Source organism: Pseudomonas koreensis, assembly GCF_012986595.1.
Classification (GTDB): domain Bacteria; phylum Pseudomonadota; class Gammaproteobacteria; order Pseudomonadales; family Pseudomonadaceae; genus Aquipseudomonas; species Aquipseudomonas koreensis.
Genome location: NZ_JAAQYM010000001.1, coordinates 615,401 through 673,071, shown reverse-complemented (window position 1 = coordinate 673,071; position 57,671 = coordinate 615,401). Strand labels below are relative to the sequence as shown.

49 protein-coding genes (1 of these 49 cut by a window edge) are annotated in these 57,671 nt (G+C 60.6%); 31 read left to right on the top strand and 18 right to left on the bottom strand.

The annotated features are described in order from the left end of the window. Window positions 1-87: 87 nt before the first annotated feature. The 7 genes from ppc to HBN98_RS03220 all read left to right on the top strand — a co-directional run bounded on the left by ppc (window position 88) and on the right by HBN98_RS03220 (window position 7,413). Entirely contained in the window at window positions 88-2,718 is a 2,631-nt protein-coding gene (gene ppc / locus HBN98_RS03250; RefSeq protein WP_083366896.1) for a phosphoenolpyruvate carboxylase, read from the top strand. 289 nt (window positions 2,719-3,007) lie between these two features. Beyond that, complete coding sequence (gene adk, locus HBN98_RS03245) at window positions 3,008-3,655, top strand: adenylate kinase (RefSeq protein ID WP_003222067.1); 648 nt, start codon at window positions 3,008-3,010, stop codon at window positions 3,653-3,655. Window positions 3,656-3,748: 93 nt separating this feature from the next. Then, on the top strand, window positions 3,749-4,423 hold the full coding sequence (tsaB, locus tag HBN98_RS03240; RefSeq protein WP_083366895.1) for a tRNA (adenosine(37)-N6)-threonylcarbamoyltransferase complex dimerization subunit type 1 TsaB: 675 nt from the start codon (window positions 3,749-3,751) through the stop codon (window positions 4,421-4,423). Between the two features lie 275 nt (window positions 4,424-4,698). Continuing rightward, on the top strand, window positions 4,699-5,007 hold the full coding sequence (locus HBN98_RS03235) for a hypothetical protein (protein ID WP_003222071.1): 309 nt from the start codon (window positions 4,699-4,701) through the stop codon (window positions 5,005-5,007). Then, entirely contained in the window at window positions 5,007-5,867 is an 861-nt protein-coding gene (locus HBN98_RS03230) for a DUF72 domain-containing protein (RefSeq protein ID WP_083366894.1), read from the top strand. Before HBN98_RS03235 ends, HBN98_RS03230 begins: the two co-directional genes overlap by 1 nt. A gap of 29 nt (window positions 5,868-5,896) precedes the next feature. After that, window positions 5,897-6,718 (top strand): isocitrate lyase/PEP mutase family protein, encoded by an 822-nt coding sequence (locus HBN98_RS03225; RefSeq protein WP_083366893.1) that lies wholly within the window; start codon window positions 5,897-5,899, stop codon window positions 6,716-6,718. A gap of 2 nt (window positions 6,719-6,720) precedes the next feature. Further along, window positions 6,721-7,413 (top strand): extensin-like domain-containing protein, encoded by a 693-nt coding sequence (locus tag HBN98_RS03220; protein ID WP_083366892.1) that lies wholly within the window; start codon window positions 6,721-6,723, stop codon window positions 7,411-7,413. 4 nt (window positions 7,414-7,417) lie between these two features. Here the strand turns inward: HBN98_RS03220 and HBN98_RS03215 are convergent, their stop codons facing one another. Continuing rightward, the gene (locus HBN98_RS03215; RefSeq protein ID WP_083369369.1) at window positions 7,418-8,038 is read right to left on the bottom strand and encodes an energy transducer TonB; all 621 of its coding nucleotides are present in this window, start codon (window positions 8,036-8,038) and stop codon (window positions 7,418-7,420) included. Window positions 8,039-8,131: 93 nt separating this feature from the next. Here HBN98_RS03215 and HBN98_RS03210 point away from each other — a divergent pair, with 93 nt between their 5' ends. Further along, a complete protein-coding gene (locus tag HBN98_RS03210) occupies window positions 8,132-8,914 on the top strand; it encodes a class I SAM-dependent methyltransferase (RefSeq protein ID WP_064586161.1) in 783 nt (260 codons plus the stop codon). Between the two features lie 104 nt (window positions 8,915-9,018). Here the strand turns inward: HBN98_RS03210 and HBN98_RS03205 are convergent, their stop codons facing one another. Next, window positions 9,019-9,654: a TetR/AcrR family transcriptional regulator gene (locus HBN98_RS03205; RefSeq protein WP_064586162.1), complete on the bottom strand. Its 636-nt coding sequence runs from the start codon at window positions 9,652-9,654 to the stop codon at window positions 9,019-9,021. Window positions 9,655-9,748: 94 nt separating this feature from the next. On the opposite strand from HBN98_RS03205, the gene HBN98_RS03200 reads away from it, so the two are divergent. From HBN98_RS03200 to HBN98_RS03190, 3 genes are all read left to right on the top strand, one after another. Next, window positions 9,749-10,849, top strand: a complete 1,101-nt coding sequence (locus tag HBN98_RS03200; RefSeq protein ID WP_064586163.1) for an efflux RND transporter periplasmic adaptor subunit — start codon at window positions 9,749-9,751, stop codon at window positions 10,847-10,849. Between the two features lie 6 nt (window positions 10,850-10,855). Next, the gene (locus HBN98_RS03195) at window positions 10,856-13,927 is read left to right on the top strand and encodes an efflux RND transporter permease subunit (RefSeq protein ID WP_083366891.1); all 3,072 of its coding nucleotides are present in this window, start codon (window positions 10,856-10,858) and stop codon (window positions 13,925-13,927) included. A 1,046-nt stretch (window positions 13,928-14,973) separates the two neighbouring features. After that, window positions 14,974-15,360 carry a DUF6124 family protein gene (locus tag HBN98_RS03190; RefSeq protein WP_083366890.1) on the top strand — a complete coding sequence of 129 codons (387 nt, stop codon included), beginning with the start codon at window positions 14,974-14,976 and terminating at the stop codon, window positions 15,358-15,360. A 63-nt stretch (window positions 15,361-15,423) separates the two neighbouring features. Here the strand turns inward: HBN98_RS03190 and HBN98_RS03185 are convergent, their stop codons facing one another. From HBN98_RS03185 to plsB, 3 genes are all read right to left on the bottom strand, one after another. After that, window positions 15,424-16,113 carry a DUF4197 domain-containing protein gene (locus tag HBN98_RS03185; protein WP_083366889.1) on the bottom strand — a complete coding sequence of 230 codons (690 nt, stop codon included), beginning with the start codon at window positions 16,111-16,113 and terminating at the stop codon, window positions 15,424-15,426. A gap of 21 nt (window positions 16,114-16,134) precedes the next feature. Then, window positions 16,135-16,533 carry a YbaY family lipoprotein gene (locus HBN98_RS03180; protein WP_003222082.1) on the bottom strand — a complete coding sequence of 133 codons (399 nt, stop codon included), beginning with the start codon at window positions 16,531-16,533 and terminating at the stop codon, window positions 16,135-16,137. Between the two features lie 116 nt (window positions 16,534-16,649). Continuing rightward, complete coding sequence (gene plsB / locus HBN98_RS03175) at window positions 16,650-19,151, bottom strand: glycerol-3-phosphate 1-O-acyltransferase PlsB (protein ID WP_083366888.1); 2,502 nt, start codon at window positions 19,149-19,151, stop codon at window positions 16,650-16,652. Between the two features lie 237 nt (window positions 19,152-19,388). On the opposite strand from plsB, the gene HBN98_RS03170 reads away from it, so the two are divergent. Then, a complete protein-coding gene (locus HBN98_RS03170) occupies window positions 19,389-19,598 on the top strand; it encodes a cold-shock protein (protein ID WP_007908870.1) in 210 nt (69 codons plus the stop codon). Between the two features lie 91 nt (window positions 19,599-19,689). Here HBN98_RS03170 and HBN98_RS03165 read toward each other — a convergent pair whose 3' ends face one another. The 4 genes from HBN98_RS03165 to HBN98_RS03150 form a co-directional block, all read right to left on the bottom strand. Then, complete coding sequence (locus HBN98_RS03165; RefSeq protein WP_083366887.1) at window positions 19,690-20,067, bottom strand: hypothetical protein; 378 nt, start codon at window positions 20,065-20,067, stop codon at window positions 19,690-19,692. A gap of 75 nt (window positions 20,068-20,142) precedes the next feature. Next, entirely contained in the window at window positions 20,143-20,952 is an 810-nt protein-coding gene (locus HBN98_RS03160; protein ID WP_083366886.1) for a putative RNA methyltransferase, read from the bottom strand. Further along, window positions 20,952-22,103, bottom strand: coding sequence for a succinyl-diaminopimelate desuccinylase (dapE, locus tag HBN98_RS03155; RefSeq protein WP_064586170.1), 1,152 nt, complete (start codon window positions 22,101-22,103; stop codon window positions 20,952-20,954). Before dapE ends, HBN98_RS03160 begins: the two co-directional genes overlap by 1 nt. A gap of 205 nt (window positions 22,104-22,308) precedes the next feature. Beyond that, a complete protein-coding gene (locus HBN98_RS03150) occupies window positions 22,309-24,897 on the bottom strand; it encodes a glycosyltransferase (protein ID WP_083366885.1) in 2,589 nt (862 codons plus the stop codon). 387 nt (window positions 24,898-25,284) lie between these two features. Between HBN98_RS03150 and tcdA the strand changes: the two genes are divergently transcribed. Then, window positions 25,285-26,097: a tRNA cyclic N6-threonylcarbamoyladenosine(37) synthase TcdA gene (tcdA, locus tag HBN98_RS03145; protein ID WP_373292934.1), complete on the top strand. Its 813-nt coding sequence runs from the start codon at window positions 25,285-25,287 to the stop codon at window positions 26,095-26,097. Window positions 26,098-26,239: 142 nt separating this feature from the next. Here the strand turns inward: tcdA and HBN98_RS03140 are convergent, their stop codons facing one another. The 4 genes from HBN98_RS03140 to HBN98_RS03125 form a co-directional block, all read right to left on the bottom strand. Further along, complete coding sequence (locus HBN98_RS03140; protein ID WP_083366883.1) at window positions 26,240-26,644, bottom strand: SufE family protein; 405 nt, start codon at window positions 26,642-26,644, stop codon at window positions 26,240-26,242. Next, window positions 26,641-27,846 (bottom strand): aminotransferase class V-fold PLP-dependent enzyme, encoded by a 1,206-nt coding sequence (locus HBN98_RS03135; protein WP_083366882.1) that lies wholly within the window; start codon window positions 27,844-27,846, stop codon window positions 26,641-26,643. Before HBN98_RS03135 ends, HBN98_RS03140 begins: the two co-directional genes overlap by 4 nt. Window positions 27,847-27,979: 133 nt before the next feature. After that, entirely contained in the window at window positions 27,980-29,014 is a 1,035-nt protein-coding gene (gene dapD, locus HBN98_RS03130; protein WP_064586175.1) for a 2,3,4,5-tetrahydropyridine-2,6-dicarboxylate N-succinyltransferase, read from the bottom strand. A 33-nt stretch (window positions 29,015-29,047) separates the two neighbouring features. Further along, a complete protein-coding gene (locus HBN98_RS03125) occupies window positions 29,048-29,410 on the bottom strand; it encodes an ArsC family reductase (RefSeq protein WP_003222107.1) in 363 nt (120 codons plus the stop codon). Between the two features lie 287 nt (window positions 29,411-29,697). Between HBN98_RS03125 and HBN98_RS03120 the strand changes: the two genes are divergently transcribed. Continuing rightward, complete coding sequence (locus HBN98_RS03120) at window positions 29,698-31,329, top strand: Na+/H+ antiporter (protein ID WP_083366881.1); 1,632 nt, start codon at window positions 29,698-29,700, stop codon at window positions 31,327-31,329. A gap of 20 nt (window positions 31,330-31,349) precedes the next feature. Here HBN98_RS03120 and HBN98_RS03115 read toward each other — a convergent pair whose 3' ends face one another. The 5 genes from HBN98_RS03115 to map all read right to left on the bottom strand — a co-directional run bounded on the left by HBN98_RS03115 (window position 31,350) and on the right by map (window position 38,086). After that, window positions 31,350-32,111, bottom strand: a complete 762-nt coding sequence (locus HBN98_RS03115) for a zinc metalloprotease (protein WP_229754985.1) — start codon at window positions 32,109-32,111, stop codon at window positions 31,350-31,352. A 31-nt stretch (window positions 32,112-32,142) separates the two neighbouring features. Next, window positions 32,143-32,871, bottom strand: coding sequence for a M12 family metallopeptidase (locus HBN98_RS03110; protein ID WP_083366880.1), 729 nt, complete (start codon window positions 32,869-32,871; stop codon window positions 32,143-32,145). Window positions 32,872-33,149: 278 nt separating this feature from the next. Then, window positions 33,150-34,349 carry a succinyldiaminopimelate transaminase gene (dapC, locus tag HBN98_RS03105; RefSeq protein ID WP_083366879.1) on the bottom strand — a complete coding sequence of 400 codons (1,200 nt, stop codon included), beginning with the start codon at window positions 34,347-34,349 and terminating at the stop codon, window positions 33,150-33,152. 210 nt (window positions 34,350-34,559) lie between these two features. Continuing rightward, window positions 34,560-37,262 (bottom strand): [protein-PII] uridylyltransferase, encoded by a 2,703-nt coding sequence (locus tag HBN98_RS03100; protein WP_083366878.1) that lies wholly within the window; start codon window positions 37,260-37,262, stop codon window positions 34,560-34,562. Window positions 37,263-37,303: 41 nt separating this feature from the next. Next, window positions 37,304-38,086, bottom strand: coding sequence for a type I methionyl aminopeptidase (gene map, locus HBN98_RS03095; protein WP_083366877.1), 783 nt, complete (start codon window positions 38,084-38,086; stop codon window positions 37,304-37,306). Between the two features lie 373 nt (window positions 38,087-38,459). On the opposite strand from map, the gene rpsB reads away from it, so the two are divergent. The 17 genes from rpsB to HBN98_RS03010 form a co-directional block, all read left to right on the top strand. Then, window positions 38,460-39,197, top strand: a complete 738-nt coding sequence (gene rpsB / locus HBN98_RS03090) for a 30S ribosomal protein S2 (protein WP_003222119.1) — start codon at window positions 38,460-38,462, stop codon at window positions 39,195-39,197. Between the two features lie 203 nt (window positions 39,198-39,400). Continuing rightward, window positions 39,401-40,264, top strand: a complete 864-nt coding sequence (tsf, locus tag HBN98_RS03085) for a translation elongation factor Ts (RefSeq protein ID WP_064586182.1) — start codon at window positions 39,401-39,403, stop codon at window positions 40,262-40,264. 210 nt (window positions 40,265-40,474) lie between these two features. Then, entirely contained in the window at window positions 40,475-41,218 is a 744-nt protein-coding gene (pyrH, locus tag HBN98_RS03080) for a UMP kinase (protein WP_003222124.1), read from the top strand. After that, on the top strand, window positions 41,215-41,772 hold the full coding sequence (gene frr / locus HBN98_RS03075) for a ribosome recycling factor (protein WP_083366876.1): 558 nt from the start codon (window positions 41,215-41,217) through the stop codon (window positions 41,770-41,772). The genes pyrH and frr overlap by 4 nt, the downstream gene beginning before the upstream one ends. 13 nt (window positions 41,773-41,785) lie before the next feature. Then, window positions 41,786-42,541, top strand: a complete 756-nt coding sequence (uppS, locus tag HBN98_RS03070; protein ID WP_064586183.1) for a polyprenyl diphosphate synthase — start codon at window positions 41,786-41,788, stop codon at window positions 42,539-42,541. Then, complete coding sequence (locus tag HBN98_RS03065) at window positions 42,541-43,347, top strand: phosphatidate cytidylyltransferase (protein ID WP_083366875.1); 807 nt, start codon at window positions 42,541-42,543, stop codon at window positions 43,345-43,347. The genes uppS and HBN98_RS03065 overlap by 1 nt, the downstream gene beginning before the upstream one ends. Next, entirely contained in the window at window positions 43,344-44,534 is a 1,191-nt protein-coding gene (gene ispC, locus HBN98_RS03060; protein WP_083366874.1) for a 1-deoxy-D-xylulose-5-phosphate reductoisomerase, read from the top strand. Before HBN98_RS03065 ends, ispC begins: the two co-directional genes overlap by 4 nt. A gap of 54 nt (window positions 44,535-44,588) precedes the next feature. Further along, a complete protein-coding gene (gene rseP / locus HBN98_RS03055; protein WP_083366873.1) occupies window positions 44,589-45,941 on the top strand; it encodes a sigma E protease regulator RseP in 1,353 nt (450 codons plus the stop codon). Window positions 45,942-46,015: 74 nt separating this feature from the next. Further along, the gene (bamA, locus tag HBN98_RS03050) at window positions 46,016-48,403 is read left to right on the top strand and encodes an outer membrane protein assembly factor BamA (RefSeq protein WP_083366872.1); all 2,388 of its coding nucleotides are present in this window, start codon (window positions 46,016-46,018) and stop codon (window positions 48,401-48,403) included. A gap of 45 nt (window positions 48,404-48,448) precedes the next feature. Further along, window positions 48,449-48,952, top strand: a complete 504-nt coding sequence (locus HBN98_RS03045) for an OmpH/Skp family outer membrane protein (RefSeq protein WP_003222140.1) — start codon at window positions 48,449-48,451, stop codon at window positions 48,950-48,952. A gap of 3 nt (window positions 48,953-48,955) precedes the next feature. Beyond that, window positions 48,956-50,011, top strand: a complete 1,056-nt coding sequence (gene lpxD / locus HBN98_RS03040; RefSeq protein WP_083366871.1) for a UDP-3-O-(3-hydroxymyristoyl)glucosamine N-acyltransferase — start codon at window positions 48,956-48,958, stop codon at window positions 50,009-50,011. 106 nt (window positions 50,012-50,117) lie between these two features. Continuing rightward, entirely contained in the window at window positions 50,118-50,558 is a 441-nt protein-coding gene (fabZ, locus tag HBN98_RS03035) for a 3-hydroxyacyl-ACP dehydratase FabZ (RefSeq protein WP_003222142.1), read from the top strand. Then, entirely contained in the window at window positions 50,555-51,331 is a 777-nt protein-coding gene (lpxA, locus tag HBN98_RS03030; RefSeq protein ID WP_064586188.1) for an acyl-ACP--UDP-N-acetylglucosamine O-acyltransferase, read from the top strand. Before fabZ ends, lpxA begins: the two co-directional genes overlap by 4 nt. A gap of 2 nt (window positions 51,332-51,333) precedes the next feature. Continuing rightward, window positions 51,334-52,461: a lipid-A-disaccharide synthase gene (lpxB, locus tag HBN98_RS03025; RefSeq protein WP_083366870.1), complete on the top strand. Its 1,128-nt coding sequence runs from the start codon at window positions 51,334-51,336 to the stop codon at window positions 52,459-52,461. Window positions 52,462-52,472: 11 nt separating this feature from the next. Continuing rightward, complete coding sequence (gene rnhB, locus HBN98_RS03020) at window positions 52,473-53,099, top strand: ribonuclease HII (RefSeq protein WP_064586190.1); 627 nt, start codon at window positions 52,473-52,475, stop codon at window positions 53,097-53,099. A gap of 76 nt (window positions 53,100-53,175) precedes the next feature. Then, window positions 53,176-56,697, top strand: a complete 3,522-nt coding sequence (dnaE, locus tag HBN98_RS03015; protein ID WP_064586191.1) for a DNA polymerase III subunit alpha — start codon at window positions 53,176-53,178, stop codon at window positions 56,695-56,697. 139 nt (window positions 56,698-56,836) lie between these two features. After that, on the top strand, window positions 56,837-57,671 hold the 5' portion of the coding sequence (locus HBN98_RS03010; protein ID WP_064586192.1) for an acetyl-CoA carboxylase carboxyltransferase subunit alpha. It continues 113 nt past the right edge of the window; 835 of the gene's 948 nt are visible here — the first part of the coding sequence; its start codon is at window positions 56,837-56,839; its stop codon lies off the right edge, out of view.

Below are 57,671 nucleotides of genomic sequence, written 5' to 3'. Positions count from 1 at the left end.
TCTGCTTGTAAGAAGCGCCGTAGAGCGGCACTCTCTGGGCAAAGCATTCGTTTCTGAGCCGTCCCGATTACCGCTGGAGAACTGCTGATGACCGATATTGATGCACGCTTGCGCGAGGACGTTCACCTGCTGGGTGAGCTGTTGGGCAATACCATCCGCGACCAGTACGGCGAGGAATTTCTCGACAAGATCGAGCAGATTCGCAAGGGCGCCAAGGCTGACCGGCGCGGTTCGATGGACGCCGAACTGAGCGCCAGCCTCAACCAGTTGAGCGAAGACGAATTGCTCCCGGTGGCGCGGGCGTTCAACCAGTTCCTCAATCTGGCCAACATCGCCGAGCAGTATCAGCTGATTCACCGCCGCGAAGCGTCGCAGCCGGCGCCGTTCGAGTCCCGCGTGCTCCCGGAACTGCTCGCCCGCCTGCGCAACGAAGGCCACAGCGCCGAATCTCTGGCCCGGCAACTGGCGCGTCTGGAAATCGAACTGGTGCTGACCGCGCACCCGACCGAAGTGGCGCGGCGCACGCTGATCCAGAAGTACGACGCGATCGCTGCGCAACTCGCCGCGCAGGATCATCGCGACCTGACCAGCGCCGAGCGCGAACAGATCCACAAGACCCTGCAACGGCTGATCGCCGAAGCCTGGCACACCGAAGAAATCCGCCGCACCCGACCGACCCCGGTCGATGAAGCCAAGTGGGGTTTTGCGGTGATCGAACATTCGCTGTGGCAGGCGATTCCCAACCACATGCGCAAGGCCGATCAGGCGTTGTTCGCCGCCACCGGCCTGCGTTTGCCGCTGGAGGCGGCGCCGATTCGCTTTGCTTCGTGGATGGGCGGCGACCGTGACGGCAATCCCAACGTCACCGCTGCGGTGACCCGCGAAGTGCTGTTGCTGGCGCGCTGGATGGCTGCCGATCTGTACTTGCGCGATGTCGATCATCTTGCTGCCGAACTGTCGATGCAGCAGGCCAGCGACGCGCTCAAGGCCAAGGCCGGTGACAGTGCCGAACCTTATCGTGCGGTGCTCAAGCAATTGCGCGAACGCCTGCGTGCCACGCGCAACTGGGCGCAGGCGTCGCTCAGCGCCAGCACACCGGCACCGGCCGACGTGTTGCACAACAACCGCGACCTGCTCGATCCGCTGGAGCTGTGCTTCAACTCGCTGCACGAGTGCGGCATGGGCGTGATCGCCGACGGGCCGTTGCTCGATTGCCTGCGCCGGGCAGTGACCTTCGGCCTGTTCCTGGTGCGCCTCGATGTGCGCCAGGACTCGACGCGGCACAGTTCGGCGATGACCGAAATCACCGATTACCTCGGCCTCGGTCGCTACGAAGACTGGGACGAAGAACAACGCATCAGTTTCCTGACCCGCGAATTGAGCAATCGCCGGCCACTGCTGCCGGCGCATTTCAAACCGTCCGCCGACACCGCCGAAGTGCTCGCCACTTGCAAGGAAATCGCTGCCGCACCGAGCGCTTCGTTGGGTTCTTACGTGATCTCGATGGCGGGCGCCGCCTCCGACGTGCTGGCCGTGCAACTGCTGCTCAAAGAGTCCGGGGTGTTGCGGCCGATGCGCGTGGTGCCGCTGTTTGAAACCCTCGCCGACCTCGACAACGCCGGGCCGGTGATGGAGCGTCTGTTGCTGCTGCCGGGGTATCGCGCCAGGTTGCAGGGGCCGCAGGAAGTGATGATCGGGTATTCCGACTCGGCCAAGGACGCCGGCACCACGGCGGCGGCATGGGCACAATACCGGGCGCAAGAACGCTTGGTGGACATCTGTCGTGAACAGCAAGTCGAACTGCTGCTGTTCCACGGTCGCGGTGGCACCGTGGGCCGTGGCGGCGGCCCGGCGCACGCGGCGATCCTGTCGCAGCCACCGGGGTCGGTGGCGGGGCGCTTCCGCACCACCGAGCAGGGGGAAATGATTCGATTCAAATTCGGCCTGCCGGACATCGCCGAGCAGAACCTCAACCTGTATCTGGCCGCCGTGCTCGAAGCGACGCTGTTGCCGCCGCCACCACCGACGCCCGAGTGGCGGCACCTGATGGATGAACTGGCCGCCGACGGCGTCGCCGCGTATCGCGCCGTGGTGCGGGAGAATCCACAGTTCGTCGAGTACTTTCGCCAGTCCACGCCGGAGCAGGAATTGGGGCGCTTGCCGTTGGGCAGCCGCCCGGCCAAACGCCGCGCCGGCGGCATCGAAAGCCTGCGGGCGATTCCGTGGATCTTCGGCTGGACCCAGACCCGCCTGATGTTGCCGGCCTGGCTCGGTTGGGAAACTGCATTGAGCAAGGCGCTGGAGCGGGGTGAAGGCGAACTGCTCGGGCAGATGCGCGAACAATGGCCGTTCTTCCGCACGCGCATCGACATGCTGGAAATGGTCCTGGCCAAGGCCGACGCCGACATTGCGCTGTCCTACGATCAGCGTCTGGTCGAGCCGGACCTGCTGCCGTTGGGCGCGCAGTTACGCGACCTATTGTCGCAGGCGTGCGCGGTGGTGCTCGGCTTGACCGGCCAGTCGCAGCTGCTGGCACATAGCCCCGACACCCTGGAATTCATCCGTCTGCGCAACACCTACCTCGACCCGCTTCATCTATTGCAGGCCGAACTGTTGGCTCGTTCACGGCAGCAGGATGTCGAGCAGGGCAGCCCGGTGGAGCAGGCGCTGCTGGTGTCTGTGGCGGGGATTGCCGCCGGTTTGCGCAATACCGGCTAAGGTTCTTGCGGTGGCGTCAGGCACCCGGTGCACAGGCCGGGTGCCGCTTTGTACACAGGCAGAACGTGCGGGCAGGCGACAGTTAATGATGGGGTTGCGACTTGGGTTACCGCGTCGCAAGGTCGCGGCGGGCGCCGGTTTCTCCGACTTTTGGCGTCTTGTGTGGGCGCAGCCTGCTGTGTATCTTGATCAGCCTTTGGCCGTTTGTGCGGCCACGACCCGTTTTTTGAGATTGGCCCAAAGAGGCGAATCCCGTTGTTTTCTATATAAAAAATTGAGGAGCACATCGATGCGCGTCATTCTGCTGGGAGCTCCCGGGGCCGGTAAAGGTACTCAGGCTAAGTTCATCACCGAGAAATTCGGCATTCCGCAAATCTCCACCGGCGACATGCTGCGTGCAGCGGTCAAGGCTGGCACTCCACTGGGCGTTCAAGCCAAGAGCATCATGGATGCCGGCGGCCTGGTGTCGGATGACCTGATCATCGCGCTGGTGCAGGATCGCATCGCTCAACCAGACTGCGCCAACGGCTTTCTGTTCGACGGTTTCCCGCGCACCATTCCACAGGCCGAAGCATTGGTAACTGCCGGTGTCGAGCTGGACGCTGTGGTTGAAATCGCTGTTGAAGACGAAGAAATCGTTCAGCGCATTGCCGGTCGTCGCGTTCACGAGGCCAGCGGCCGCGTTTACCACATCGTCTACAACCCGCCGAAAGTGGCTGGCAAGGACGACGTCACCGGCGACGATCTGGTGCAGCGCAAGGACGACACCGAAGAAACCGTGCGTCATCGCCTGTCGGTTTACCATTCGCAGACCAAGCCACTGGTGGATTTCTACCAGAAGCTTTCCGCTGCCAACGGCAAGCCGAAGTACAGCCACATCCCGGGCGTTGGTTCGGTCGAAGCGATCACCGCCAAGGTGCTCGAAGCGCTGAGCTGAAAAAGCTGATTGGCTGCATCATCCACGGCCCGCTTGCGGGCCGTAGTTGTTTATACTGACGCACTTTTTCTCCCACCTGTTTTGGATACATCGATGAGCACCTTGCTGGCCCTGGACACCGCGACCGAAGCTTGCTCCGTTGCCTTGCTGCATGACGGCAAGGTCACGAGCCATTACGAGGTGATCCCGCGTCTGCACGCGCAGAAGCTGCTGCCGATGATCCAGCAATTGCTGGCCGACGCCGGCACTACGCTGCAAGCGGTGGACGCCATCGCATTTGGGCGTGGTCCGGGCGCGTTCACCGGCGTGCGGATCGCCATCGGTGTGGTGCAGGGCTTGGCGTTTGCCCTGGATCGTCCGGTGTTGCCGGTGTCGAACCTGGCGGTGCTGGCGCAGCGTGCGTATCGCGAACACGGCGTGAGCCAGGTCGCGGCGGCCATCGATGCGCGGATGGATGAAGTGTATTGGGGCTGCTACCGCGCGACGGCCGGCGAGATGCGTCTGGTCGGTGCCGAAGCGGTACTGCCACCGGAAGTGGCGGCGCTGCCGGCCGATGCCAGCGGCGAATGGTTCGGTGCCGGTACCGGTTGGGGTTATGGCGAGCGGATCGCGGTCAGTCTGTCCGGTCAGGACGCCGGCATGCTGCCTCACGCTGAAGACCTGCTGACCCTGGCGCGGTTTGCCTGGGAACGCGGCGAGTCGATCCCGGCCGATGATGCGCAACCGGTTTATCTGCGCGATAAGGTCGCCACGCCCAAGGCTCGCTGAGGCCTTACTTCTAGTGGGGAAGCTTCTGTGGTGAGGGGATTTATCCCCGATAGGCTGCGAAGCAGCCGCTGATTTTGGGGCCGCTTTGCGCCCCATCGGGGATAAATCCCCTCACCACAAAAGCCTTCTGCGAACCCTCACGGGGCCGCCAATCGTCAGTTTCCAACCCCGCGCTTTAAACCTTTTTCGCTTTATGTGTTCTAGTTATCACTCGGCAGTTTGCTAAGTCGGTCAGGTGCCGCTAAATTGCCATCATCGATACCGAGCATGAACTTATGCGTATAGACGGCCTTTCCTCTCAGTCTTACCCCATCAAGCGCAAGCCTCGCAAAGGCAACGTGGCGCTGGATGAGTCCGTCGACGATATCGACGGCGAGCTGGAATTCCCGACCGAAGAGCAACTGGCCGCCCGTGCTGCCAAAGCCTCCGCACAACGCCTCGCTAATCTGCCCGCCCGTCAGCAAGACATGATTTATCACCGCGCCATGAGCAAAAGCGTAGCGATGGCCCTGGCCAGCTACCTGAGCACCGCCGGTTTTGTCGATTGGGATGCGGATGTGCTGGGCCTCGATCTGTACATCTGATGGCGCTGCCTTACTACCTCGGTTGCCCGTCCTGGAGCGAAAACGCCTGGCGCGAGTATCTGTACCCCGAGGACGCCAAGACCTCCGATTTTCTCAGTCTCTATTCGCAAGTGTTCAACGCCGTGGAAGGCAACACGACCTTCTACGCCAGCCCCTCGCCGGCCACCGTGCAGCGTTGGGCCGAGACCATGCCCGAACACTTTCGCTTCACCGCCAAATTCCCCGGCGACATCAGCCACAGCGGTGACCTGCGCGATCAACTGACCGCCGCCGAAACCTTCGTCAACCTGCTCAGCCCGCTCGGCGAACGTGTCTCGCCGCTATGGCTGCAACTGTCGAAAAGCTTTACCCCGCATCGGCTGCCCGAGCTGACTGCGTTCATCGACGCGCTGGACCGGCCACTGGCGGTGGAAGTGCGCCACGAGCAGTTCTTCGCCAAGGGCGAGAGCGAGCGCCTGCTCAATCGCCTGCTGCTGGAGCGCGGAGTGGAGCGCATCTGCCTCGATCCACGGGCGTTGTTCAGTTGCCTGTCGACCGAGTCGTCGGTGATCCACGCGCAATCGAAAAAGCCCCGGGTGCCGACCCGTCCAGCGGCGTTCACCCAATGCCCGCAGGTGCGTTTCATCGGCCATCCCGAGCTTGAGGCCAACGACCCGTTCCTGGTGCCGTGGGTGTCGAAAATCGCCGAGTGGATCGAAGAGGGTCGCACGCCGTACATCTTCCTGCACACCGCCGACAACATCATGGCGGCGAAGCTGGCGCAACGTTTTCACGCACAATTGATGCAACGTTTGCCTGGCCTGCCATCCCTGCCTGAGCTATACAGAGAACCCGCCGCCGAGCAACTTGGCCTGCTCTGAGGCGGATGACTACTGCCAGGAGTTCGCCAATGGATGCGCAAACCCGTAAAGCCCAAGCCTTCAAAGCCCTGCATGAGCAATCGCGGATTTTCGTCATGCCCAATCCATGGGATGCAGGCTCCGCGAAGATGCTCGCCAGCCTGGGCTATCCGGCGTTGGCGACCACCAGCGCCGGTTATGCGTTTTCCCAAGGCAAGGCCGACGGCGCCTTGAGTCTCGATGAGACTCTGGCCAATGTCCGGGCGATTGTTGCGGCGACCGATCTGCCGGTGGCGGTGGATCTGGAAAACGGTTTTGCCGATGACCCGGGCGAGTGCGCGAAAAGCCTGTTGCGCGCCGCCGAAGCGGGCGCGGTAGGCGGTTCGATCGAGGACGCCACGGGCCGTGCCGACGCGCCGATCTATTGCTTCGAGCACGCCGTGGCGCGCATCGAAGCCGCCGTCGCTGCTGTGCGCACGCTGCCATTTCCCTTCACCCTGACCGCCCGCGCCGAAAACTACCTGCACGGCAACCCCGATATCCACGACACCATTCGCCGCCTGCAGGCCTTTGCCGAGGCCGGCGCCGACGTGTTGTACGCGCCGGGTCTGCGCAATGCCGAAGAAGTGCTGGCGGTGGTGCGCGCAGTGGCGCCGAAACCAGTCAACGTGTTGATGTCCGGTGGTTTGCAACTGACGGTGCAGGAGCTGGAAGAAATGGGCGTGCGGCGCATCAGTACCGGTTCGGCCTTGGCGCTGGCGGCGTTCGGCGAGTTTTTCCGTGCGGCTGAAGAGATACAGCACAGCGGCACCTTTGGCTTCACCTCCCAATCGATGCCGTACGCCAAGGCCAACCAGTTTTTCCAAGGCTGAGCGTGGGTCGCTGGATCGCGCTGTCGATACTGCTGATCATCGCCGGGGCCGTGGTCAGTGTCTGGCGCGGTTGGCTCGACGTGCCGACCGAGTGGAATCCGTGGGCGCCGCTGGACGTGAAGGCCGCGCCGAACTGGCTGACCGGTTTCAAACTGATGCGCCTGCGCGGCAATCCCGAGTTATGCGCAGAGGTACTGAGCCACTCGGGGCTGCGTGTCACAGCGCAAGCCGACAGCCCTGACGCCAAGTGCCCGCTGATCGGCGTCGTGCGCGTGCAGGGCGGCGAAGTGGCGCTGAGCAGCAGCTTCCTCGCCAGTTGTCCGCTGGTAGTGGCTTACGCGATGTTTGAACGGCATACCCTGCAACCTGCCGCACAGTCTGTTTACGGTCAGCGAGTGGCGCGGCTCGAGCACCTCGGCAGCTTTGCCTGCCGCAACGTCTATAACCGTGAGAGCGGGGCGCTCAGCCGTCACGCCAGTGCCGATGCGCTGGACATCGCCGGTTTTCGTCTGGCGGACGGACGCAGCATCAGTGTGCTCAAGGATTGGCCGAAACAAAATCAGGACGCACAGTTTCTGCGGCAGGTGCGCGACGGCGCCTGCGAGGCGTTCAGTGTGGTGTTGAGCCCGGATTACAACGCCGCCCATCGCAATCACTTTCATGTCGATGTCGGACGCTGGAGCGTGTGTCGCTGAGGGATCAGGCGGCGAGGCGCAGGTTCTGCAGGACGATCGGGCGTGCCCAGCCGTTATCGAAGTCCAGCGCTTTCTGCTGCTCGACGATTTCTTCCGGCGGGAACGGCGGGTTAGGCTTCTGCAGCAGGTCGAGGTCGAATTCGGCAATCGGCAGGTACAGCGGCTTTTTCTGCGGTGCCGGGCCAGGCTCTGGCGCAGGCTGACCGTTGTTGACCACAATCGGGCGGACCCAGCTGCTGTCGAAATCCTGCTGCAGTTGTTGAGCCTGGATTTCTTCTGGCGGGAATGGTGGGAATGGCTTGTCCAGCAGTTCCATTTCGAACTCGGCGATCGGCAGGAACAGCGGCTCCGGCGGACGCACTTCGGTGTCGACCACATCACACTGACGTTGCTCGACGATGTGTGCGTGCAGCTCGCTGCCCAGGGTCGGTTCTTCCGGGCTGTTCAGGTCAACCGGCGGAAACGTGCCACAGGCCGGCACCACATCACTCGTCTGTTCGGCTAGGGCCTGGGCAAAGAAATCCTGCCACAGGTGACTGACGCCGCTCAGTGCTTGAGTGTTATGACGGCTAAAGTCGCCATGGGGCGAGATGTAGCCAATCGATGTGGGAAGAATGCCTGACATTTTTTTCGGTTGACGCTCAGCTCTGGCAAAATGCGCGTTGATTGGTTTATCGGCCACTTTTTGCCGATCCTTAACTTTTTTGAGCGTGTTTTCATGATTGAGCAACCCGCGGCCTGCCGCATCCATGTCCAGGCCTTGAGCCCGACGTTTGAAGCGCAAGCCGAGCAGTGGGCCGAGCGTCTGGGCCTGCCGATGCAAGTGGCCGACGGCGAGTTCGCCCTGCAACTGGGCGAGCAGGGTTTGCAGCTGCAACAGCTCGGCCCGGATGCACCGGGGCCGGTGCGGGTCGATTTCGTCGAGGGCGGTGCGGCGCACCGGCGTCTGTACGGTGGCGGCAGCGGGCAGATGATCGCCAAGGCGGTCGGCATCGCTCAGGGCGTGCGTCCACGGGTGCTGGACGCTACGGCGGGGTTGGGCAAGGATGCGTTCGTGCTGGCCAGTCTGGGCTGCGAGATGAGCCTGATCGAGCGGCAGCCGCTGATCGGTGCGTTGCTCGAGGACGGTCTGGCGCGGGCGGCGGCAGATTTCGACGTGGCGCCGATTGTCGCGCGGATGACGTTGCTCAAGGGCAACTCGATCGAGGTCATGCGCAACTGGGAGGGCGAGCCGCCACAGGTGATCTACCTCGACCCGATGTTCCCGCATCGCGAGAAGACGGCGCTGGTGAAGAAAGAGATGCGCCTGTTCCGGCCGCTGGTCGGGGATGATCCGGATGCGCCGGCGCTGCTGGAGGCGGCGCTGGCACTGGCGACGCACCGCGTGGTGGTCAAGCGCCCGCGCAAGGCACCGTGTATCGAAGGGCCGAAGCCGAGCCATGCACTGGATGGCAAATCCAGTCGGTATGACATCTACCCGAAGAAAGCGCTCAAGCCCTGAATCCGAGTCGCCCCCTTCGCGAGCAGGCTCGCTCCCACCTTTGAAATGCATTCCAATGTGGGAGCGAGCCTGCTCGCGAAGGGGCCAGACCAAACACCAAATCTCTAGGGTTTGTAAGCCCGCATAAACAACCCCACCACCTCCTGCACATGACTCTCTGCAGCTTCTTCGCTCAGCGGCTCACCGCAGCAATACAGCAAGCGAAAATTCCCCGCGCCCTTGATCAGGCAGAAGAAATGCTCGGCCGCGTTGCGTGGCTGGTCGATGCTCAGCGCGCCGGTCTCGTCGATGCGCTTCAGCAGCCGCTCCATCCCTTGCACCATGCGCTCGGGGCCGGCCTCGAAAAAGATCTGCGACAGCTTCGGGTCCTGCGTCCCCAGTGCCATCATCAAACGGTGCAGATTCACCGACTCATCGCTGTTGATCAGTTGGTGAAAGCCCCGCGCAATGTTCAGCAACACATTTTCCACGGCGATGCCGGCGGGCAATTCGAAGAACAGCGGCGGTAACTGCTCCTCGCATTTGGCCATCACGGCCGAGGAGAACAGGGTTTCCTTGTCGTTGAAATGGCTGTAAACGGTCAACTTCGACACGCCGGCCTCGGCGGCGACCGCGTCCATGCTGGTGTTGGCGTAGCCGTGACTCAGAAACAGGGTTTTCGCCGCATCGAGGATCGCCCGGCGCTTGGCCGGATCCTTCGGACGGCCCGGGCCGTTTGGAGCTGCAAGATTGTTCGACATTCTTCGCTTTTAATACTGGACTGGTGAGTTTGCTATTAATACCATACCGGCCAGTATAAATATTCCAAGCACCATTAGCGAAAGGTCCGTCACCATGTTCCGCCATGCGTTGTCCTTTGCCGTGCCAGTCAGCCTGGCCTTTTTATTGTCCGCATGCGGTCAGGAAGAGGCGGCGCAAGTCAGCATTCGACCGGCCATGGTGGTGCAGCCAGAGCCTTCGGCGCAGGCGATGGAAAGTTATCCGGGGGAGGTTCGTGCCCGCTACGAACCGGATCTGGCGTTCCGCATCGGCGGCAAAGTCAGCCGACGACTGGTCGAAGAAGGTCAGCGGGTGAAGGCCGATCAGCCACTGGCCGAACTCGATCCGCAGGACGTGCGCCTGCAATTGGAAGCCACCCGTGCACAGGTCGCCGCTGCCGAAGCCAATCTGAACCTGGTGCGCGCCGAGCGTGACCGCTACAAAACCTTGATGGAGCGGCAGATGGTCAGCCGTTCCGCCTACGACAACGCGGAAAACCTCTATCGCTCCGGCGAAGCCCGGCTCAAGCAGATCAAAGCCGAATTCAACGTCTCGACCAACCAGGCCAGCTACGCCGTGCTGCGCGCCCCGCAGGATGGCGTGGTGGCCAAGCGTGCGGTGGAAGTCGGGCAAGTGGTCGCTGCCGGGCAAACCGTGTTCACCCTCGCCACTGATGGCGAGCGCGAAGTGTCGATCAGCCTGCCGGAGCAGAGCTTCGGGCGCTTCAAGGTCGGGCAGCCCGTGACTGTTGAATTGTGGACCCAGCAGAACCAGCGCTTCGCCGGGCAGATCCGTGAGCTGTCGCCGGCGGCCGATCCGAAATCCCGCACCTTCGCTGCGCGCATCGCGTTCACCAGCGGCAAGGTCCCGGCCGAACTCGGTCAGAGCGCCCGGGTGTTTGTTCAGTCGGCCGATGCCGTGCCGTTGTCAGTGCCGCTCTCTGCGCTGACCGCGGAAAACGGCGCGACCTACGTCTGGGTCGTCAGCGCCAACAACACCTTGAAAAAGACCCCGGTGCGCGTCGGCCCGTTCGGCGAGAAAAGTGTCCCGGTGCTCGAAGGCCTGAGCGCCAGCGACTGGGTGGTCGCCGCCGGCGTTCACGTGTTGCTCGAAGGTCAGCAGGTGCGTCCGGTGGATCGCTCCAATCGTGCCGTTCATCTGGCGGACAAGGAGTAACCCCCGATGCGCTTCAACCTTTCCGAATGGGCGCTGCGTAATCGCCAGATCGTACTGTTCCTGATGCTTTTGCTGGCCATCGTCGGCGCCTTGTCCTACACCAAACTGGGCCAGAGCGAAGACCCGCCGTTCACCTTCAAGGCCATGGTGATCCAGACCCGCTGGCCGGGCGCGACCGCGCAAGAAGTCTCGCGTCAGGTCACCGAGCGCATCGAAAAGAAACTGATGGAAACCGGCGAGTACGAACGCATCGTGTCGTTCTCCCGCCCGGGTGAATCCCAGGTCACCTTCATTGCCCGCGACTCCATGCATTCGGTGGACATCCCCGACCTCTGGTATCAGGTGCGCAAAAAGGTCAGCGACATTCGCCAGACCTTGCCGCCGGGGATTCAGGGGCCGTTTTTCAACGACGAATTCGGCACCACGTTCGGCAACATCTATGCGCTGAGCGGCGACGGTTTCGACTACGCGGTGCTCAAGGATTACGCCGACCGTATCCAGATCCAGCTGCAACGGGTCAAGGATGTCGGCAAGGTCGATCTGCTCGGTTTGCAGGACGAGAAGATCTGGGTCGAGCTGTCCAACGTTAAACTCGCCACCCTCGGCTTGCCGCTGGCCGCCGTGCAGCAGGCGCTGGAAGAACAGAACGCGGTGTCCACCGCCGGCTTCTTCGAGACTGGCAGCGAGCGCTTGCAACTGCGGGTCTCGGGGAATTTCCGGACCGTGGACGAGATTAAGAATTTCCCGATCCGGGTCGGTGACCGGACGTTCCGCATTTCCGATGTCGCCGATGTGCATCGCGGGTTCAACGACCCGCCAGCGCCGCGCATGCGCTTCATGGGCGAAGACGCCATTGGCCTCGCGGTGGCGATGAAGGATGGCGGCGATATTCTGGTGCTGGGCAAGGCGCTGGAAGGCGAGTTCTCGCGTCTGCAGAAAAACCTGCCGGCCGGCATGCAACTGCGCAAAGTGTCCGACCAACCGGCAGCGGTGAAAACCGGGGTTGGCGAGTTCGTCCAAGTGCTGGTCGAGGCGCTGGCGATCGTGTTGCTGGTGAGCTTCTTCTCCCTTGGTGTGCGCACCGGCATGGTGGTCGCGCTGACCATTCCGCTGGTGCTGGCGATGACGTTCGCCTGCATGTATTACCTCGGCATCGGCCTGCACAAGATTTCCCTCGGCGCGCTGGTGCTGGCGCTGGGCTTGCTGGTGGACGACGCGATCATCGCCGTGGAAATGATGGCGATCAAAATGGAGCAGGGCTTCGACCGGATCAAGGCGGCGAGCTATGCCTGGACCAGCACCGCGTTCCCGATGCTCACCGGTACGCTGATCACCGCCGCAGGCTTTTTGCCGATCGCCACGGCGCAGTCCGGCACCGGCGAATACACTCGCTCGATCTTCCAGGTGGTGACCATCGCGTTGCTCGCCTCGTGGGTGGCCGCGGTGATGTTCGTGCCGTATCTGGGGGAAAAACTTCTGCCGGACCTGGCGAAGATTCACGCCGCCAAACACGGTACGGTTGACGGCCACGCGGACCCGTATGGCACGCCGTTCTATCAGCGGGTTCGGCGCCTGGTGGCGTGGTGTGTGGCGCACCGCAAGACTGTGATTGTGGCGACGGTGGGGCTGTTCATCGCGTCGGTGATGCTGTTTCGTTTCGTGCCGCAGCAGTTCTTCCCGGCCTCCAATCGACTGGAGTTGATGGTCGATCTGAAACTGGCCGAGGGCGCGTCGCTGGCCAACACCACGGCCGAGGTCAAACGCCTGGAAGCGATGCTCAAGGATCACGCCGGCATCGATAACTATGTGGCGTATGTCGGCACCGGTTCGCCGCGTTTCTACCTGCCGCTGGACCAACAACTGCCTGCGGCGAGCTTCGCCCAGTTTGTGGTGCTGGCGAAAAACATCGAGGAGCGCGAGACCCTGCGCACGTGGTTGATCAGCACCTTGAACGAGCAATTCCCGGCCTTGCGCTCGCGGGTGACACGTCTGGAAAACGGCCCGCCGGTCGGCTATCCGGTGCAGTTCCGTGTCACGGGTGAACACATCGACGAAGTCCGCGCGCTGGCGCGCAAAGTGGCGGCCAAGGTTCGCGAGAATCCACACGTGGTCAATGTGCACCTGGACTGGGAAGAACCGAGCAAGGTGGTGTACCTGAACATCGATCAGGACCGTGCCCGGGCGTTGGGCGTGAGCACGGCCAATCTGGCGAAATTCCTTCAGAGTTCGCTCACGGGTTCGAGTGTCAGCCAGTACCGCGAAGACAATGAATTGATCGAGATTCTGCTGCGCGGCACGGTGCATGAACGCACCGAGCTGTCGTTGCTGCCGAGCCTAGCGGTGCCGACCGATAACGGTCGCAGTGTGGCGTTGTCGCAGATTGCCACGCTGGAATACGGCTTTGAGGAAGGCGTCATCTGGCACCGCAATCGTCTGCCGACGGTGACGGTGCGTGCGGATATTTATGGCAAGGAGCAGCCGGCGACGCTGGTCAAGCAGATCGCTCCGACACTTGATCCGGTTCGCGCCGAATTGCCCGATGGTTACTTGCTGGAAGTTGGCGGTACGGTGGAGGACTCGGAGCGGGGTCAGAAGTCGGTGAATGCCGGGGTGCCGATGTTCATTGTGGTGGTGCTGACCTTGCTGATGGTGCAGTTGCGCAGTTTTTCGCGTACGGCGATGGTGTTTCTGACGGCGCCGCTGGGGTTGATCGGGGTGGTGTTGTTTCTGATGGTGTTCCGGCAGCCGTTCGGGTTTGTGGCGATGCTGGGGACGATTGCGCTGTCGGGGATGATCATGCGCAACTCGGTGATTCTGGTTGATCAGATCGAGCAGGATATTGCTTCGGGGCTGACGCCTTGGGAGGCGATTATCGAGGCGACGGTGCGGCGGTTTCGGCCGATCGTGTTGACGGCTTTGGCGGCGGTGCTGGCGATGATTCCTTTGTCGCGCAGTGTGTTTTTTGGGCCGATGGCGGTGGCGATTATGGGCGGGTTGATTGTGGCTACGGCGTTGACGCTGTTGTTTTTGCCTGCTTTGTATGCGGCTTGGTTCCGGGTTCGCAAAGACTCCGTTTGATTTGAGGTTTGCGTGGCGGCCTTCGGGCCGACCATGCTCTGGTTGTTCTTTGTGAATATCCGTTGTTTTGGGTGTTGCCGCTGGCGGTTCCGCTCTTACAGCGGGTCACTTTTGCAGACGCCCAAAAGTAACCAAAACGCTGGGCCCCGGCGTTCGGCCCTCGCCGTGGCTCGGGTTCCTTCGTTACGGGGTTCATCCGGGGGCATCGTCTACGGTTTGCTTCGCTGCACCTCCTCTCGATGTGTTTGGCTTCGCCAAACGGTCGCTGCGCTCCCACCCCCGGATAAACCCCTCCACTCAGCCTGCCGAAGGGGCCTTTCAGATCAAGAGCTGCAGCCGAGCTAACGCTCATCCTGTTGAGTGGTGAGAAGCGGATGCGGTCTGCTGTTGATTTCTGTGGGAGCTGCGGTGCGACGATTCGACTTGCCAGCGATGGCGGCCTGACAGCCGACCAGTCTCCAGCTGAATGCACTCAATCTAACTGTGGGAGCGAGCCTGCTCGCGATGGCGGCCTGTCAGCCGACCAATCTCCGACGGACCACACCCAATCCCATTGTGGGAACTGGACTGCTCGCGATGGCGGCCTGAAAGCCGACCAATCTCCAACGGACCACACCCAATCTCCTGTAGGAGCTGCCGAAGGCTGCGATCTTTTGACCTTGGCTTTTCAAAATCAAAAGCCGGATCAAAAGATCGCAGCCTTCGGCAGCTCCTGCATTGAGTCTGGTTGCGTTTAAGAATGTGTGAAAAAACCAGAACCTTCCCACAAGGTTTTCAGGTTGCCCGTCGGACGCGCGATCTCTAGCCTGAGTCTGTCGCTGCAAAAATCAGCGACCGGGTTTCGCAGCCCGGTTAAACTTCAGACGCACAGCGTCCACCATCCGAAAGCGGGCGCTTTTTTGTGCCTGTGTCATGGCGGTTGTGCGCGGGATACCTTCGGGTATGCCGGGTGCCTGAAGTCCCGGTCTGCGAACCTGCGTACAGCTGCCACCCTACATTCGTTTCGCAGCGAACTGTGGCGGCTCCACTACTTCAGGAGTTCCACCATGTTCAAACACACCCCCAACCCCCCAGAACCCGAAACCACCCCGGAACGGCCCACCGACCCCGTTTCCCCCTACGCCTTCCTCGATTCAAGAAAGCTTCACGATGCGGCCCTGCGTGCCCTTGATCACTATCTGAGGCCTGCGGATAAACCACCAAAACCCGTCGGCCATCCCAGCACAATCTTCACCGTCATCCCTGAAGTCGATTCGGAAACCCTGCTGGCCCATGCCTGTGAAACACTCGCCTCAGCCAATGTCATGGCCGCTGAGTTGGCGTTTACCTTGAGCGGTCCGACGTGCAGTCAGTTGCTTGGCATCCAGCAGATGATTTCGCTCGCTGAGCTGTCGGTAAACCGCGTTCTCGATCAAGTCGATCCGCAAGGCTGACAAGTAATAAAAAGCCCGCTGACCTTCACAGGTTCAGCGGGCTTTTGCGTGCAGCGGCAAAAATTACAATGTGCCGAACACTTTCTTGGCAAGGCCAGTCGCCGCAGCGGCCGGGTTCTTGCGAAGGGTTTCTTCCTGTTTGCCGATCATTTCGAACAGGCCGTTCAGCGCTTGTTCGGTGACGTAGTTTTCGACGTTGGCGCTCTTTGCGTCCACCACGCCAAAGGTCGCGGCCTGGCCGGCGAAGGCGTTGTATTTCTGCGCTACGCCGACCTTGTCGGTGGCTTGTTTGACGATGGGCAGGAACTTGGCGCGGATCTGTTCGCGGCTGGTTTTGTCCAGGTATTGGGTGGCCGAGTCGTTGCCGCCGCTGAGGATGCCTTTGGCGTCGGCCACGCTCATTTTTTTCACGGCGTCGACGAGGATCGGCTGGGCCTGGGTCACGGCGTTTTCCGCAGCCTTGTTCATCGCGGTTTCGAGTTCTTCGACCTGGGCGCCCATGCCGAAGGCTTTCATTTTGCTGGCGGCTTTACCGAGTTTGCCCGGCAGTTCGATTTTCACCTCCGGGTTGTTGCTGAAGCCACCCGGGGTGCCCAGTTGTTTGACGGCCAGTTGCGCGCCTTGGGTCAGGGCGTCCTTGAGACCGCCGGTAGCGTCTTGTTGCGACAGGTCGCTGAGCGACAGCGCGAGCACGTTGGCGGAGATCAGCAAGCCCGCGCACAGGCCGGCGAAGCGAAGGGTAGGGCGGAACATGGCAGCTTCCTTGATAGACAATTAGCGAATCGCGTCGACGCGGATTTTCAGCGGCTGCGGATCGTTGCCGTCCAGTTGCACGGCGTGGTTTTCGGTGGTGATGAACATCAGTTCGCCGTTGACTTCGATGCGCGCGCTGACCGAGTAGCGGTGGCCGGGTTTGACCTGCGCCGGATCGTAGCTCAAATGGAACGGCAGCGGCACCTGGCCTTTGACCGGGCCTTTCTGTTCGTCGAGCACCACGGCCGGGGCGTCGGCCAGCGAGACATCCTGCAGGCTCACGCTGAGGGTTGCGCTCGGTGGCAGGGCGATGCGCTGCAGGTAGAACACTTCGCCGTCGAGGCCGACTTTGCCGGCGGGGGTGGTCGACTGGCAGGCGCTGAGCAGGGTGGCGGCGGCAAGCAGAGTCAGTTTTTTCATAGTGTTCTCCATTCAATTGTAGGCGTGAGCCTGCTCGCGATAGCAGTGTGTCAGACGACAGTGATGCCGACTGACACGACGCCTTCGCGAGCAAGCTCGCTCCCACCAGGTTTACATCAGGCTTGTGGCTGTATGGCCGGTTGATCCGCCGCATCTTCACTGCGATGCAACGCCACCTGTCGAATCGACAAGCGAATATCCGCCGGCAACACGCGTTTGGCCGCGCCCTCGGCCAATTCGCCGAGCAGTTCGTGGTAGCTCAGCTTGCCGGCTTCGTCGCGACGCAGCACGTCGAGGTCGAGCAGGGTCTGGATGAAGTGGCGGAACAGGCTCTTGTCGAAGAACTCCGGGGCATTCAGGCCGTGCAGGATCGACAGGCGCTGGGCCATGACCGTGCACAGGTCTTCCAGTTCTTCGGCGCTGATGCTGTTCTGCCCGGCGTTGAGCAGCAGCGAGACGGTCATGTAGAAGCGCTGCAGGGTCTGCGCGATGCTTTTCGACAGCAGGGTCAGCAGCACAAAGTGTCGCGAACTCGGCGCGGGGCGCAGGTACACCTCCTTCTCGAACCGCAGCAGTCCTTGCTCGACGAAGGCTTCCAGCCATTGATCGACCACAGCGTCGAGTTCGTCCAGGCTCCAGCGAATGAACAGTTCCGCCTGCAGGTACGGGTACAGCGCGCGGGTGTAGCGCAGGATCTGTTCGCGGCTCATGCGCGAGGTGCTCTGGAAGAAGCTCGCCAGCAGCGCCGGCAACGCGAAGATGTGCAGCACGTTGTTGCGGTAGTAGGTCATCAGGACGGCGTTTTGCTCGTCCAGATAGAGAATCTTGCCCAGTGCATCGTTCTGCTCGGCGAGCAGGTCCATGTCTTTCACATGCTCGATCAGCGCGCGGCCATCGCCTTCCGGCAATGTCGTGTGCGGCGAATACGGGACTTTGCGCAGCAGCGCCAGGTAAAGGTCCAGCACCCGCGCCATGGCGCGGTCGTCCAGCGCCAGGCGGGTGGTCGAGAGCAGCGCCAGCGCCACCAGGTTGACCGGGTTGATCGCCGCCGCTTCGTTCAGGTGCTGCGCGACTTTCTCGCCGAGGCGGTTAGTGGTCTCGTTGAGCCATGCCGGTTTGTACTGCGGGCCGAGTTCCTGCTGGCGCCAGCCCGGCTGTTCGCTGTCGAGGAATTCTGCGAGTTTGATTGGCTCGCCGAAGTTCACCGCGACCTGGCCGAAGCGCTGCTTGAGCGCGCCGATGACTTTGAAGATGTCGAAGATCGACTCTTTCTTCTTGCTCGCGCCGCGCAGCTCGCCGAGGTAAGTGCGACCTTCCAGCACGCGCTCATAACCGATGTACACCGGTACAAAGACGATCGGCATCCGCGACGAACGCAGGAAGCTGCGCATCGTGATGGCGAGCATGCCGGTTTTCGGTTGCAGCATGCGCCCGGTGCGCGAGCGGCCGCCCTCGACGAAGTACTCGACCGGGAAACCTTTGGTGAACAGGGTGTGCAGGTATTCGTTGAACACCGAGGTGTACAGCGGATTGCCCTTGAACGTGCGACGCATGAAGAACGCGCCGCCACGGCGCAGCAAGCTGCCGATCACCGGCATGTTCAGGTTGATCCCGGCGGCGATGTGCGGCGGGGTCAGGCCGTTGCGGAACAGCAAGTACGAGAGCAGCAGGTAGTCGATATGGCTGCGGTGGCACGGCACGTAGATCACTTCGTGACCCTGAGCGACCTGCTGCACGCCTTCGATGTGGTTGACCTTGATGCCGTCGTAGATCTTGTTCCAGAACCAGCTCAGCACCACTTCAAGAAAGCGGATCGCGGTGTAGGTGTAGTCCGAGGCGATCTCGTTGCCGTAGCGCAACGCCTGGGCCTTGGCCTTTTCCGGGGAGATGTTCTCGCGCTCGGCTTCCTCGAGGATCGCTTGTTTGACCAGTGGCTGGTTGAGCAGGCCCTTGACCAGATTGCGTCGGTGCGAGATGTCCGGGCCGATTACTGCCGCCTTCAGGTTGCGGAAGTGCACGCGCAGGATGCGCTGGGCCATGCGCACGGTGCGTTCGTGGCCCTTGTTGTGCTCGATCAGTTCGCGCAGGTGAATCGGCGCCGAGAACTGCACACGGGTTTTACGCCCCAGGACGATGATGCTCAGCAGCCGGCGCAAGCGCCCGGTGACCGCCCAGCTATCGGCGAACAACAGCTTCCATGGGCTGTTTTCGCTGTCCGGCGACTGGCCCCAGAACACGCTGACCGGAATGATCTGCGCGTCTTCGGCGGCGTTTTGCGTCAGGGCGCTGACCAGTCGGGTCAGGGTCGGCGGCGCACCGCGCTTGTCCTGACGGCCGAGCCAGTCCGGGTCCGGCGTCAGGTAGAAGAACGCCGCTGGCTCGATCAGCGAACCCACCGACACCGGCAACACCGGACGTGGCAGGCCGGCCTTGGTGCACTCGGTATCGACCACCGCCAGATCGGTGAGCGAGGGGTTTTGCAGGACGTAGAACACCGGACGACTGCGGTCGAGGTTGAGGGTGAGCGACGACTGGTTGATCGTCTCGGAGCGAACCCAGAGGTACAACAGTCGGCGCAAGGTGCCAAACACAAGACGGCGGAACGGGGAACGGGTCATACGGCTTCTGCGTGAGTGAATAAAACCGAGCAACTGCTCGGGCGGTCGACAGTTTGCCGTATTCGCCGAAAATCGGCAAAAAAGCGGCGAAGTAAACTCCTGTTGAGAGTTTTCGTGCCTGTCATATACTCGGCAATCTGTCGCCGGGGCCCTTTATGGACGTCGGGCGCAGTCTGACGTTCCGCTAAGGCTTTCCTGCGAAAAGCCTGTTCAATAATAAAAAAGGAGTATGAACAGATGGCAACACGTGAAACCGGCAATGTGAAGTGGTTCAACGACGCCAAGGGCTACGGCTTCATTCAGCGCGAGGACGGGGTGGACGTGTTCGTGCACTACCGCGCGATTCGCGGTGAAGGGCATCGGTCGCTGACCGAGGGGCAGCAGGTCGAGTACGCGGTGATTACCGGCGAGAAGGGTTTGCAGGCTGAGGATGTTGTAGGCCTGTAACCTTGAAGATCAAAAGATCGCAGCCTCCGGCAGCTCCTACAGGTGTACACATGACCCTGTAGGAGCTGCCGGAGGCTGCGATCTTTTGCTTTTAGGCGGTCTTCCAGGTGATCTCTTCTTCACCGTCGGCACTGATGCGAATCCAGCGATCCGCTGTCTCTTCACCTTCTTCCTCGACCCACGTCCCCGGAGCGCAGCGCACTTCGACGTTCAGCGCGGCAAACGCGGCGCGGGCGCAGGCGATGTCGTCGTCCCAAGGGGTCGCATCGCTTTCCAGATACAGACTGTTCCACTTGCCCACGGCTTTCGGCAGCCAGGTCACCGGGATGTTGCCGGCCTTGCACTTCCAGGTCTGGCCTTTCTGTACCCAGTCGCTGCACGGGCCCAGTGCTTCGCCGAGCCAGGCGGAAATCGCCTTGTGGTCGACGTCGGCGTCTTTCAGGTAAATCTCGATATCCGGTTGGCGCATGGATGTCCTCACTGCGGGTCTGAAAAATCCATTCGCGGATTTAGCCGGCCCCGGGCACTCGCCCGAGACCATAAGTTATTGAAGAACGAAATAATCGTAGCGCATCGACACGGTGGTCACGAACGGCTCGGCCTGTTCGATCACCGCGGCGCGGCGTTCGGCACTGGCGCGCCAGCCGTGGGGGGTCATCGCCAACAGGTTGGCGCGATCCTCGGGCTTGTCCAGCGTCAGCTTGAATTCCAGGGTTTCGCTGTGCGCCAGCGCCATGCCTTCGGGCACCAGGGCCAGATGCTTGTCGTCGGTGTATTCGCGCACTTCGTCGTACAGGCGTTCGCGCAGCTCCATCAGGTGGCCGCTGGTCGGGCCGACCTTCATCAGGCCGCCGCCGACGCTGAGCAGACGCTTGGCTTCTTGCCAGTCCAGCGGGCTGAAGACGCTGGCGAGAAACTGGCAACTGCCCGACGCCAACGGCACGCGGGCCATGCTGGCAATCAACCAGGTCAGCGCCGGGTTGCGCTTGCAGGCGCGTTTGACCGCCTCGCGGGAGATGTCCAGCGCGTAGCCATCGGCATCCGGCAAGGCCTCGGCGATTTGCGCGGTGTAGTAACCCTCGCCACAGCCGATGTCGACCCAGCGTGCCGGCGCATAACCCGCCGCCAGCTCGGCCAGACGTTTGGCCACCGGCGCGTAATGCCCGGCATTCAGGAAGTCGCAGCGCGCTTCCACCATCGCCTGATTGTCGCCAGGGTCGCGGCTGTTCTTGTGCTGCACCGGCAACAGGTTCAGGTAACCCTGGCGCGCACGGTCGAAGCGGTGGCCGGCGGGGCAGACCACGCCGTTGTCCACGCTGTTCAGCGGTTCACTGCAGATCGGGCACGCGAGCATCAGGCGAGCAACTTGATCAGGGTCTGGTAGTAGATCTCGGTCAGCACGTCGAGATCGGCCGCCAGTACGCGTTCGTTGACCTGATGAATGGTCGCGTTGACCGGGCCCAGTTCAACCACTTGGGTGCCCATGGTCGCGATGAAACGGCCATCGGACGTGCCGCCGCTGGTCGACGCCTTGGTCTCGCGGCCGGTGATGTCGCGGATGCTCGACGACACCGCGTCGAGCAGCGCGCCCGGCTCGGTGAGGAACGGCAGGCCGGACAGCGCCCAGTCGATGTGCCAGTCCAGGCCGTGCTTGTCGAGGATATCGGCCACGCGCTTCTGCAAGCCTTCGACGGTGGATTCGGTGGAGAAACGGAAGTTGAACACCGCCACCAGATCACCCGGGATCACGTTGGTCGCGCCGGTGCCGGAGTTGATGTTGGAAATCTGGAAACTGGTCGGCGGGAAGAAGTCGTTGCCGTGGTCCCAGTGCTCGGCGGCCAGTTCGGCCAGTGCCGGAGCGGCGAGGTGGATCGGGTTCTTCGCCAGATGCGGGTAGGCCACGTGGCCCTGAATACCGCGCACGGTGAGCTTGGCACCGAGGGAGCCGCGCCGACCGTTCTTCACCACGTCGCCTACCAGCGTGGTGCTCGACGGTTCGCCAACGATGCACCAGTCCAGACGCTCGTTGCGCGCCGCCAGACGTTCAACCACAGCCTTGGTGCCGTGGTGCGCCGGGCCTTCTTCGTCGCTGGTGATCAGGAAGGCGACCTTGCCTTTGTGGTTCGGGTAGTCGGCGACGAAACGTTCGGCGGCCACGGTCATCGACGCCAGGCTGCCTTTCATGTCGGCCGCGCCACGGCCGCAGAGCATGCCGTGCTCGTCGATGACGGCGTTGAACGGGTCGATCTGCCAGGCCGTCACCGGACCGGTCGGCACCACGTCGGTGTGGCCGGCGAAGCACAGCACCGGGCCGTCGCCGTTACCGTGTGTGGCCCAGAAGTTGTCCACGTCTTCGATGCGCATCGGCTCGAGGGTGAAACCGGCATCGCCCAGGCGCTGCATCATCTGCTTCTGGCAATCGGCGTCGACCGGCGTCACGGACGGACGGCGGATCAGGTCGATGGCGAGTTGGAGGGTCGGCGAAAGGTCGGCGTGGGCCGTCATGTAATAACTCCGGGGTGCGCACGGTAAACCTGTAGGAGCTGCCGCAGGCTGCGATCTTTTGATTTTGTTTTTTAGAATCTACAGCAAGATCAAAAGATCGCAGCCTGCGGCAACTCCTACAGGATGTGTTGGCATTGAAAAAGGCGACCATTCTAATGCAAAACGGCGACCCGAAGGCCGCCGTTTGACGTTCAACAATAACTGATCAAGCGGCGGCCGCTTCAGGCTCCGGCGCCGGTTTTGGCAGCGACGAGAGAAACGCCATGATCAGCGCCGCGACGTACGGCAGCGATTGCACCAGCAGCATCGCCACCCAGAAGCGCATGTCGTTGCTCGGAATGCCTTGCACCAGGTAGATCCCCAGCGCCGCGCCCCACAACAGCAGCATGATGAACAGCTCTTCCCGGGCCTCGGAAATCGCCACCCAGAAGCCGTGGTTGTCGGCGTTTTTCGGTGTGCGGAAGAACGGAATGCTGCTGGTGAAGAAACCGTACAGCACCGCTTTGGCGATGGTGTGCGACAACGCCAGGCCGGCCAGCGCCGCGCAGAACGCATCCTTGAGGTTCACGCCGACGGCGCGACGGTACAGGAAGATGATCTTGCCGACCTTGAACACGAACAGCGCCAATGGCGGGATTGCGAAGATCAGCAGTGGCGGATCGACCCGTTGCGGCACGATGATCATCGCCGCCGACCACAACAGTGCGCCGACGGTGAAGAAGATGTTCATGCCGTCCGCGACCCACGGCAGCCAGCCCGCGAGGAAGTGGTAACGCTGGCCACGGGTCAACTCGGTGTCCTTGCCGCGCAGCAGGCTGCGGGTGTGACGCTTGATAATCTGGATCGCGCCGTAGGCCCAGCGGAAACGCTGTTTCTTGAAGTCGATGAAGGTGTCCGGCATCAGGCCCTTGCCGTAACTGTCGTGGTAATACGCCGCCGACAGACCTTTTTCGAACACGCGCAGACCCAGTTCGGCGTCTTCACAGATGCACCAGTCGGCCCAGCCCAGTTCTTCCAGAACCGAACGGCGGGTCATGGTCATGGTGCCGTGCTGGATGATCGCGTCACGGTCGTTGCGGGTGACCATGCCGATATGGAAGAAGCCTTTGTATTCGGCGTAGCAGAGCTTCTTGAAGGTGCTTTCGTTCTGGTCGCGATAATCCTGCGGCGACTGCACCACGGCGATTTTCGGATCGGCGAAGTGCGGCACCATGTGCTTGAGCCAGTTCGGATGCACGCAATAGTCGGAGTCGATGACGGCAATGACTTCGGCGTCCTTGGCGGTGTGCGGAATCAGGTAGTTCAGCGCGCCGCCCTTGAACCCTGCCAATGGCGCAACGTGGAAGAACTTGAAGCGCGGGCCGAGGGTGGCGCAGTAGTCGCGCACCGGTTCCCACACGGCCGGGTCTTTAGTGTTGTTGTCGATGATCAGGACTTCATAGTCCGGGTAATCAAGGGCCGCCAGGGCGTCGAGGGTCTGTTTGACCATGTCCGGCGGCTCGTTGTAGCAGGGCACGTGAATCGAGACTTTCGGCCGGTAGTCCGAATCACCGATCACCGGCAGGAATTCACGTCGACGCTTGTGAATCCACACCGCTTCGGCCAGTTCATGCGCCTCGGTGAGCAACACGATGAACACCCCGAGCGCACCCAGCGCCAGGAGGAAACCCACCGTCAAGCTGAACCACGTGCTGTATTGCTGGCTGTAGTCGTAGCCGATCCACACCAGCACCGAACCGCAGAGGAACGCGATAAAGGTCAGGAAGGTACGGCCACGCTGACGCAGCGCCGAGCCGTCGATCATCAGCAGGGTCAGCGACAGCAGCGCCAGCACTACCGAACCGATGGCCAGCACGCGCCATTGCGGGATCGCTACCACCGGGCCTTCGAAGTTGAATTTCTGCTGGCGCGCGGCGTTGAACACGCCCCAATACGCGCCCACCGAACCTTCGTCACTGGCCTTCCACGGCTGATCGAAGGCTTCGATCACGAAGTAGTTGAAGCCTTGGCGGTTGAGCTTGTTGACCAGCGTACGCAGGTAAATAGCCTGATCCGCTGGCGACGCATCGGCACCACCGCGCATGCGGCCGTTGCTCGGCCAGCCGACTTCGGACAGCAGCAACGGCTTTTTCGGGAACATCTTTTTCAGGTCGCGGGCACGGTCGAAGACGAACTGCCCGGCCTTGTCGACGGGGATGAATTCCCAGTAAGGCAGCACGTGCGCGGCGATCAGGTCGACGTGTTTGGCCAGTTCCGGGTGTTCTTCCCAGACGTGCCACTGCTCGGAGGTGGTCACCGGCACTTTCACCGCTGCGCGTACCCGATCCAACAGCACGCTCAGTTGTTCGGCGGTGATTTCCTTGCGGAAGATCGCCTCGTTGCCGACCACCACGCGAACCACGCTGCGCGAAGTGTTGGCCAGTTCGATGGCGCGCTGGATTTCCCGCTCGTTGCGTTCCTGATCGGGGCTGATCCAGATCCCGAGGGTCACGCGCAGACCGAACTCTTCCGCCAGTTTCGGGATGTCCTGCAGCGAACCGTCGACCGAGTAGATGCGGATGTTGTCCGTCAGCTTGCTCATGATCTCCAGATCGCGGCGCATTTCATCGTCAGTCGGATATTGATCCTTCTGTGGGAATTGTCCCTGCTGGAATGGCGAATAGGAGAAACCGGAGATCTGCTCCGGCCAGTCGGGCGCGGAGACCGGGCGGTTGATCAGCGCCCAGAAACCGGTGAACAGGGCGGCGATTGCCAGAACCACCACCAGGTTGAGACCAAATTTACGCGATGACATAGCTATTTCGGGTTCCAAAGGCTGTGGAACGAAGGAACGGATCGGCTTACGCCAAAAGGGCGCGAATCCTACACCGGCAGTTCACCGCTCGTACACCAGACAGGGAAATGCCGGACATTGGGCAGTCCAACCTGATTTAAGTTCTTTAGTAACAGCTTGTAAGAGAAAACTTTGTTCAGTGTGGCATCAATTTCCTGTGGCGAGGGAGCTTGCGCCCGCTGGACTGCGCAGCAGGCCGCTTTTTTGGGCCGCTTCGCGACCCAGCGGGAGCAAGCTCCCTCGCCACAAAGGTTGTGTGAAAACGGCTGTGGTTGCCGCTCATAGCGTCAAAGATGCTCTTGGCCGCCGACAGCCCTATAATGCGCGCCGGTTTTTGGGGTAATGGTCATGAGTACAGAAGATCCACGGTTTGCAGGCATCGCCCGTTTGTATGGCATCGAGGGCCTCGAGCGCCTGCGTGCGGCCCATGTGGCGATTGTCGGCGTCGGTGGCGTCGGTTCCTGGGCGGCGGAAGCCATGGCCCGCTGCGGCGTGGGCGAGATTTCGCTGTTCGATCTGGACGACGTCTGTGTCAGCAACGCCAACCGCCAGTTGCATGCGCTGGACAGCACCGTCGGCAAACCCAAGGTCGAGGTAATGGCCGAGCGCCTGCGCGGGATCAACCCGGATTGCACGGTGCATGCGGTGGCCGACTTCGTCACCCGCGACACCATGGCCGAATACATCACGCCAGACATCGACTGCGTGATCGACTGCATCGACGCGGTCAACGCCAAGGCTGCGCTGATCGCCTGGTGCAAGCGCCGCAAGATCCAGATCATCACCACCGGCGGCGCCGGCGGGCAGATCGATCCGACGCTGATTCAAGTGTGCGACCTCAACCGTACCTTCAACGACCCACTGGCCTCGAAAGTGCGTTCGACCCTGCGTCGTGACTACGGCTTCTCGCGCACCGTGACCCGTCATTACAGCGTGCCGTGCGTGTTCTCCACCGAACAGCTGCGCTATCCGAAACCGGACGGCAGCATCTGTTTGCAGAAGAGTTTTGTCGGCGATGGCGTGAAACTCGACTGCGCTGGCGGGTTTGGCGCGGTGATGATGGTCACGGCAACGTTCGGCATGGTCGCGGCGACCAAGGCGGTGGACAAGATTGTGGCGGGTGTTCGGCGCCCGGCGGATCGCATTAAACCGACTAGCTAGCAAATCTTGTGGCGAGGGGATTTATCCCCGATGGGGTGCGAAGCGCCCCCAGATCTGCTTCCTCGGAGTGTCAGGCAGACCGCATGTGTAGATTTTGGGGCCGCCTTGCAGCCCATCGGGGATAAATCCCCTCGCCACAGGGTTAACCTGCCAGCTCATTCATCCGCTTGAGCACGGCATTCAAGCCATTGCTGCGCGACGGCGACAACTGCCGCGACAGCCCCAGCTGATTGAACCAGTCCGGCAGATCAACTTGCTGCAATCCAGCAGCGCTCAGGCCATTGACCCGCAACAGCAACAACGCCACCAACCCGCGAATCATCCGTGCATCACTGCTTGCCGAAAACTGCCAGTGGCCGGCATTCAGCGAGCCCACCAGCCACACTTGGCTTTCACAACCATGCACGCGGTTGGCGTCGTTTTTATCCGCATCGTCCAGCGGCGGCAGACGATCACCGAACTGCATCAGCAATCGCGCCCGTTGTTCCCAACCGGCAGCGTTCTGAAAGGTCTGCAGCGCTTCGGCAGCGGCCCGCGGCAGGCTCATCGCAACAACTCCAAGGCCTGATCCAGCGCTTCAAAGAAACGCTCCAGATCCTCGGAATCGTTGTACAGCGCCAGCGACACCCGAATCGCCCCGGCCAGCTCGAAGCTTTTCAGCAACGGCATGGCGCAGTGATGCCCGGCGCGCACGGCGATGCCTTGCTCGGTCAGCAGGTGCGCCAGGTCGGCGTTGTGCACACCGTCGACGACAAAACTCGCCAGCGCCAGTTGCGGCTTGCCCAGCAGGCGAGTGCCATTGCGGGCGGCGAGGCCTTGCAGCAGATAGTCGTGCAGTGCCGCTTCATGGGCCGACACCGCGTCCTGATCCAGCCCGGCCAGATAGTCGAGGGTCGCACCGAGGCCGATCACGCTGGCAATCGGCGGCGTACCCGCCTCGAAACCCAGCGGGGCAGGGCGGAAGCGTGAATCGTGATAATTGGCTTCCAGCACCATTTCGCCGCCGAACTGCCACGGCTTCAGGTGCTCGAGCGCCTCGTTGCGCCCGAACAGCACGCCGAGGCCATCGGGGCCGTACAGCTTGTGGCTGGAAAATACATAGAAGTCGCAACCCAGCGCCTGCACGTCGTGGCGACCGTGCACCACACCTTGCGCGCCATCGACCACGGTCAGCGCGTTCTGCGCCTTGGCCATCGCCAGCAGCGCCGGCAGCGGTTGCCAGGCACCGAGCACGTTGGACAACTGACTGACCGCCAGCAAGCGGGTGCGTGGACCGATCAGGCCTGCGGCGGCGTCGAGGTCGATCACGCCGTCGGCGTCCAGCGGCAGGATCACCAGTTTCAGGTCGCGACGTTGCGCCAGTTGCTGCCACGGCAGCAGGTTGGCGTGATGCTCCAGGGCGCTGATGACAATTTCATCGCCCGGATGGAAAAAATGTTCCAGGCCATACGCCAGGAGATTCAGCGCACTGGTGGCGCCGTGGGTGAAGATGATTTGCCCGCTGTCACCGGCATTGAGCCACTGGGCAACCTTGAGCCGACTGTCTTCGAACGCCTGTGTCGCGTGAGCCCCGGGCAGGTGTTGCGCACGATGAACATTGGCCGCGCCGTTGGCGTAGTAATGGGTCAGTGCGTCAAGCAGGGCTTGCGGTTTTTGCGTGGTGGCGGCGTTGTCCAGATAGGTCTGGTCTTGCCGTTGCAGGGCGGCGATGGCCGGAAAGTCGGCGCGCCAGGGGGAGGGAATCATCACAGTTTTTAGCCCTGGTGAAGAGGGGCGGGATTTACGCCAAACCCTGTAGGAGTGAGCCTGCTCGCGATGGCGCCCGTGAGGACGCCAAAAAGCATCGCGAGCAGGCTCGCTCCTACAGTGAATCGTTTAACGCTTAGTTGTGAGCGTGCAGCGCTTCGTTCAGCTCGATCGCCGATTTGTGGGTTTTGCACTCCACGGCACCGGTTTCCGAATTGCGACGGAACAACAGGTCGGTCTGACCCGCCAGCTCGCGGGCTTTCACCACCTTGACCAGATTGTTGTGCTCGTCCAGCAGCGCCACCTTGGTGCCGGCGGTCACGTACAGGCCCGACTCGACGGTGTTGCGGTCGCCCAACGGAATACCGATACCGGCGTTGGCGCCGATCAGGCAGCCTTCGCCAACCTTGATCACGATGTTACCGCCACCCGACAGGGTGCCCATGGTCGAGCAGCCGCCGCCCAGGTCCGAACCCTTGCCGACGAATACGCCAGCGGACACGCGGCCTTCGATCATGCCCGGGCCTTCGGTGCCGGCGTTGAAGTTGATGAAGCCTTCGTGCATCACGGTGGTGCCTTCGCCCACGTAGGCACCCAGACGCAGACGTGCGGCGTCAGCGATACGCACGCCGGCCGGCACCACGTAGTCGGTCATTTTCGGGAACTTGTCCACCGAGAACACTTCCAGCAACTCACCGCGCAGACGGGCTTCGAGTTGCAGCTCGGCCAGTTCGCTCAGGTCGATCGCGCCCTGGCTGGTCCAGGCGACGTTCGGCAGCAGCGGGAAGATCCCGGCCAGGCTCACGCCGTGCGGCTTGACCAGACGGTGGGACAGCAGGTGCAGCTTGAGGTAGGCCTCAGGTGTCGAGGTCAGCTGTGCGTCTTCGGCCAGCAGGGTGGCGACCAGCGGCTTGTGGCTCTCGGCCAGACGGGTCAGCAGCTTGCCTTGAACGGCGTCGATGCCTTTGACCGCTTCAGCCAGTTGCGCAGCCTGCGCGGTGGTGAAGGTGATGGCCTGGTTGCCTTCGGTGTAGCCGAGGATCGGCGCAACGGCGGCGACCAGTTCGTCCGACGGGTTGAGCAGCGGCTGGGCGTAGAACACTTCCAGCCACGCGCCTTGACGGTTCTGAGTGCCGACACCAAAGGCGATGCTGAACAGGGATTTGGACATGTGAATACCTCTAGCAATAAGTGACGGGCTGCTTTACTTGAGTGCGGCCGCGTAGATGTCTGGCTTGAAGCCAATCAGGGTTCGGTCACCGAGATCGAGCACCGGGCGCTTGATCATCGAGGGTTGAGCGAGCATCAGTTCGATGGCTTTCGACTGGTCGAGATCGGCTTTACGTTCGTCGTCGAGTTTGCGAAAGGTCGTGCCTGCACGGTTCAACACCGTTTGCCAGCCGTGCTCGTCACACCATTGGGTCAGGTGCTCACGGTCGATACCGGCGGTTTTGTAATCGTGGAAGTCGTAGCTGACAGCGTGTTCATCGAGCCAGGTGCGCGCCTTCTTCATGGTGTCGCAGGCTTTGATGCCGAAAAGGTGCAACGTTTTACTTGAAACGGTCAAGGAATCGCCCCCTTTACAGGTGCTGGAAAAAAATGGTGTCGGATTATGCCATGACCAAAGCGTTTCGGGCGCCCGGCTTCATTACCCTGCACAAATCCCTGTAGGAGCTGTCGAGTGAAACGAGGCTGCGATCTTTCGATTCTGTTTTTAACATCAAAAGATCGCAGCGTGCCGCAGCTCCTACACGGGGATCAGTGTCGGCGTGCGACATAGGTGCAACGGCCAGACGCATCCTAAGCCGCTAATATGGCAGTTCAACGCTGTCGATTGTCTGAGATTTCCGCTTTATGCAAACCGCCTATACCGGCCTGATCCTGCTGATGCTGGTCAGCGTCTCGCGGCTGGTCGGCCGGGTCATCCCGCTGCCGCTGCCCCTCGTGCAAATCGCCGCCGGTGCGTTGCTGGCCTGGCCAACGCTGGGCCTGCACGTGGCGCTGGACCCCGAACTGTTCCTGTTTCTGTTCTTGCCGCCGCTGCTGTTTTCCGACGGTTGGCGCATGCCCAAGCGCGAGTTCTGGCATTTGCGCGGCCCGATCCTGACGCTGGCGGTCGGGCTGGTGCTGTTCACCGTGGTCGGCGCCGGGTATTTCATTCACTGGCTGTTGCCGAGCATTCCGCTGCCGGTGGCCTTCGCACTCGCTGCCGTGCTGTCGCCGACCGACGCGGTGGCGGTCTCGGCCATTTCGCAAAACCGCTTGCCGACGCCGCTGATGCACATCCTGCAAGGCGAGGCGCTGATGAACGATGCGTCGGGCCTGGTGACGTTCAAGTTCGCCTTGGTGGCGGCCGTGACCGGGGTGTTCTCGCTGGCCAATGCGAGCCTGACGTTCGTGCTGGTGGCGGTCGGCGGGCTGGCGGTCGGCGTGGTGCTGAGCTGGCTGGTCGGGCGCTTGCGCGCGTGGATGATCGCCCGCGGCTGGGACGATCCGGCCACCCACGTGGTGTTCATGTTGCTGCTGCCGTTCGCCGCTTACGTGCTGGCCGAGCGCTTGGGGGCTTCAGGCATTCTTTCCGCGGTGGCGGCGGGGATGATGCAGAGCTGGCTCGATCTGTTGCCACGACAGACCAGCACCCGCCTGCTCAATCGCAGCGTCTGGTCATTGCTGGAGTTTGCTTTCAACGGTCTGATCTTCCTGCTGCTCGGCCTGCAATTGCCGGACATCATCAAGGCCGTGGTCAGTCATGAACCGACGCTGTGGCCGACGCTGTTGTATCGCGGCCTCGACGTGGTGGCGATTTTCCTGGCGTTGGTGCTGTTGCGCTTTGTCTGGGTGCAGAGCATCTGGCGTCTATCAGTGTTGCTGCGGCGTTGGCGCGGCAAGGGCGCCCTCACCCAAGTGCCCACGGCCCGCTCCTGCTGGCTGCTGACCGTCGGCGGTGTGCGCGGGGCGGTAACGCTGGCCGGTGTGATGTCGGTGCCGATGTTGATGGGCAGCGAGGCGTTCCCCGAGCGTGATCTGCTGATTTTCATCGCTGCGGGGGTGATTCTGCTGTCGCTGATCTGCGCCTGCATCGCCTTGCCGTTGCTCTTGCGCGGTATCGAGAAAAGTCCGGACGACAAGCGCCGCCAGGAAGTGCGCGATGCCTGGCGCAAGACCGCCGAGGCGGCCATTCATGCATTGGAAACCGAAGAGGTCGGCCCGCAGGACGCTGCGCAGGCCGCGCTTTCGGCGGAACTGAAGGCGCGGATCATGTCCGAGTACCGGCATCAGCTCGACGTCTTCAACGATTCGGCCGAAGCCCAGGCGCTGGCGTTCCAGATGGATCTGCTGGAACGCCGCTTGCGTTTGAAGGCACTGCGGGCGCAACGCCTGGAGCTGTATAGCCTCAGCCGTCAGCACCAGATTGGCGATGACGTGCTGCGGGAAGTGTTGGGCGAACTGGACTTGAGTGAGGCGAATCTCGGATCAGTGAAGTGATGCCGGACATATTGCTGATTTCAAGCTGAACCCGTTTCCTGTGGGGCGTCGGAGTGAGGGTAAGCGGTTGTCATGAATCCTTTGTCTTTCTCACTGATGACTGGATTGAGGTGTATCTGAAAGTCACCCTTGGTCCAGTTCTGGCGAATGGCGTAATGCATGATGGATTTCGGGTCGTAAGAAGAATGGTTGACCTCCGATGCATCAAGAAGATTGAAGTAAGTCAGGTCTATCCGGCTACGATCCTCATCACTCGTTGCGCCGAAGTATTGGTAAACCGCTTCCTTGTCCCACGGAATGGTCATTTCAGGATGCAAGTGCTCATGCTCGGCCCCGAGCATGTGACCGAATTCATGAGTGGCCTGGGCCATGAAGAATCTGATTGAAAGGTCCTGATCCGGGGACAGGTTCAGTGTGGCTTGGGCTTGTTCTTCAACGGTCAACGCGTCGGTCCCGATCATCGACCAGTAAGCACCTGGGTCGCTGGAAATACGAATCTCGGCTTCACCTTCTTCAATGAACTGCAAGTTCAAGTTAACGTGAGGTTGCCAGTTCGCGAGCGCCGCTTTCGTCGCCTCTTTGAAGGACGAACTGCCGTTCAGAAACCGGATGCGTAAAAGACGACCGGGTGTCCAGAATTTCGTGTGCCGAGCGACTGCCCGTTTCTTTCGAGTACCCGTGGCGGTTTTGCGATTGTCAGGGTTTTCCCCGATAGCAATGTCATAAGACTTGTTGAAGTCATTCAATGTGACGAGTTGGCAGGGATTCAGATTGTCCATCATCAGGAAACTCCATGTAAGAAAACGCGAGGGCTCAGGGTTTAGGATAAGCCTTGCGCATATTGCGCCGATCAAGTTTGCTGATTCGGGTGTTCGGAGCAACTTCCCAATCGCCGATAGTAAATTCGTTGGGTACGGGGTAATGCATGATGGAGTTCTTGTCGTAAGGTCCTTTCAGTGACGTGCTGGCATCGATCCTGTTGAATATATTTTCATCGACTTCTTCCTTGGTCCATTGGGTGTGTAACCGGTAATACTCATAAACGACGGGCATGTCCCAGGGGATGTTTGCGGAGGGGTGCTGATGCTCGTGTTGCATTCCCAATGCATGACCGAACTCATGGAGCACTGTCGCATCGAAAGCCGAATGAGCCGGGTCGATGCCGAGTTTCAGGGTAGGCTGGTCCGATGCCACCAACAGTGCGTCGGTGCCAAGGTATGAACTGGATATGTTGCCCGATATGGAAATGCGTATGTCCCCTGCAACGCCATCATTAAACTTGAACGTCAGATTAGTGGAGGGTTCCCATTGTCGGATCAAACCTTCAATACGCTGCTGGAGATCAACAGGCAAAACTTCCATAAAACTGATGGTCAATTCTCTACCACTGGCCCAGAATTTTTGCCAATGGCCTGTAGAACGTTTACTGCGACCACCCTGTGAGGAGAGGATTTCGTTATGAGGGTTTTCTTCGACGGCGGCGTGATATGACGCTAGTTGATCTTCTGGTTGAATAAGTTTGCACGGAGCAATGATTTTCATTGGCGGTTCCAATTTATATAAGGGGTGGCTGTTTATTTAATGTCGCCTGGGTTTTTAAGGCTAATTTGTTTTGAAGGTTTTGTTAAGTTTGATGGTGGGGGATGTTGTTGCTTGATGTTGGTAGGGGCGAGCGCGTGGAATAAAAGTGCGGCGAAGAGCAACTAGTCAGTGGCAAAAACATGTAGCGATTGTGAGAGAGAGTACTGCCAACAAGAAAAGATTTAATTGCAGTTGAAACAATATCCCGCCCGGCATTGCACCGGACGGGCTGGGTCTTGTTACTGTTTACGCTTGATGAAGGCGCGAATGCGTTCTGCAGCTTCGACGCATTCAGCCAAGGGTGCAACCAGCGCCATGCGCACACGGCCGGCCCCCGGATTCACGCCGTCGACATCGCGGGACAGGTACGAGCCCGGCACCACGGTCACATGTTCTTCGGCAAACAGATCCCGGCAGAATGCCGCGTCGTCGCCTTGTACATTCGGCCACAGGTAGAAGCTGCCGTCTGGGCGTTGCACGTCCATCACCGGGCTGAGGATTTCCAGCACCGCGTCGAACTTCTCACGGTACAGCGCACGGTTGGCGCGCACATGCACTTCGTCGTTCCAGGCGGCAACGCTCGCCAGTTGGGTTTGCACCGGCATCGCGCAGCCATGGTAGGTGCGGTACAGCAGGAAGCCCTTGAGGACGTCGGCGTCACCGGCGACGAAGCCGGAGCGCAGGCCTGGCAGGTTGGAGCGCTTGGACAGACTGTGGAACACCACGCAGCGCTTGAAGTCCTTGCGGCCCAGTTCGACGCAGGCGCTGAGCAGGCCTGGCGGCGGGGTCTGTTCGTCGAAGTACAGCTCGCTGTAGCACTCGTCGGCGGCGATCACGAAGTCGTGCTCGTCAGCCAGGGCGATCAGTTTTTTCAGCACGTCGACCGGAATCAGCGCGCCGGTCGGGTTGCCCGGCGAGCACAGGAACAGGATCTGGCAGCGCTTCCAGATCTCTGGCGATACCGCGTCGAAGTCCGGGTTGAAGCCATTCTCATCCAGGCACGGCAGGTAATGCGGCTTGGCGCCGGCGAGGAACGCTGCGCCCTCGTAGATCTGATAGAACGGGTTCGGGCTGACCACCAGCGCGTCGTCGCCACGGTTGACTACGGTCTGGGTGAAGGCGAACAGCGCTTCACGCGTACCGTTGACCGGCAGCACGTTGCGCGCCGGGTCAATCCAGCCACTCGGCACGCCGAAACGACGTTCGCACCAGCCGGCGATGGCTTCGCGCAGGGCCGGGATGCCGAGGGTGGTCGGGTACACCGCCATCTGATCCAGATTGTGCGCCAGCGCTTCGGCGACAAAGCTCGGCGAGCGATGTTTCGGCTCGCCGATCGACAGCGCGATCGGGCGTTTGTCCGGGTTCGGGGTCACGGTGCCAAGCAGAGCGCGGAGCTTTTCGAACGGGTAAGGCTGCAGCTGGTTCAGAGCGTTGTTCATGGATGCCTCGTTCAATGTGGAAAGAAAACTCTGATACTGACCAATGCACAAAACCTGTAGGAGTGAGCCTGCTCGCGATGAGGGCTGCACATCCAACATCCATGCAAGCTGATGTGCCGCTATCGCGAGCAGGCTCGCTCCTACAGAGGTTTGGTCTAACACGCCGGTAACGGAGTGATCCTTCCCACCTGGGTAATGGATTAATTCAATTCAGATACTGATACGTGAAAGCTTGATATCCGGTTCCTGATTGACGCTCAGTTGTTCAACGATTGCGTCCTGCAAGCGGCTGCACAGCAGCGGGTCGGAGAGCGGCTGATTGTGGGCGTCGGTGATGAAGAACACGTCTTCCACCCGCTCGCCCAGGGTCGCAATCTTGGCGTTCTGCAGCGACAGGTCGAACTCGAGGAAAATCCCGCCAATGCGCGCCAGCAGGCCCGGGCGATCCGGTGCCGTGAGTTCCAGCACCGTCACCGGACGCTGGGCGTCGTTGTGGATCGTCACCTGCGGCGCAAAAGCGAAGTGCTTGAGCTGGCGCGGCACCCGGCGCTGGATGATCGTCGGGTAGTCGTCCGGGTTGCGCAGCGCTTCGGTCAGGCCGTCGCGAATCTGTTTGACCCGTGCCGGATTGTCGCCGATCGAGTCACCGTCGGTATCGAGCACGATGTAGGTGTCGAGGGTGAACTGGCTGCTCGAGGTGATAACCCGGGCGTCGTGAATGTTCAGGTTGAGCTGGTCCATCGCGGCCACAGTCACGGCGAAGAAATCGTGCTGATCCGGGGCATAAATGAAGATCTGCGTACCGCCCTCGAATTCGCGCTGGGTGGTTTCCTTGATCAGCACCAGCGGGCCGCCATCGGCCGGCTGCTGCAGGATCGCGTCACTGTGCCAGGCGACGTCGCCGGCGGTGTGGCGCAGGAAGTAGTCATCGCCCAACTGTGCCCACAACTGCTCGACGTCGTCCGGGTCGGTGCCGCCGCGCACCAGAATATCCAGTGCTGCGCTCTGGGTCTGGCGGATCTGCTCTTCGCGATCCACCGGGTTTTCCAGGCCTCGGCGCAGGGCACGCTTGGTTTCGGTGTAGAGCTGGCGCAACAGACTGGCGCGCCACGAGTTCCACAGCGTCGGATTGGTGGCGTTGATGTCGGCCACGGTCAGCACGTAGAGGTAGTCCAGACGGGTTTCATCGCCGACGATCTGCGCGAAATCGTGAATCACTTGCGGGTCGGACAAGTCCTTGCGCTGTGCAGTGGTCGACATCACCAGATGGTTCTGCACCAGCCAGACGATCAGTCGGCTGTCCCAGGTTGGCAGTTGATGGCGCTGGCAGAACGCTTCGGCATCGACCGCGCCGATGTCCGAGTGATCGCCATGCCGCCCCTTGCCGATGTCGTGGTACAGCCCCGCCATGTAGATGAGTTCGGGCTTGGGCAGCTTGGCCATGAGCTTGGCGGCCAACGGGAATTTTTCCGACACCTGGGTGTACTGCAACTTACGCAGGTGCTTGATCAGATTGAGGGTGTGCGCATCGACCGTATAGATGTGGAACAGGTCGTGCTGCATCTGTCCGACAATGAAGCCGAACTCCGGCAGGTAACGCCCGAGGATGCCGTAACGGTTCATCCGCCGCAGGTTGCGATGGATGCCGATCTTGCACTTGAAGAGCTCGATGAACAGGCTGGTGTTGCGAATGTCGTTGCGGAAGTTGTCGTCGATCAGGTGACGGTTCTCGCGCAGCAGACGAATGGTGTCAGCGCGCACGCCTTTGATTTCCGGTTGCTGGGCCATCAGCACGAAAATCTCGAGCATGGCTAACGGCGTGCGGCGGAATACGTTGTCGTTGCGGGCCTCGATGTAGCCGTCGTGCAACTGGAAGCGCGAATTGATCGGCTGCGGCGGCGCTTCGTCTTCCGGGGCGAGGATGACTTCCTCGAAATGCTGGATGATCAGGTCACTGAGCTGGGCGATGCTCATCACCACGCGGAAATACTGCTGCATGAAGTTTTCGACAGCCTGTTTGGCGTCGTCACCTTCAAAACCGAGCAGGCCGGCGATGGTGCGTTGATGGTCGAACAGCAGGCGGTCTTCGGAGCGACCGGCGAGCATGTGCAGGGCGTAGCGCACTTTCCACAGGAATTCCTGGGAGGAGGCCAGCAGCGCGTTTTCGCTCTCGACCAGAAAACCTTCACCGGCGAGGGCGCGCAGGTTCAGGGTGCCGTACTGCCGACGGGCCACCCACAAAATGGTCTGGATATCCCGCAGTCCGCCAGGCGAGCCTTTGACGTTGGGTTCCAGGTTGTATTCGGTATCGTTGTACTTGTGGTGACGGGCCTTCTGCTCGGCGCGTTTGGCCAGGAAGAATTCCTTGGCCGGCCACATGTGTGCGGTGCTGGTGACATCGAGCATGCGCTGGCGCAGGCGCTCGGGGCCGCAGATGGTGCGGCTTTCCATCAGGTTGGTGACCACCGTCAGGTCGGCCCGTGCTTCCTCGGCGCATTCATCGACCGAGCGCACGCTCTGACCGACTTCCAGGCCGATGTCCCACAGCAGCGTCAGAAAGCGCTCGATGGAATCGCGGAAAACTTCGTGATCGGCGCTGTCCAGCAAGATCAGCAGGTCGATGTCGGAATACGGGTGCAACTCACCCCGGCCGTAGCCACCGACCGCGACCAGCGCGATGTCGGCGTCTTCACTCCAGTTGAACTGCTCCCAGGCCTTTTGCAGGATGTTATCGACGAACCAGGCACGGTCTTCGATCAGGCGGCGGATGTCGCGGCCGCTGCGAAAACGGCTGTCGAGCACCTCGCGGGCCTGGCGGATCGCCTTCTTGAACGCGGCGATAGGGCTCGCTTTCAGGGCCAGTTCAGCCTGGAACTGGCCACGGTCGAAGAGTTCGGGATCCACCTGCGGCATTGATTGGCTTTCCTTCTATAAGGCTGGGAGCGTTCCGGGTGTCAGGCCGAGACGCGCGGGATGGTGTCATCGGCGCGCAGGGTGAAGATCTCGTAGCCGGTGTCGGTCACCAGCAGGGTGTGTTCCCACTGTGCCGAGAGCTTGCGGTCCTTGGTGATTGCGGTCCAGCCATCGCCCAGCACCTTGGTGTCGGCCTTACCCTGGTTGATCATCGGTTCGATGGTGAAGGTCATGCCAGCCTTCAGTTCCATGCCGGTGCCGGCGCGACCGTAGTGCAGGATCTGCGGTTCTTCATGGAATACCTTGCCGATGCCGTGGCCGCAGAACTCGCGAACCACCGAGAAACCATTCTTTTCCGCGTGCTTCTGGATGACTTCGCCGATATCGCCAAGGCGGCAGCCGGGTTTGACGATTTCAATGGCCTTGTACATGCATTCCTGAGTGATCTGCGACAGGCGCTCCGCCCAGACCGGTACTTCACCGACGTGGAACATGCGGCTGGTGTCGCCGTGGTAGCCGTCCTTGATCACGGTGACGTCGATGTTCAGGGTGTCGCCGTTTTTCAGCGGCTTGTCATTCGGGATGCCATGGCACACCACATGGTTGATCGACGTGCAGATCGACTTCGGGAAACCCTTGTAGTTGAGCGGGGCGGGAATGGCCTGCTGCACATTGACGATGTAGTCGTGGCAGATCTTGTCCAGTTGTTCGGTGGTCACACCCGGCTTGACGTGTTCGGCAATCATTTCCAGCACATCGGCGGCCAGTTTGCCGGCGACACGCATGCCAGCGATGTCCTCGGGGGTTTTGAGGTTGACGGTCATACAGGCTCTCTCTGCGCTCGGCGGCGCTTACTGATACGGATAGGGCGGCAGGTAAGCGTTTTGCGACCCTGAAAAACCCGATTCTAACAGACGAAAGGCGCAAATCCGCGCCTGCTTGCTTCGTCTCTCTCTATACAATGGTGTGCCTCAAGGCGATTCCAAGGGGGCTGCGCCCATGTCCTTGGTGCGATTACAGATTCCGGGTTCCGTTTCTGCGCACCCTGTGGTATAAAATGCGCCGCTTTCCGGGGATACCCCGAAAAGCTTAAATCCACACACGTGTCGACACGATGACCTGGGTGCTTTTGGCTTTATGCCACTGGTTGGTCATTGGGATACGTGGAGGCCAAACCCGACTTATTAAGGAACTATCATGTCCCAAGTCAACATGCGCGATATGCTGAAGGCCGGTGTGCACTTCGGTCACCAAACCCGTTACTGGAATCCGAAAATGGGTAAGTACATTTTCGGCGCGCGTAACAAGATTCACATCATCAACCTTGAAAAAACCCTGCCAATGTTCAACGAAGCTCTGACTTTCGTAGAGCGTCTGGCCCAGGGCAAAAACAAGATTCTGTTCGTCGGCACCAAGCGTTCCGCTGGCAAGATCGTTGCTGAAGAAGCAGCACGTTGCGGTTCGCCGTACGTCGATCACCGCTGGTTGGGCGGCATGCTGACCAACTTCAAGACCATTCGTGCTTCCATCAAGCGTCTGCGTGACCTTGAAGTTCAAGCCGAAGACGGTACTTTCGCCAAGCTGACCAAGAAAGAAGCGCTGATGCGCTCCCGTGACCTGGAAAAGCTGGATCGCTCCCTGGGCGGCATCAAGGACATGGGCGGTCTGCCAGACGCACTGTTCGTGATCGACGTTGACCACGAGCGCATCGCGATCACCGAAGCCAACAAGCTGGGCATCCCGGTTATCGGCGTTGTCGATACCAACAGCAGCCCGGAAGGCGTTGACTACATCATCCCAGGCAACGATGACGCAATCCGCGCTATCCAGCTGTACATGGGTTCGATGGCTGACGCAGTGATCCGTGGTCGCAACAATGTTGCTGGCGGCACTGTTGAATTCGCAGCTGAAGAAACTCAGGCTGCAGCTGAGTAATCGACGCCCTGGCGTTGACTCAGTAAGCAAAAAGGGGGCTTGGCCCCCTTTTTGCCACCTCGAAAACCGTTTGTTGGCGCCCGTTTTTGGTGGCGCAGCCCCTGCATCTGTAACGTGCGGCGGGTACAAGGTGATTCGGGAAGAATTGAACGCCCGTTCGATCGGGTGGAATGGTTGAAAACCTATCCAAGAGGAATTTGAAAATGGCAGCAATTACTGCAGCGTTGGTTAAAGAACTGCGCGAGCGTACCGGCGAAGGCATGATGGACTGCAAGAAAGCCCTGGAAAAGGCTGACGGCGACATCGAAAAAGCCATTGATGACATGCGTGCTTCGGGCGCGATCAAGGCTGCGAAAAAGGCTGGCAACGTTGCCGCTGAAGGCGCAATCGCAATCAAGGACGACGGTAAAGCTGCCGTTATCCTGGAAGTGAACTCGCAGACCGACTTCCTGGCTCTGCAAGACGACTTCAAAAACTTCGTTGCTGCCAGCGTTGAAAAAGCGTTCGCTGACAAGCTGACCGACGCTGCTCCGCTGATCGCTGCTCAAGAAGCCGCTCGCGAAGCACTGGTTGCCAAAGTGGGCGAGAACGTCAACATCCGTCGTCTGACCCGTGTCGAAGGTGACGTTGTTGGTTCGTACCTGCACGGCAACAAGATCGGTGTTGTTGTGGCTCTGAAAGGCGGCGACGTCGAGCTGGCCAAAGACATCGCGATGCACGTCGCTGCAAGCAACCCTGAGTTCCTGCTGCCTTCGCAAGTTTCGGCTGAAGCGATCGAGCGTGAAAAAGCTGTGTTCCTGCAGCTGAACGAAGAGAAGATCAAAGGCAAGCCAGAAAACATTGTTGAGAACATGGTCAAAGGCCGTATCAGCAAGTTCCTGGCAGAAGCGAGCCTGGTTGAGCAGGCGTTCGTCAAGAACCCTGAAATCAAGGTTGGCGAGCTGGCCAAGAAAGGCGGCGCAGAAATCGTTTCCTTCACCTACTTCAAAGTAGGCGAAGGCATCGAGAAGCCGGTCGACAACTTCGCTGAAGAAGTTGCTGCCCAGCTGGCTGCCGCCAAGCAATAAGACGGTTTTTCAACTGTCGCCCGAAAGAGGCTGCCCGCTCACGCGCGCAGCCTCTTTTCAGATGGGGTTACCAATTTTTAATTGGTTTCCACTTGGAACTGACTTACAAAGCCATGTTCCGATGGCGCTGAAGCAGCGCCAAGCTAGAGTGAACGCCAGCTGTAAACAGCTCGCAAAGAATTTTTAAATACGCCGCAGGAGAGATTCGCAATGGCTCAGCAGGGCAGTGGTTATCAGGCTCGCTATAAACGCATTCTACTCAAGCTTAGCGGCGAGGCCCTGATGGGCTCGGAAGAGTTCGGGATCGATCCAAAAGTGCTGGATCGGATGGCGCTGGAAGTCGGCCAACTGGTCGGTATCGGCGTACAGGTCGGTCTGGTGATCGGCGGTGGCAACCTGTTCCGTGGCGAAGCCTTGAGCAAGGCTGGCATGGATCGGGTAACAGGCGACCACATGGGCATGCTGGCCACTGTGATGAACGCCCTGGCCATGCGCGACGCGCTGGAACGTGCCAATATCTCGGCCATCGTGATGTCGGCCATTTCCATGGTTGGCGTTACTGATCACTATGATCGCCGCAAAGCCATGCGCCACCTGAACTCCAAGGACGTCGTGATTTTCGCCGCCGGTACCGGCAATCCGTTCTTTACCACGGATTCGGCAGCCTGCCTGCGTGCCATCGAAATCGATGCCGACGTCGTGCTGAAGGCGACCAAGGTTGATGGCGTCTACACCGCAGACCCGTTCAAGGACCCGCATGCCGAGAAGTTCGATCATCTGACTTATGATGAAGTGCTGGATCGCAAGCTGGGTGTAATGGATCTGACAGCAATTTGCCTGTGCCGCGACCATAAGATGCCGCTGCGCGTATTCAACATGAACAAGCCTGGCGCCCTGCTGAACATCGTACATGGCGGCGCTGAAGGAACCCTGATCGAGGAAGGTCAACAATGATCAACGAAATCAAGAAAGACGCTCAAGAGCGCATGCAGAAGTCCATCGAGTCGCTGGCTCATGCATTTGGTCAAATCCGCACCGGTAAGGCTCACCCGAGCATCCTCGGTAGCGTGATGGTTCCGTACTACGGCGCCGATACTCCGCTCAGCCAAGTGGCGAACGTCACTGTAAAAGACTCCCGCACCCTGCAAGTCGTTGCTTTCGAGCGCAACATGCTGGCGGCTGTCGACAAAGCGATCCAAAGCGCTGGTCTGAACCTGAACCCGACCAACCTCGGCGAACTGCTGCTGATCTCCATGCCGGCCCTGACCGAAGAAACCCGTAAGGGCTTCACCAAGCAGGCACGTGCGGCTGCTGAAGATGCGCGCGTCGCTGTACGCAATATTCGTCGCGATGCACTGGGTGATCTGAAGAAGCTGGTCAAGGACAAAGAGATCAGTGAAGACGAAGAGCGCCGTGCGGCAGCTGATATCCAGAAACTGACCGACAAGGCTGAAGCTGATATCGATGCGGCCACCAAGGAAAAAGAAGCCGATCTGATGGCCGTATAAGGGTCGCGTTTCAATGGAAAAGACCAAGCAGTCAGCGCCGTCCGCGGTGCCGCGCCATGTCGCGATCATCATGGATGGCAACAATCGCTGGGCGAAGAAACGCTTCATGCCGGGTGTCGCCGGGCATAAAGCCGGCGTGGATGCTGTGCGGGCCGTGATCGAGGTGTGCGCCGAGGCCAAGGTCGAAGTGCTCACCCTGTTCGCCTTTTCCAGTGAAAACTGGCAGCGCCCGGCCGATGAAGTCAGTGCCTTGATGGACCTGTTCTTCAAGGCGCTGCGTCGTGAGGCCAAGCGTCTCAACGACAACAACATCAGCTTGCGCATCATCGGCGATCGCTCGCGCTTCCACCCTGAACTTCAGGCGGCGATGCGCGAGGCTGAAGCGATGACGGCCGGTGCCAACCGCTTTATCCTGCAGATCGCCGCCAACTACGGCGGTCAGTGGGATATTGCGCAAGCGGCACAGCGTCTGGCGCGTGAAGTTCAGGCCGGGCACTTGCGCCCGGAGGACATCACCCCGGATCTGCTGCAAACCTGTCTGGCGACCGGCGACTTGCCGCTGCCGGACTTGTGCATCCGCACCGGTGGCGAACACCGCATCAGCAACTTCCTCTTGTGGCAACTGGCGTACGCCGAGTTGTACTTCTCCGACCTGTTCTGGCCGGACTTCAAACACGAAGCCATGCGCACGGCGCTGGCCGATTTCGCTTCACGCCAGCGCCGCTTCGGTAAAACGAGCGAGCAGGTCGAAGCTGGAGCCCGGGTTTAATGCTTAAACAACGAATCATCACTGCGCTGATCCTGCTGCCGATCGCCCTGTGCGGGTTTTTCCTGCTCGAGGGTTCCGGTTTTGCGCTGTTCATCGGTCTGGTCGTAAGCCTGGGTGCCTGGGAATGGGCGCGTCTGGCTGGCTTTACCGCACAGGCGTTCCGTGTCGGCTATGCCGCTGTCGTTGCGCTGATGTTGTTCGTCATGTACGTGCTGCCGGGCCTCGCCCCTTGGGTATTGGGGGCTTCGGTGCTGTGGTGGGCGGTGGCGACTTACCTGGTGCTGACGTATCCGCGTTCGAGCGAGCACTGGTCCACGGCAGCCACCAAACTGGTGATCGGCTTACTGATCCTGCTGCCGGCCTGGCAAGGGCTGGTGCAGATCAAGCAATACCCGCTGGGCAACTGGTTGATCATGGCGGTGATGGTGCTGGTCTGGGGTGCCGACATCGGTGCCTATTTTTCCGGTCGGGCCTTCGGCAAGCGCAAGCTGGCGCCACAAGTCAGCCCGGGCAAAAGCTGGGAAGGCGTTTACGGTGGCCTGGCGCTGAGTCTGGTCATTACCGCTATCGTCGGCCTGGTGCGTGACTGGACCGTGGGCGAACTGCTCAAGGGCTTGATCGGTGCGGCGTTGATCGTCTTCATTTCGGTGGTGGGCGACCTCACCGAAAGCATGTTCAAGCGTCAGTCCGGCATCAAGGACAGCAGCAATCTGCTGCCCGGTCATGGCGGCGTGCTTGATCGGATCGACAGCCTGACTGCCGCGATCCCGATTTTCGCCGTATTGCTGTGGATGGCTGCGCCGTGAGCCGCCCGCAACAGATTACCGTTCTGGGGGCTACCGGCTCGATCGGTCTGAGCACCCTGGATGTGATTGCTCGCCATCCTGAGCGCTATCAGGTCTTTGCCTTGAGCGGCTTCACGCGCTTGAGCGAGTTGCTGGCCTTGTGCGTTCGGCATGTGCCGCAGTTTGCGGTGGTGCCGGAAGTGGCGGCGGCGCGTGGTTTGCAGGATGACTTGCGGGCTGCCGGCCTGTCCACTCGCGTGCTGGTAGGGGAGGAGGGCCTGTGTCAGGTCGCGTCCGCTCCTGAAGTCGATGCGGTGATGGCGGCCATCGTCGGTGCCGCGGGTTTGCGCCCGACGCTGGCAGCGGTGGAGGCTGGCAAAAAAATCCTCCTGGCCAATAAAGAAGCGCTGGTGATGTCCGGCGCGCTGTTCATGCAGGCGGTGCACAAGAGCGGCTCGGTGCTGCTGCCGATCGACAGCGAGCACAACGCGATCTTTCAGTGCATGCCGCAGGATTTTGCGCGCGGGCTGGGCGCCGTCGGCGTGCGGCGGATCTTGCTCACGGCTTCGGGCGGGCCTTTCCGCCAGACGCCGCTGAGCGAGCTGGCGCACGTTTCGCCGGATCAGGCCTGTGCGCACCCGAACTGGTCCATGGGGCGCAAGATTTCGGTGGATTCGGCCAGCATGATGAACAAGGGCCTGGAGTTGATCGAGGCTTGCTGGTTGTTCGACGCCAAACCTTCGCAGGTCGAGGTGGTGATTCATCCGCAGAGTGTGATTCACTCGTTGGTCGATTATGTCGATGGTTCGGTGTTGGCGCAGTTGGGCAATCCCGACATGCGCACGCCGATTGCCAATGCACTGGCGTGGCCCGAACGTATTGATTCAGGCGTGGCACCGCTGGACCTGTTTGCCATTGCGCGTCTGGATTTCGAAGCGCCTGATGAAGAGCGTTTTCCTTGTCTGCGGCTGGCGCGACAGGCGGCTGAGGCGGGCAACAGCGCGCCGGCCATGCTCAATGCGGCCAACGAAGTGGCGGTTGCAGCGTTTCTCGACGGACGCGTGGGTTATCTGGAAATCGCGAGTATCATCGAGGATGTGTTGAATCTCGAGCCGGTGGTTGCGCTGGAGGATCTGGATGCGGTGTTTACCGCAGACGCGAAAGCGCGGATTCTGGCCGGACAATGGCTGAGTCGGCACGACCGATAGCCTTTACAGAACCATGGCGTCACGCGGCACTGAACAGGATTGCGGAGAAAGTAGATGAGCGCGCTCTATATGATTGCCGGCACCCTGATCGCTTTGGGTGTGCTGGTCACCTTTCACGAATTCGGCCACTTCTGGGTCGCGCGTCGCTGTGGCGTCAAGGTTTTACGTTTTTCCGTGGGCTTCGGCATGCCCCTGTTGCGCTGGCACGACAAGCAGGGCACTGAGTTTGTCGTCGCCGCGATTCCGCTGGGTGGCTACGTCAAAATGCTCGATGAGCGTGAAGGCGAAGTACCGGCCGATCAGCTTCATCAGTCTTTCAATCGTAAATCGGTTCGCCAGCGTATCGCCATTGTCGCGGCGGGTCCGATCGCCAATTTCCTGCTGGCCCTGGTGTTCTTCTGGGTGTTGGCGATGCTCGGCAGTGAGCAGATTCGTCCGGTCATCGGGGCTGTCGAGTCCGGTAGCATCGCGGCCAGGGCCGGTTTGAGTGCCGGCCAGGAAATCGTCGCTATCGATGGTGAGCCGACCTCCGGCTGGGCCGCCGTCAATCTGCAACTGGTGCGTCGTCTGGGGGAGAGTGGTTCCCTGCAATTGCTCGTGCGCGAGCAGGGTTCGACCGCAGACACGCCTCGTGAGCTGGCGCTGGACCATTGGCTCAAAGGCGCTGACGAGCCCGATCCGATCCGCTCGCTGGGTATTCGCCCATGGCGCCCGGCCTTGCCGCCGGTGCTGGCCGAACTTGATCCGAAAGGCCCGGCGCAAGCCGCTGGTCTGAAAACCGGTGACCGTCTGCTGTCGCTTGACGGCCAGGCGCTGAATGACTGGCAGCAGGTGGTGGATACCGTTCGTACGCGTCCTGATACCAAAATCATGCTGCGCATCGAGCGCGACGGTGCTCAAATCGACATCCCGGTGACCTTGGCGGCGCGCGGCGAAAGCAAGTCGCCAAGCGGTTATCTCGGTGCAGGCGTAAAGGCCGTAGACTGGCCGCCGGAAATGATCCGCGAGGTCAGTTATGGGCCGCTGGCCGCGATTGGCGAGGGTGCCCGTCGTACCTGGACCATGAGCGTGCTGACGCTGGACTCACTGAAGAAAATGCTGTTCGGCGAGCTCTCGGTAAAAAACTTGAGTGGACCGATAACCATTGCTAAAGTGGCGGGCGCTTCTGCCCAGTCGGGCGTTGCTGATTTCCTGAATTTCCTTGCTTATCTGAGTATTAGCCTGGGAGTTCTGAATTTGCTGCCCATTCCTGTACTGGATGGGGGGCATTTGTTGTTTTATCTGATTGAGTGGGCGCGTGGTCGTCCCTTGTCGGATCGGGTGCAAGGTTGGGGGGTGCAGATCGGTATCAGTTTGGTGGTCGGAGTGATGTTGCTTGCTCTGGTCAATGATCTGGGTCGACTGTAAAGCTTCGCTGAATTGCGAATCTGCCGCATTTTGCGGCAGTTTGTTTATTGCCAGTTGGAATAAGAAAGGACTTCATGAAACGTCTGCTGCTAACTGCGGTTCTCACCGTATTGATGATCGCCGAAGTTCACGCCGAGTCCTTCACTATCTCTGATATTCGCGTCAACGGCCTCCAGCGGGTCTCCGCGGGTAGCGTGTTTGGTGCCTTGCCGTTGAACGTCGGCGAGCAGGCGGATGATCGTCGCCTGGTGGAATCCACTCGTGCGTTGTTCAAAACCGGTTTCTTTCAAGATATCCAGCTGGGCCGCGAAGGCAACGTTCTGGTGATCACGGTCGTCGAACGCCCGTCCGTCGCCAGTATCGAGATCGAGGGCAACAAGGCCATCTCCACCGAGGACCTGATGAAGGGCCTCAAGCAGTCCGGTCTGTCTGAAGGTGAAATCTTCCAGCGCGCCACCCTCGAAGGTGTTCGTAACGAGCTGCAACGCCAGTACGTTGCACAGGGTCGCTACTCGGCTACGGTCGATACCGAAGTGGTATCGCAGCCGCGCAACCGTGTTGCGCTGAAAGTGAAGATCAACGAAGGCACCGTGGCTGCGATCCAGCACATCAACGTGGTCGGTAACACGGTCTTCCCTGATGACGACCTGATCGACCTGTTCGAGCTGAAGACCACCAACTGGCTGTCGTTCTTCAAGAACGACGACAAGTACGCCCGTGAAAAGCTGTCCGGTGACCTGGAGCGTCTGCGTTCCTACTACCTGGACCGTGGCTACATCAACATGGACATCGCTTCGACCCAGGTGTCCATCACCCCGGACAAGAAGCACGTCTACATCACCGTCAACATCACCGAAGGCGAGAAGTACACCGTCCGTGACGTCAAGCTCAGCGGTGACCTGAAAGTCCCTGAAGACCAGATCAAGTCCCTGCTGCTGGTGCAGAAAGGCCAGGTGTTCTCGCGCAAGCTGATGACCACCACGTCCGAGCTGATCACCCGTCGCCTGGGTAACGAGGGTTACACCTTCGCCAACGTCAACGGCGTACCTCAGCCGCATGACGACGATCACACCGTGGACATCCTGTTCGCCGTCGATCCGGGCAAGCGCGCCTACGTCAACCGCATCAACTTCCGTGGCAACACCAAGTCCGAGGACGAAGTGCTGCGTCGCGAAATGCGTCAGATGGAAGGTGGCTGGGCTTCGACCTACCTGATCGACCAGTCCAAGACCCGTCTTGAGCGTCTGGGCTTCTTTAAGGAAGTGAACGTCGAGACTCCGGCTGTTCCGGGTGTCGACGACCAGGTGGACGTGAACTACGCCGTTGAAGAACAGGCGTCCGGTTCGATCACCGCGAGCGTCGGTTTCGCCCAGAGTGCCGGTCTGATTCTCGGTGGTTCGATCACCCAGAACAACTTCCTCGGTACCGGTAACCGCGTCAGCGTCGGCCTGACCCGCAGCGAATACCAGAGCCGCTACAACTTCGGCTACGTTGACCCCTACTGGACCGCCGATGGCGTGAGCCTGGGTTACAACGCGTTCTATCGCACCACCGACTACAAAGACCTCGACGTCGATGTAGCGAGCTATGCGGTAGACAGCCTGGGAGCCGGCGTCAACGTTGGCTATCCGATCAGCGAGACTTCGCGTCTGACCTTCGGTCTGTCCGCTCAACAGGACAAGATCAAGACGGGCCAGTACACCGTTGACGAGATCTTCGACTTCGTTAACAAGGAAGGCGACCAGTATCTGAACTTCAAGGCGTCGGCCGGCTGGTCCGAGTCGACCCTGAACAAAGGCGTATTGCCGACCCGTGGTCGTTCCCAGAGCCTGACGCTGGAAACCACGATTCCGGGCAGCGACCTGTCGTTCTACAAGCTCGACTACCGTGGTCAGTTGTTCCAGCCGATCACCGAGAACTACACCCTGCGTCTGCACACCGAGCTGGGTTATGGCGACGGTTATGGTTCGACCGACGGCTTGCCGTTCTATGAAAACTACTATGCTGGTGGTTTCAACTCGGTTCGCGGCTTCAAGGACAGTACGCTGGGTCCTCGCAGTACCCCGAGTCGCGGTTTCGACAAGACTGGTAATGTTGGCACTATCGCCGACCCGGATCAGGATCCGCTGCCGTTCGGTGGCAACGTATTGATCCAGGGCGGTGTTGAAGTCCTGTTCCCGCTGCCGTTCGTGAAAGATCAGCGCTCCTTGCGTACCTCGGTATTCTGGGACGTCGGTAACGTGTTCGACTCGACTTGCAAGTCGACCACCAACGCAGATGGTACAAAGGCCAACACTCAGTGCAACGACATCAGCCTGAGCAACATGGCAAGTTCCGTCGGTGTTGGCGTGACCTGGGTCACCGCACTGGGTCCTCTGAGTTTTGCTCTGGCGATGCCGGTCAAGAAGCCGGATAACGCTGAAACTCAAGTGTTCCAATTCTCCCTCGGCCAGACGTTCTAAGCGCCTGACCCAAGACAACGACAATGGATTTTGTAGGAGTGCATCGTGCGTAAGTTGACTCAATTGGTTCTCCTGGCCTCCGTACTGGTGGCAGGCCCGGCGTTCGCCGACATGAAAATCGCCGTGCTGAACTATCAGATGGCACTGCTGGAATCCGACGCGGCCAAGAAGTACGCCGTGGATGCCGAGAAGAAGTTCGGTCCGCAACTGACCAAGCTCAAGACGCTGGAAAGCAGCGCCAAGGGTATTCAGGACCGTCTGATGGCCGGTGGCGACAAGATGCAGCAGGGCGAGCGTGAGCGTCTGGAGCTTGAATTCAAGCAAAAGGCCCGTGACTTCCAGTTCCAGTCCAAGGAGCTGAACGAAGCCAAGGCAGTTGCCGACCGCGAAATGCTCAAGCAACTGAAGCCGAAACTGGATAGCGCAGTGGAAGAAGTCATCAAGAAAGGTGGTTTTGACCTGGTGTTCGAGCGTGGCGCAGTCATCGATGTCAAACCGCAGTACGACATCACGCGCCAGGTTATCGAGCGCATGAATCAGCTGAAGTAACCCATGACCGTGACTATCAAGCTCGGCCAGTTGGCCGAGTTCCTCGGCGCCACCCTGCGTGGCGACCCCGAGAAGCAAATTACTGGGCTAGCCACCTTGCAGGAGGCTGGCCCAGCTCAGTTGAGCTTTCTGGCAAATCCTCAATATCGCAAATACCTGGCAAGTTCCCAGGCGGCTGCGCTATTGCTCAAGGAGGCGGATGCCGACGGTTTTGCCGGTAACGCGCTGCTGGTGCCGGATCCTTACCTGGCTTATGCACGCATCTCGCACCTGTTCGATCCCAAGCCAAAAGCCACTGCGGGTGTTCATCCCACAGCGGTAATTGCGCCGGATGCGGTGGTTGATCCAAGCGCCAGCATCGGCCCGTTCGTGGTGATCGAGGCCGGTGTGCGTATCGGCGCGCAGGTCACTCTGGGGGCACATTGCGTCATCGGTGCCCGCAGTGAAATCGGCGAGGGCGGCTGGCTCGCGCCGCGGGTAACGCTGTACCACGACGTGCGCATCGGCAAGCGTGTGGTGATCCAGTCCGGTGCTGTGCTCGGCGGTGAAGGCTTCGGCTTCGCCAACGAGAAAGGTGTCTGGCAGAAGATCGCCCAGATTGGCGGTGTCACCATCGGCGACGATGTGGAAATTGGCGTGAATACCGCCATCGACCGTGGTGCGCTGGCCGATACCGTGATCGGCAATGGCGTGAAGCTCGACAACCAGATCCAGATCGCCCACAACGTCCAGGTCGGTGATCACACCGCCATGGCGGCGTGCGTGGGTATCTCCGGCAGCACCAAAATCGGCAAGCACTGCATGCTCGCCGGTGGCGTTGGCCTGGTGGGGCATATCGATATTTGCGACAACGTTTTCCTGACCGGGATGACCATGGTGACCCACTCGATTACCGAGCCGGGTGCCTATTCTTCCGGCACAGCCATGCAACCAGCGGCCGAATGGCGCAAAAGCGCGGCACGCATCCGTCAGCTCGATGACCTCGCGCGACGTTTGAAGCAGCTGGAAAAGCGCGTTGGGGAAGTGACCCCCGGCGGCAATGCTTCATCTGATGGCTGATACCATTTCCATATCAAGTGTGCACAGCCTCTAGACTGCCTCCTTGATTTGCTAGAGGAGTGCGCGTCAGTCGCGCTCCCAATCTTTACATAGGCTTCCCCCCGAAATGATGGACATCAACGAGATTCGCGAATACCTGCCTCACCGTTACCCGTTCCTGCTGGTGGACCGGGTGGTGGAACTGGACACTGAAGGCAAGCGCATTCGCGCCTACAAGAATGTCAGCATCAATGAGCCATTCTTCAACGGCCACTTCCCGGCGCATCCGATCATGCCGGGCGTGCTGATCATCGAAGCGATGGCCCAGGCTGCCGGGATCCTCGGTTTCAAAATGCTTGATGTAAAGCCTGCAGACGGCACCCTGTATTACTTCGTCGGTTCCGACAAGCTGCGCTTCCGTCAGCCGGTTCTTCCAGGTGACCAGTTGATCCTTGAAGCCAAGTTCATCAGCTGCAAGCGTCAGATCTGGAAGTTCGAGTGCCAGGCTTCGGTTGACGGCAAGCCAGTCTGCTCGGCTGAAATCATCTGTGCGGAACGCAAACTATGAGTTTGATTGACCCTCGCGCAATCATCGATCCGTCGGCCGTTCTGGCTGACGGCGTCGAGGTCGGCCCGTGGTCGATCGTCGGCGCAGGTGTGGAAATCGGCGAGGGTACCGTGATTGGGCCGCACGTGGTCCTCAAAGGCCCGACCCGAATCGGCAAGCACAACCGCATCTACCAGTTTTCCTCGGTAGGCGAAGACACGCCTGATCTGAAGTACAAAGGCGAAGAAACCCGTCTGGTGATCGGCGACCACAACGTCATTCGCGAAGGCGTGACGATTCACCGTGGCACTGTGCAGGATCGTTCGGAAACCACCCTGGGCGATCACAACCTGATCATGGCTTATGCCCACATCGGGCATGACAGCGTCATCGGCAACCACTGCATTCTGGTCAATAACACAGCGTTGGCCGGGCATGTGCACGTCGACGACTGGGCGATCCTTTCCGGGTTCACTCTGGTTCACCAGTATTGCCATATCGGCGCCCACAGCTTTTCCGGCATGGGTACCGCCATCGGCAAGGACGTCCCGGCGTTCGTGACGGTGTTCGGCAACCCGGCTGAAGCGCGCAGCATGAACTTCGAAGGCATGCGTCGTCGCGGTTTCAGTGAAGATGCCATTCACGCCCTGCGCCGTGCGTACAAAACCGTTTATCGCCAGGGGCTGACCGTCGAGCAGGCGCTGGCCGAACTCGCCGAGCCTTCTGCGCAGTTCCCGGAAGTCGCGGTGTTCCGTGACTCGATCCAGTCGTCGACCCGCGGCATCACCCGCTGATCATGGCCAGTCTGCGTATTGCGCTGGTGGCGGGCGAAGCTTCCGGTGATATTTTGGGCGCCGGCCTCATGCGCGCGCTCAAGGCGCAACACCCGACAGTCGAGTTCATCGGCGTCGGCGGCCCGTTGATGCAGGCTGAGGGGCTGACGTCCTACTTCCCCATGGAGCGCCTGTCGGTCATGGGGCTGGTGGAAGTGCTCGGGCGGCTGCGCGAGTTGCTCAAGCGCCGCAAGGACCTGATCGCCACGTTGATTGCCGAGAAACCGGATGTGTTCATCGGCATCGATGCCCCGGATTTCAACCTCAATATCGAACTCAAGTTGCGTCAGGCCGGGATCAAGACCGTGCACTACGTCAGCCCGTCAGTGTGGGCGTGGCGGCAGAAGCGCGTGCTGAAGATTCGCGAAGGCTGCGACCTGATGCTGACGCTGTTGCCGTTCGAAGCAAAATTCTACGAAGAGAAGGGCGTGCCGGTACGGTTCGTCGGTCACACGTTGGCCGACACCATTCCGCTTGAGGCCGATCGCGCCGCTGCGCGGGCCGAACTGGGCCTGCCGGATGGGCCGCTGGTCGCCTTGATGCCGGGCAGTCGCGGCGGTGAAGTCGGGCGTCTGGGCGCGTTGTTCCTCGACACGGCCGAGCGCCTGCGGGCCATGCGTCCGGGGCTGCGCTTTGTCATGCCGTGTGCCAATGCCGAACGTCGCGTGCAGCTCGAAGAACTGCTCGCGGGTCGTGACTTGCCGGTAACCTTGCTCGACGGCAAGTCCCATCTGGCCCTGGCGGCGTGCAACGCGGTATTGATCGCTTCGGGCACCGCCACGCTTGAGGCGTTGCTGTACAAGCGGCCGATGGTCGTTGCGTATCGCCTGGCGCCGCTGACGTTCTGGATTCTCAAGCGCATGGTCAAGAGTCCGTATGTGTCCTTGCCGAACTTGCTGGCCCAGCGCCTGTTGGTGCCGGAATTATTGCAGGATGATGCGACAGTCGAGGCGTTGGCACAGACCCTGTCACCGCTGATCGACGGTGGCGAAGAGCAGACCCGTGGCTTCGACGAGATTCACCGCACGTTGCGGCTGGACGCTTCCAATCAGGCGGCGGATGCCGTCCTCAACCTGATCGGTCAGAAATAATGAGCAAGACGATGCAAATGGGCCTGGATTTCACCCTGGTCGCCGAAGTCGAAGAACTGGTGGCCGGTGTCGACGAAGTCGGTCGCGGCCCGTTGTGCGGTGCGGTGGTGACGGCGGCGGTGATCCTCGATCCGAACCGGCCGATCCTCGGTCTCAACGACTCGAAGAAACTCACCGAAGCCAAACGCGAGAAGCTCTACGACGAGATCATCGAGAAGTCCCTGAGCTGGTGCATCGCCCGCGCCGAAGTCGAAGAAATCGATGAGCTGAACATCCTCCACGCCACCATGCTCGCCATGCAGCGTGCCGTGGCCGGGCTGCATGTGCAGCCGAAACTGGCGATGATCGACGGTAACCGCTGCCCGAAATTGCCAATGCGCGCCGAAGCGGTGGTGCAGGGCGACGGCAAGGTCCCGGCAATTGCCGCGGCATCGATTCTGGCCAAGGTCAGCCGCGACCGCGAAATGGCGGCGTTCGAATTGATCTATCCGGGTTACGGCATCGGCGGTCATAAAGGCTACCCGACGCCCGTTCATCTGGAAGCGTTGGCACGGCTGGGGCCGACGCCGATTCACCGGCGCTCGTTCGCCCCGGTGCGTCAGGCTTACGAGGCGCTCGAAGGCCTGACGCAGGTTTAGTCGCAAGGCTGATGTTTTGTTCGAGGCCCGGTACAATCCGGGCCTTGTTGTCTCTATGTAACTGGACAGGATCACTATGCCGGCTTCATTCGTTCATCTACGCCTGCACACTGAATACTCCCTGGTCGACGGGCTGGTGCGGATCAAGCCACTGGTCAAGGCGCTGACCGGCATGAACATGCCGGCCGTGGCGGTCACCGATCAGAACAACATGTGTTCCCTGGTCAAATTCTATAAAAACGCCATGGGCGCGGGCATCAAGCCGATCTGCGGCGCCGACCTGTGGCTGTCGAACAAGGATCCGGACGCACCGCTGAGCCGGCTCAGCCTGTTGGTGATGAACGCCAAGGGCTATCGCAATCTCACTGAGTTGATTTCCCGCGGCTTCATCGAGGGCCAACGCAACGGCATGGTCATCGTCGAGCGCGAGTGGGTCGCTGAGGCCAACGAGGGCCTGATCATGTTGTCCGCCGCCAAAGAAGGCGAGATCGGCATGGCTCTGATCGGTGGCAACCCGGCCGAGGCCGAGGCTCTGGCGCGTGACTGGATGGCGGTGTTCCCGGATCGGTTCTACCTGGAAATCCAGCGCACCAATCGCCCCAACGATGAAGAGCAACTGCACGGCGCCGTGGCGCTGGCCGACAAGCTCGGCGCGCCGCTGGTGGCGACCAACGATGTGCGTTTCATCAAGCAGGAAGACTTCGCGGCCCACGAAACCCGCGTGTGCATCGGCGAAGGCCGCGCCCTCGACGATCCGCGGCGCTCGAAGAATTACAGCGATCAGCAATACCTCAAAAGCGCCGAGGAAATGGCCGAGCTGTTCAGCGACATTCCCGACGCGATCGAAAACACCGTTGAGATTGCCAAGCGCTGCAACATCGAAGTGAAGCTGGGTACGCACTTCCTGCCCAACTTCCCGATTCCCGATGGCATGACCATCGACGAATACTTCCGCAAAGTGTCTTTCGAAGGTCTCGAAGAGCGCCTCGCGGTGCTGCTGCCCAAGGACACCACCGAAGACTACGAAGCCAAGCGTCAGGTCTACGTCGACCGGCTGAATTTCGAGCTGGATATCATCATCCAGATGGGGTTCCCCGGTTACTTCCTGATCGTGATGGACTTTATCCAGTGGGCCAAGAACAACGGCGTGCCGGTGGGGCCTGGCCGGGGGTCGGGTGCCGGCTCGCTGGTGGCTTATGTGCAGAAGATCACCGACCTCGATCCGCTGGAATACGACCTGCTGTTCGAACGTTTCCTTAACCCGGAACGGGTCTCGATGCCCGACTTCGACGTCGACTTCTGCATGGACGGTCGTGACCGGGTGATCGACTACGTGGCCGAGAAATACGGCCGCAACGCGGTAAGCCAGATCATCACCTTCGGTTCCATGGCCGCCAAGGCTGTGGTGCGTGACGTGGCGCGGGTGCAGGGCAAGTCCTACGGCCTGGCGGATCGTCTGTCGAAGATGATTCCGTTCGAAGTCGGCATGACCCTGGAAAAAGCCTACGAACAGGAAGAGATCCTGCGCGATTTCATCAAGGTCGATGAAGAGGCGGCGGAAATCTGGGAGATGGCGCGCAAGCTTGAAGGCGTGGTGCGTAACGTCGGCAAGCACGCCGGTGGCGTGGTGATCGCCCCGACCAAACTGACCGACTTCTCGCCGATCTATTGCGACGAGGCCGGTGACGGCCTGGTAACCCAGTTCGACAAGGACGACGTGGAAGCGGCCGGTCTGGTGAAGTTCGACTTCCTTGGCCTGCGGACCCTGACGATCATCGACTGGGCGCTGAAAACCATTAACCGCGACCGCGCCAAGGTCGGCGAAGAGCCGCTGGACATCGCGTTTATCCCGCTCGACGACAAGCCGACCTACAACCTGCTGCAAAAAGCCGAAACCACGGCGGTGTTCCAGCTTGAATCGCGCGGCATGAAAGAGCTGATCAAAAAGCTCAAGCCCGACTGCCTGGAAGACTTGATCGCACTGGTAGCGCTGTTCCGCCCGGGCCCGCTGCAGTCCGGCATGGTGGACGACTTCATCAACCGTAAGCACGGTCGCGCCGAACTGGCGTACCCGCACTCGGACTACCAGTACGAAGGCCTCAAGCCGGTATTGGCGCCGACGTATGGCATCATCCTGTATCAGGAACAGGTGATGCAGATTGCCCAGGTCATGGCCGGTTACACCCTCGGTGGTGCGGACATGCTGCGGCGAGCCATGGGTAAGAAGAAACCCGAGGAAATGGCCAAGCAACGCGGCGGTTTCATTGAGGGTTGCGCGACCAACAATATCGATGCCGACCTCGCCGGTAACATTTTCGACCTGGTAGAGAAATTCGCCGGTTACGGCTTCAACAAATCCCACTCCGCCGCTTACGGCCTGGTGTCCTACCAGACCGCCTGGCTGAAAGCTCACTACCCGGCGCCGTTCATGGCCGCGGTACTCTCGGCGGATATGCACAACACCGACAAGGTCGTGACCTTGATCGAGGAAGTGCGCACGATGAAGCTGCGCCTCGACGCGCCGGACGTGAACACTTCGGAGTTCAAGTTCACGGTGAACGACGACGGCCGCATCGTCTATGGCCTCGGCGCGATCAAAGGCGTCGGTGAAGGTCCGGTGGAAGCCATCACCGAGGCGCGTCAGGAAGGTCCGTTCAAGGATCTGTTCGATTTCTGCGCCCGTGTCGACCTCAAACGCATCAACAAGCGGACGCTGGACGGCTTGATCCGCAGTGGCGCGCTGGATCGTCTGGGGCCGTACTTCCATGACGAGCAAAAGGCTTATCAGGCCAACATCGACCGCAACCGCGCCGTGCTGCTGGCGGCAATGGAAGAGGCAATCAAGGCCGCCGAACAAACTGCTCGCACCCACGACAGCGGCCATGCCGACCTGTTTGGCGGATTGTTCGTCGAAGCCGATGCCGATGTGTATGCAAGCCACCGCAAGGCCAAGGAGCTGACCCTCAAGGAACGCCTCAAGGGTGAGAAAGACACTTTGGGCCTGTACCTGACCGGTCACCCGATCGACGAATACGAAGGCGAAATCCGCCGTTTCGCCCGTCAGCGCATCATCGACCTGAAACCGGCCCGCGATACGCAAACCGTGGCGGGGATGATCATTGCCCTGCGTGTGATGAAGAACAAGAAGGGCGACAAGATGGGTTTCATCACCCTTGACGACCGCTCGGGACGGATCGAAGCGTCGCTGTTCGCCGATGCGTTCCACTCCGCGCAGTCGCTATTGCAGACCGATGCGATGGTGGTGGTCGAAGGCGAGGTCAGCAACGACGACTTCTCCGGCGGCCTGCGCCTGCGGGTCAAGCGCGTGATGAGCATGGAAGATGCGCGCACCAATCTGGCCGAGAGCCTGCGTTTGAAGCTGCAGACTCAAGACCTGAAGGGCGATCAGCTACGCTGGTTGGGTGAGTTGCTCAAGCGTCATCGCGGGGCGTGCCCGATCACCATGGAGTACACCAGCCCCGATGCGAAGACCTTGCTGCAGTTTGGCGAGACCTGGCGAATCGACCCGGCGGATGCCTTGATTCAAGCCCTGCGTGACCAGTTCGGGCGAGACAACGTCTTCCTCCAATACCGTTGACCGGCAGGTGCCATCATTGCGCTTGCCCGCAACCTGAATTTTTAATCTCGACCTCAGCGCGCCTCTCCCTTAAGGTAGGGCGCGAATAGACAACCGGCCGGCCCAAGCTCATTTGGGACACGACCCAAGACGGACGCCTATGAACCCGAATTTTCTAGATTTCGAACAGCCGATCGCCGACCTGCAAGCCAAGATCGAAGAGTTGCGCTTGGTCGGTAATGACAATTCGCTGAATATCGGCGATGAGATCTCCCGCCTGCAGGACAAGAGCCGCACGCTGACCGAAGACATCTTCGGCAAGCTGACCAGCTGGCAGATCGCTCGTCTGGCGCGTCACCCGAAACGCCCGTACACCCTCGACTACATCGAGCACATCTTCACCGAGTTCGACGAACTGCACGGCGACCGTCACTTCTCCGACGACGCGGCCATTGTTGGCGGCGTGGCACGTCTGGAAGATCAGCCAGTGATGATCATCGGTCACCAGAAAGGCCGTGAAGTACGCGAGAAGGTGCGCCGCAACTTCGGCATGCCGCGTCCGGAAGGCTACCGCAAGGCCTGCCGTCTGATGGAGATGGCCGAGCGCTTCAAGATGCCGATCCTGACCTTCATCGACACCCCGGGTGCCTACCCTGGGATTGACGCTGAAGAGCGCAACCAGAGCGAAGCCATCGCCTGGAACCTGCGCGTGATGTCGCGCCTGAAGACCCCGATCATCGCCACCGTTATCGGTGAGGGTGGTTCCGGTGGTGCACTGGCCATCGGCGTCTGCGACCAGCTGAACATGCTGCAATACTCGACCTACGCGGTGATCTCGCCGGAAGGTTGCGCTTCGATTCTGTGGAAAACCGCCGAGAAGGCGCCGGACGCTGCCGAGGCGATGGGCATCACCGCCGAGCGCCTGAAAGGCCTGGGTATCGTCGATAAGGTGATTGGCGAGCCACTGGGCGGCGCCCACCGTGACCCGGCCGCTG

Coding starts and splice junctions, on each gene's coding strand:
- ppc (WP_083366896.1), top strand. CDS start 88: ATGACCGATATTGATGCACGCTTGCGCGAGGACGTTCACCTGCTGGGT.
- adk (WP_003222067.1), top strand. CDS start 3,008: ATGCGCGTCATTCTGCTGGGAGCTCCCGGGGCCGGTAAAGGTACTCAG.
- tsaB (WP_083366895.1), top strand. CDS start 3,749: ATGAGCACCTTGCTGGCCCTGGACACCGCGACCGAAGCTTGCTCCGTT.
- HBN98_RS03235 (WP_003222071.1), top strand. CDS start 4,699: ATGCGTATAGACGGCCTTTCCTCTCAGTCTTACCCCATCAAGCGCAAG.
- HBN98_RS03230 (WP_083366894.1), top strand. CDS start 5,007: ATGGCGCTGCCTTACTACCTCGGTTGCCCGTCCTGGAGCGAAAACGCC.
- HBN98_RS03225 (WP_083366893.1), top strand. CDS start 5,897: ATGGATGCGCAAACCCGTAAAGCCCAAGCCTTCAAAGCCCTGCATGAG.
- HBN98_RS03215 (WP_083369369.1), bottom strand. CDS start 8,038: ATGTCAGGCATTCTTCCCACATCGATTGGCTACATCTCGCCCCATGGC.
- HBN98_RS03210 (WP_064586161.1), top strand. CDS start 8,132: ATGATTGAGCAACCCGCGGCCTGCCGCATCCATGTCCAGGCCTTGAGC.
- HBN98_RS03205 (WP_064586162.1), bottom strand. CDS start 9,654: ATGTCGAACAATCTTGCAGCTCCAAACGGCCCGGGCCGTCCGAAGGAT.
- HBN98_RS03200 (WP_064586163.1), top strand. CDS start 9,749: ATGTTCCGCCATGCGTTGTCCTTTGCCGTGCCAGTCAGCCTGGCCTTT.
- HBN98_RS03195 (WP_083366891.1), top strand. CDS start 10,856: ATGCGCTTCAACCTTTCCGAATGGGCGCTGCGTAATCGCCAGATCGTA.
- HBN98_RS03190 (WP_083366890.1), top strand. CDS start 14,974: ATGTTCAAACACACCCCCAACCCCCCAGAACCCGAAACCACCCCGGAA.
- HBN98_RS03185 (WP_083366889.1), bottom strand. CDS start 16,113: ATGTTCCGCCCTACCCTTCGCTTCGCCGGCCTGTGCGCGGGCTTGCTG.
- HBN98_RS03180 (WP_003222082.1), bottom strand. CDS start 16,533: ATGAAAAAACTGACTCTGCTTGCCGCCGCCACCCTGCTCAGCGCCTGC.
- plsB (WP_083366888.1), bottom strand. CDS start 19,151: ATGACCCGTTCCCCGTTCCGCCGTCTTGTGTTTGGCACCTTGCGCCGA.
- HBN98_RS03170 (WP_007908870.1), top strand. CDS start 19,389: ATGGCAACACGTGAAACCGGCAATGTGAAGTGGTTCAACGACGCCAAG.
- HBN98_RS03165 (WP_083366887.1), bottom strand. CDS start 20,067: ATGCGCCAACCGGATATCGAGATTTACCTGAAAGACGCCGACGTCGAC.
- HBN98_RS03160 (WP_083366886.1), bottom strand. CDS start 20,952: ATGCTCGCGTGCCCGATCTGCAGTGAACCGCTGAACAGCGTGGACAAC.
- dapE (WP_064586170.1), bottom strand. CDS start 22,103: ATGACGGCCCACGCCGACCTTTCGCCGACCCTCCAACTCGCCATCGAC.
- HBN98_RS03150 (WP_083366885.1), bottom strand. CDS start 24,897: ATGTCATCGCGTAAATTTGGTCTCAACCTGGTGGTGGTTCTGGCAATC.
- tcdA (WP_373292934.1), top strand. CDS start 25,285: ATGAGTACAGAAGATCCACGGTTTGCAGGCATCGCCCGTTTGTATGGC.
- HBN98_RS03140 (WP_083366883.1), bottom strand. CDS start 26,644: ATGAGCCTGCCGCGGGCCGCTGCCGAAGCGCTGCAGACCTTTCAGAAC.
- dapD (WP_064586175.1), bottom strand. CDS start 29,014: ATGTCCAAATCCCTGTTCAGCATCGCCTTTGGTGTCGGCACTCAGAAC.
- HBN98_RS03120 (WP_083366881.1), top strand. CDS start 29,698: ATGCAAACCGCCTATACCGGCCTGATCCTGCTGATGCTGGTCAGCGTC.
- HBN98_RS03115 (WP_229754985.1), bottom strand. CDS start 32,111: ATGATGGACAATCTGAATCCCTGCCAACTCGTCACATTGAATGACTTC.
- HBN98_RS03110 (WP_083366880.1), bottom strand. CDS start 32,871: ATGAAAATCATTGCTCCGTGCAAACTTATTCAACCAGAAGATCAACTA.
- dapC (WP_083366879.1), bottom strand. CDS start 34,349: ATGAACAACGCTCTGAACCAGCTGCAGCCTTACCCGTTCGAAAAGCTC.
- HBN98_RS03100 (WP_083366878.1), bottom strand. CDS start 37,262: ATGCCGCAGGTGGATCCCGAACTCTTCGACCGTGGCCAGTTCCAGGCT.
- map (WP_083366877.1), bottom strand. CDS start 38,086: ATGACCGTCAACCTCAAAACCCCCGAGGACATCGCTGGCATGCGTGTC.
- rpsB (WP_003222119.1), top strand. CDS start 38,460: ATGTCCCAAGTCAACATGCGCGATATGCTGAAGGCCGGTGTGCACTTC.
- tsf (WP_064586182.1), top strand. CDS start 39,401: ATGGCAGCAATTACTGCAGCGTTGGTTAAAGAACTGCGCGAGCGTACC.
- pyrH (WP_003222124.1), top strand. CDS start 40,475: ATGGCTCAGCAGGGCAGTGGTTATCAGGCTCGCTATAAACGCATTCTA.
- frr (WP_083366876.1), top strand. CDS start 41,215: ATGATCAACGAAATCAAGAAAGACGCTCAAGAGCGCATGCAGAAGTCC.
- uppS (WP_064586183.1), top strand. CDS start 41,786: ATGGAAAAGACCAAGCAGTCAGCGCCGTCCGCGGTGCCGCGCCATGTC.
- HBN98_RS03065 (WP_083366875.1), top strand. CDS start 42,541: ATGCTTAAACAACGAATCATCACTGCGCTGATCCTGCTGCCGATCGCC.
- rseP (WP_083366873.1), top strand. CDS start 44,589: ATGAGCGCGCTCTATATGATTGCCGGCACCCTGATCGCTTTGGGTGTG.
- bamA (WP_083366872.1), top strand. CDS start 46,016: ATGAAACGTCTGCTGCTAACTGCGGTTCTCACCGTATTGATGATCGCC.
- lpxD (WP_083366871.1), top strand. CDS start 48,956: ATGACCGTGACTATCAAGCTCGGCCAGTTGGCCGAGTTCCTCGGCGCC.
- fabZ (WP_003222142.1), top strand. CDS start 50,118: ATGATGGACATCAACGAGATTCGCGAATACCTGCCTCACCGTTACCCG.
- lpxA (WP_064586188.1), top strand. CDS start 50,555: ATGAGTTTGATTGACCCTCGCGCAATCATCGATCCGTCGGCCGTTCTG.
- lpxB (WP_083366870.1), top strand. CDS start 51,334: ATGGCCAGTCTGCGTATTGCGCTGGTGGCGGGCGAAGCTTCCGGTGAT.
- rnhB (WP_064586190.1), top strand. CDS start 52,473: ATGCAAATGGGCCTGGATTTCACCCTGGTCGCCGAAGTCGAAGAACTG.
- dnaE (WP_064586191.1), top strand. CDS start 53,176: ATGCCGGCTTCATTCGTTCATCTACGCCTGCACACTGAATACTCCCTG.